A 46,139-nucleotide genomic window follows, 5' to 3' on the forward strand; every position below is an offset into this window, starting at 1 on the left:
ACAACCCCCGGGGCTGGGAGGGGAGAAAGGAGCTCCTCATAAACGCGGCGAGAGCCCTTGAGAGGGCTGGGGCTGAGATAATCGCCATGACTGCCAACACGCCACACATAGTCTTTCCTGAGGTTCAAAAAGCGGTGAACGTTCCGATGGTCAGCATAATAGATGCCCTCATCGAGGAGATGGAGAGGAGAGGAGTTAAGAAAGTCCTCCTTCTCGGGACGAAGACCACCATGACGGCCGGCTTTTATAAGAACGCCCTTCGGGAGGCGGGCTTCGACGTTGTAACGCCGGGAGAGGAGGAAATTGATGAGATCAACCGGATAATATTTAACGAGCTCGCCTTCGAGAACCTGAGGAGCAGGCTCTACCTTTTAAGCCTCGTCGAGAGGTACGCGAGGGAAAAGGGCATCGAAGGGGTTATCCTCGGCTGCACAGAGCTTCCCCTTGCCATAAAGCCCGGCGACGTTCCGGTTGAAGTCTTCGACACCGCGAAAATCCACATGAGGAAGCTAATCGAGTTGGCGAGTGGATTTTAAGCCCCTCGGGTGAGGGAGATGGAGATAAGGGAATTCCAGCAGATGATCAGGGAGATATACTTCCACAAGGATTCTAAGCGAGGCGTCGAGAGAACCTTCCTCTGGTTCGTTGAAGAAGTTGGAGAGCTGAGCGAGGCGATAAGGAAAAGGGACAGGGAATCTATGGAGGAGGAGTTCGCGGATGTTTTGGCGTGGCTAGCCAGTTTGGCGAACCTCCTCGGGATAGACCTCGAAGATGCCGCAAAGAAGAAGTACCCCGGCGTCTGCCCATACTGCGGGAAGAAGCCGTGCGAGTGCGAGGAGAGGTTTTAGAACGGTTTTAGGATTACTTGTAAAGCTTCTCCCATTTTGCCAATTTAATGACGAGGATAGGCGGTTTCTTCCACTGGAGTTCACAGGCCATCAATGGCACCTCAAAGGCCGAGCTCTTTCTTGGCCTTTTCCATTCCTCCCTCTAAAGTTTCCCTGGAGAGTTTCTTAAGCCTCTCTTCCTTTCCCATTCAAGCTCCCGAGTCTTTAACTTGAGGAGCTCCTCTATCCCCTCCAATTTAACCCTTGCGCGCCTTTTCGACCACCATCTAAACGGAAAGAATTTTATACTCCAGCGAGCACTATTCCATGCAGTAATCCGAGGTGGTGTGCATGCATGAACTTGTAGAGTTCGCCGTGGAGAAGGCCCTTGACCTCGGCGCAGACTACGCCGAGGCCCGCTTTGAGGAGAAGAACGGCACTTCTCTGGCAATGAAGAATGGCTCTCCCGAGGGGCTGGAAATTCTGGCAGATAGGGGCATTGGAGTTCGCGTTCTTGTCGGCGGAGGAATGGGCTTCGCAAGCACGAACGTCCTCACGAGGGAAAGCATGGAGGAGGCAGTGAAGAAGGCCGTAAAGCTCGCCAAATCTGCCTCCCGCGTCAGGAACGAGCCAATACGCTTTTCAGAGGAGGACTTCCACGAGGTTTACTATGAGGTCAAGATGCGCAAGGACTTCCGCGACGTTTCTCCCGAGGAGAAGCTTGAGCTCCTCAGGAAAATCGAGGAAGAGGTAAAGGCCACCGGCGCAAACGTGCCGATGCGCTATCTAAGCTACTCCGACCAGGTTTGGCACAAGGTAATAGCCAACAGCGACGGAGCGTTCATCGAGAGCATCATCCCACGCGTCTCCATGATGTACAACCTCGTCGTTTTCGAGAACGGCCAGATGGAGCAGGCGCCCTTCGTGGAAAGGGCCTTTTCAGGTGGCTTAGAGCTCATCGAGAAGGACGAGCCCTGGGAGTGGGCCGTCAAGGACGTGCAGGCGCTCAAAAAGCTCATCTACGAGGGCAAGAAACCGCCCGAGGAGAAGGTTGACCTCGTTATAAGTCCGGAGGTAGCTGGCATAGCCGTCCACGAGAGCGTTGGACATCCCTACGAGGCCGACAGAATTTTTGGAAGGGAAGCTGCTCAGGCTGGAGAGAGCTTCGTGAAACCGGACATGCTCGGCGAGAGGATTGGTAGCGAGGTAGTTACCGTCATAGACGACCCGACCATACCGAACAGCTGGGGCTTCTACCTCTACGACGACGAGGGCGTAAAAGCGAGGCCGAGGTATCTCATAAGGGACGGAATCATCACCGAGTTCCTCACCAACCGCGAGTACGCCTACAAGCTCGGCCAGAGGTCGAACGCAGCAGCGAGGGCAATCAACTACAACCGCGAGCCGATCGTGAGGATGGCCAACACCTATCTGGCACCCGGCGACTACAGCTTTGAAGAGCTGATTGAAGACGTCAAGCTCGGCGTCTACATGGTGAGCTTCAACGAGTGGAACATAGACGACAGGAGGTACCAGCAGAGGTACATAGGCAGGGAAGCGTATCTCATCGAGAACGGAGAAATAAAGCACCCGGTAAAGAGGCCGATCCTTGAGATAACGACGAGGGCACTCTGGAGCAGCGTTGACGCGGTTGGGAAGGACGTCGAATTCTACCCGGGAACCTGTGGAAAGGGCGAACCCGGACAGGGCGTCCCGGTCTGGATGGGCGGTGCTCACGCGAGGCTTCGCGATATACCGCTGAGGTACTGAGGTGGTGGAAATGTTCGAGCTTAACGATTTCATCCTGAGGAAGGCCAAAGAGCTCGGTTTCGGCGATGTGGTTGTTCTCGCCTATGAAACGAACAGGAGGCAGGTTAGATTCGCCAACAACGAGATAACGGTGGCGAAAAACTGGCACGAGAGGAAGGTCGAGCTCTTCGTCGAGCTTGACAAGAGAATCGCCGGGACGACGATAACCGAGCTGAGCGAGGAGAACATCGAGCGCACCCTCAAAACGCTCCTGAGCAACATGAGGGGCATGGCGCCGAAGGAGGACTACTACGGAATAGCGGAGGGACCGTTCGAGTATAAGGACATTCCGGAGACCTTTGATAAGGCCATCGTCGAACTCGACGAGCCGAACGAGTACGTTGAGGTCGCCATAAACTCGGCCCTTGAGGAAGGGGCAAAGCGCGTTGCCGGGGTTCTCTACACCGACCACAACAGGATTTACCTCACCACGAGCAACGGTGTGGAGGCCTTTGATGAAGGAACGGGAATAGAGATAAGCGTTAGAGCCTTCGTCGGCGATCTTGAGAGTGGCCACGGGACTAACTCAGTGAGGGTTTTGAAAAAGTTCGACCCTGAATCGGCCGGAAGAAAGGCCGGCGAGATAGCGAGCTTAGCTAAAAACCCGGAGCAGGGGTCTGAAGGGCGCTTTGACGTCATCTTTGACCCGCTTGCCTTTGCCAACCTGCTGAGCTACATGAGCTTCATGACGTCAGCTTACGCTGCAGAGGCGGGCTTTTCGCCCTTCGTGAGCAAACTCGGCCAGAGGGTTGCCAGTGAGATTGTTACGATCAGGGACGTCGGCAACATGCCGAACGGCTACGGCACGAGAAAGTTCGACGACGAGGGCGTTCCAACGAGGGAGACGACGATAATCGAGAAGGGAACCTTCAAAACCTTCCTCCTCAACACGAGTTTAGCGAGGAAGTACAAGACCGAGACGACGGCAAACGCCGGCTTGATAATGCCCCACGCATGGAACGTCGTCCTTGAGCCCGGCGACTACTCAAAGGATGAGCTCTTCGGCGAGGTTAAGCGGGGAATCTACATAACCAACGTCTGGTACACGCGCTTCCAGAACTACGTCACCGGTGATTTCTCGACCATCCCTAGGGACGGCATCTTCCTCATCGAGGACGGCAACTTGAAGCCGATTAGAAACATCCGCGTCAGCGACAACCTCCTCGGGATTTTAAGCAGGGTCGAGGCCATGAGCAGGGAGAGCCACCACATCCACTGGTGGGAGGTGGAAACTCCGGTAACGACGCCCTACGTCTTAGTGAAGGACGTTGGCATAACGAGGGCGACGAAATGATTTTTATTTTTTACTTTGGAACGTGAAGGATGATCAAAAAGTGGCTTGTAATCCTTCAGATGAACGATTTCTTAATCTTTAATTTTGTCGTAGTTTCATTTTGAAAATGCCCGAAATTCCTATATACTCTTTCCTCGAATATGACCAAGGGGGAGAACATGGTCGTTGGAAAAAATTACAAGCACGTTAGCGTTGATGAGGTTCTCAAGGATCTCGGGACGTCGAGAAACGGACTGAGCTCTGATGAAGCTAAGAGGAGGCTTGAGAAGTACGGGCCAAACGAGATACCTGAGAAGAAGGTAAACCCTGTTATAAAGTTTCTCTCATACTTCTGGGGTCCAATTCCTTGGATGATAGAGCTCGCAGCGGTTCTTTCGGCGATAATAAGGCATTGGGCCGACTTCTGGATAATCATGACCCTTTTGGCTCTCAACGGTATCGTCGGCTTCTGGGAGGAGCACAAAGCTGAGAACGTTATCGAATACCTCAAGCAGAAGATGGCGCTGAAGGCAAGGGTTCTGCGCGACGGCCAGTGGAAAGTCATCCCGGCGAGGGAGCTCGTCCCGGGCGATATAATCCGCCTGAGGATGGGAGACATAATCCCCGCTGACGTCAAGCTCATAGAGGGTGAATACCTTCTCGTTGATGAATCGGCACTCACTGGTGAGTCACTTCCAGTTGAGAAAAAGATAGGGGACATAGCCTTCTCAGGTTCTCTCGTTAAGAAGGGCGAAATGACGGCAGTTGTCACCGGAACCGGTCTGAACACCTACTTCGGCAAGACGGTTCAGCTCGTTGAGAGCGCTAAAACGGTCAGCTCGTTCCAGAAGATGGTCATCAAGGTCGGCGACTACCTTATAATCCTCGCCCTCCTTCTCGTCTCCGTCGTGTTCATTGTGGCTATCCACAGGCACGAGAGCCTCATCGAGGCCCTGCGCTTTAGCCTCGTCCTGACGGTGGCGGCTATACCAGCGGCAATGCCGGCGGTGCTTTCAATAACGATGGCGATAGGTGCTTTGAACCTCGCCAAGAAGCAGGCCGTTGTTACGAAGCTCGTCTCAATCGAGGAATTGGCTGGGGTTGATGTCCTCTGCTCCGATAAAACTGGAACGCTCACGAAGAACGAGCTGACGGTTGGAGACCCTGTTCCCTTCAACGGCTACAAAAAGGAGGACGTTGTTTTCTATGGTGCGCTGGCGAGCAGAGAAGAGGACAACGACCCGATAGACCTTGCGATTTTAAGGGCCCTCGACAGGTTCAAGCTTAGAGATGCAATATCGAAGTTCAAGCAGGTTCATTTCACGCCCTTTGACCCGGTGATAAAGAGAACCGAGGCAGAGATAAGCAACGATGAGAAGTTCAAGGTAGCCAAGGGCGCACCGCAGGTTATTCTCGACCTCTGCAAGGCGGATGAGAAGCTCAGGGAGGAGGCAACAAAGGTCGTTGATAGTCTCGCCGAAGAGGGCTACAGGGCCCTTGGAGTTGCGAGAACACGGGACGGTAAGTGGGAGTTCGTGGGTATAATCCCGCTCTTCGATCCGCCGAGGGACGACGCGCCGAGGGCCATAAAAGCCATAAGGAAGCTCGGCGTTAATGTCAAGATGGTCACGGGCGACCACATAGCGATAGCGAGGCACATAGCGAAGATACTAGGTCTCGGGACGAGGATAGTGTCCATGACCGAACTGCTCAAGGCGAAGCGCGATTCTGAAGTTGAGAGGCTCGTAGAGGAAGCCGACGGCTTCTCCGAGGTTTTCCCGGAGCACAAGTTCAGGATCGTTGATGCACTTCAGAGGGCGGGGCATATGGTGGCCATGACCGGCGATGGCGTAAACGATGCTCCCGCACTCAAGAAGGCCAACTGTGGTATAGCGGTCTCGGGAGCGACTGACGCGGCAAGGGCAGCGGCGGATGTTGTCCTCCTCCAGCCGGGACTGTCGGTTATAGCCCACGCGATTGAAGAGGCAAGGAGAATCTTCCAGAGGATGGAGAGCTACGTCATCTACCGCATAACCGAGACGATAAGGGTCCTCTTCTTCATAACCCTCGCCATACTCGTCTTTAACTTCTATCCGATAACGGCAATAATGATAGTTCTCCTCGCCCTCTTCAACGACGCTCCTATACTGGCCATAGCGTACGACAACGTCGTAACACCGAGAAAGCCCGTCCGCTGGAACATGTACAAGGTCCTCGTCCTCTCGACACTTCTCGGCTTCGTCGGAGTGATAAGCTCCTTCCTCCTGTTCTACATAGCTGAGAGGGTTCTCCTGCTCAGCAGACCAGAGATACAGTCCTTCATCTTCCTGAAGCTCGCGGTGGCAGGACACCTGACGATATTCGTGACGAGGGCGAGGGGTCACCTCTGGGAGAAGCCCTATCCGAGCAGTCTCCTATTCTGGTCGGCGGTGATAACAAAAGTCCTCGCGACACTTATAGTGGTCTACGGCATCTTCGTGACCCCGATAGGCTGGAAGCTTTCGCTCCTCATCTGGGGCTACGCCCTCGCCTGGATGCTGGCGCTCGACGAGGCAAAGGTAATCGTCCTAAGAAGGATGGAGGGACTCTGAGAACCTAAAGATTTGTTCCCGTATCTTTTTATCAATCTTCTGTCAAATGTCTCAGTCGAGGACATCGCCGAGGACGCCGAGGGCTCGAATGACCTTAAAGGCAACGCCTATTCCTAAGAGAAACACTGCAAAGAAAAACCTCGCCTCCCGCAGTCCAAGCCAGTCAACCGCAAAGCCATAGATGATGTAAAACACCGATGTAACGAGTGCCAAGACCATGTTCCTAAGGGAAATTACAGTTGCCCTCTTCCCACTTGAAATCCTCCTCTGGAACTCCACCGAGAAATTGAAGGTAAAGGCTGATGCGAAGAGGGTGGCAATAACCCCAAGAAGAACAACAAGAACGGGATTTGGAATAATAACTGATAAAACCGTCGCGAGGGGGATTCCAAGGGGCGCGATCTCATGGAGAACTCTCCCGATTTTTCCCTTCACTGCAACCCCTGCATACCGGGGGATGACTTTTACGAGAACCTCAACGAGTCCAAGAATCCCGAGGGTTCGTGTAATAGTTGTGCCCAAAAAGACCGCGAGGATGCTCCCGAGGTACGGTTCAAAGAATTTCCTGAACTGGTTCAGGGCGAGGGTAACTGAGAGAAGGTAGGCAATTAGCCACGCGATCTCGGGTTTTCTCAGCTCGCGCCAGGAATTTATAATGTGGAGCGTGTAAGAGGTTTCGGGCTTTGAAAATCCAACCTCAGGTATGCTCATGGCCAGAGGAACTAGAAGGATCTGCACAAGGGCAGTCAGGACTATGACCGGACCAAACCCGAAGAACTGTGCGATAAATCCACCGAGTACCGTTGTGGTCGAGCTGACAGCCAGGGAAAGCTTCTGGGTTGACCTCCAGATTTCCCTGAACTGACTCTCCATTCCCACAGCCTTTAGATTGTCAAAGAACCACGCCTGGAGGCTCCCGCTCACAAAGGAAGCCCCCAGCGTCCCAAGAAGCTCCGAGGCAAGAAGAACCCAGAAACTCTTGAGGAGGATAAGGAGAAGGGTCGCAAGGGGCATTATTGACAGTCCGATTAGAACGCTGGTCTTCCTGCTCACTTTGTCACCGACAACTCCAGTGGGAACCTCAAAGAGGAAAAATCCAAGCCCGGCTATGGCCGTGGCAAGGCCTATCTCACCGTAGGTCAGCCCACGGGAAAGGTAGTATATCACCGCAATGTTTCCGAGGAATCCCGCGTAGGTCATGGAAAAGAGGAGCTTAAACCTCCTCAGGACGTCCATTTAACCACCTCTGAGTGTTCTAGCAGGGGAATTTAAAGCTTTGGGCCGGGAAACCCTTAAAACTCCCCCTGCCCTACCCCGATTGGGGGGGGGGAGGGAAATGGAGGCCATCGAAAACTCCCGCTTGAATAAGTTCCACTACTGGCTTTTAGCGATCCTCGGAACGGTGTGGGCCTTCATAGCGGTCAACACAATCTCGGCCGGCTTTGTCATCGCTCTGCTGAAGAAGGAACCCAAGTTCCAGGGAAGCTTAGCCAAGCTCGGCTCCCTCGGCTCATCGGCGCTCTTCGGGATGCTCTTCGGGGCGTGGCTCTTCGGCTATCTGGCAGACAGGATCGGGAGGAAGAGGACGCTGGTTCTCGCGGTTGCCACCTTTTCGCTCGGCTCAATAATAAGTTCATTTGCCGGAAGCCTTGACCAGCTCATACTTCTGCGCTTCATCGTCGGCCTCGGCCTCGGAGGTTCGCTCCCGGTCGCGAGCTCATACTTCGCCGAGTTCATGCCCAGCTCGATAAGGGGCGCTATGATCTCAATCCTTGAGAGCTTCTGGGCGGTCGGGACGATAATAATCGGAGGCGTGGCATTGCTCGTAAAAGCCGACTGGAGGAGCATACTGCTCTTCGGTGGCGCGATAATCCTTATCCTTCCGGCTCTCCTGGCTCTTCCGGAGTCTCCCCGCTTCCTCCTTGCAAAGGGACGTCTCAAAGAGGCCGAGGAGACAATACGGAAAATCTTTGGGGTGAGCGTAAGACTTGAGAAGCCCGAAGAAAGGAGAAAGGCCTCCGTCAGTGACCTCTGGAGGGGCTACGCCAAAACGACGCTCATGCTCACCATCGCGTGGTTCAGCATAGCCTTCGCCTACTACGGCTTCTTCATCTGGCTCCCGAAGTTCCTCTCGGCCACTCTCGGCATAACCGTCTTCAAGAGCTTCCAGTACTTCATAATAACGGCCATAGCACAGCTCCCCGGCTACTGGAGCGCCGCTTACCTCCTCGAAAGGATAGGCAGGAAGAAGACGCTCTCCTACTACCTGCTCCTCTCGGGCATAGCGGGCATAGCCTTCTACTACTCAGCCAGCTCGGCCAGGGAGGCGATGATAATGGGGAGCGCAATAGCCTTCAGCTTCTTCAACCTCGGTGCATGGGGAGCGATATACGCCTACACCCCTGAGCTCTACCCGACTGAGGTCAGGGGCACAGGAACGGGCTGGGCCGGGGCGATGGCGAGGATTGGAGGTGGCATAGCGCCGATACTGGCCGGGAAGATAATGGAAGCCGGGAGCGCCGCTCTGGCGGTTCTGGTTATAGCGGTTGTTGCGATAGCTGGAGCGCTGGACGTTCTTGCGCTTGGTGAGGAGACGATGGGGAGGGAGCTCTCCTGATTTCCCCTTATCCGAACAGCCCAAGGGTCGGCCCGAGGGTTATGGCCATGCTCAGAAGGCCACCGAGGATTAGAGCTGGAACCGTCTGCCTCTTCTCTATGCCGAAGACGTAGGCGGCGAGGGAACCCGTCCACACTCCCGTTCCCGGCAACGGCACTGCAACGAAGAGGAGGAGCCCCCAGAAGCCCCACTTTTCTACGTAGGGGTGGGCCTTTTTCCTGACGCGCTCGATGTAGTATAGGTAGAGGCGGGCTATTCTCTTCAAGGTAGTGCCCTCAAGCCAGAGCATGAGCCTGTCTATGTAGGGTAAAACCGCAGGAAGGACGAGCGAGAGAAGTAGAACCCCGAGGGTTGCCGAGAGAAGGGTCTCCCAGAGGGGATAGCCCCGGCCTATGCCGTAGACTATTGCATACCTCCCCTCGAATGTCGGAATCAGAGAGAGCAGGAAAACCTGAAGGAACTCATTCAACGTCCAGCACCTCCGCTCCGAGCTTTCTCACAAGAGCTCTGTAAAGGGGTAGCCACCTGTTCTCGGTCAGCTCGACGAGCAGACCCGTCCATGGGCCGAGGAAGAGGGCGAAGAGCACGTCACTGAACCAGTGGACGTGGAGGAGCAACCTTGAGAGGGCTATCGCAATCGCCCAGCCCCACCAGAGTGGCCAGAGCCTTTTCCAGCGCTTCGCGAGGAAGTAGGCGAAGACCGAGGCCCTGGTAGTATGACCGGAGGGGAAGGAGAAGTAACCGAGATGCCCGATGCGCTTGAAAATGCCCCAGCTTACTCTCTCCTCCCCGGGCCTAGGAAGGTCAGTCAGAACCTTGAGAATTGCCACTATGACCATCGAAATGATGAAGGCAACGGTAAGCTCCAGCGTGAACCTGCTGAGCCTCCCCTCCTTCCTGATGTCAAGGATGAAGAGAAGGAGCAGGTAGAGGATGGTAATGCCTGAGGCCGTAGCTGTTAGAAGGGAAACCGCCGGGCCTCCGGAGGGGAGGGCCCTATCAACGGCCCGGTTCATGTTCTCGAAAAGACCACCTATCTGGAGGATGAGCAAAAGGGCGAGCAGGGCGGTGAGCATAAGGAAAATCCCTTTCCGCTCCATGGGCCTTGGAAGGAGGACATTATTAAAAGCTTTTCTAAATCAGTCCCTCGGCGTAGAGGCCGTGATAGACCTTGAGGAGGGCTTGCTGAACCCTCTTTGGCCCGAAGGTTCTCACGGCCTTTCCGAGGCCCTCGTTGTAGATGCGGCGCATTATGAAATCAGTCTCGCGGTTGAAGTTGAGCCTTTCCCGGTTTTCGAGGTAGAGCCTCGCTATCTCATCAGGCTCGTGATAGTTGAGACCCTTAAGCCACCTGAGCGGAATTCCATCTCTAAAGCGCTTGACGACCTCAAAGCCTATGACGGTAACCTCATCATCGCCGTAGAGTTCGCCGTAGATTTTGTTCAGCTCCCTCAAAAGCTCCTTAACGTCGGAGAAGCCGTCGAGCCTGGCGTCTTTGTTCGTGAGTTCTCTCACCTTCTTCCGCTCGACCTTCGTTATCCTGACCTTTGCTATAGCAGTGTCACTCGGCGTTACCACTAGGTAAACCTCGCTGCCCGGCTTGGCTTCATAGTTCCCGTAGCGTACCGTCGTCACCTTGTCCCCGCGCAGGATTCTGGACTTGTAAGCAGAGTCAATCAGGATGAACTTCCTTATCTGAACTCCTTTTTTCTTCTTCACAGTTGAACCTCCCAACGATTCCCGGAACCTCCTCAAGGGAGCTTATCGTGAAGTCCGCGTACTTCCTGTACTCAAGCTCCCTGTCGGCGTATTTTCCGTAGCGGAACCAGATAGTTGTCATGCCAACTCTCTTGGCGCCGTAGATGTCCGAGTAGAGTCTATCCCCCACCATCACGGCCTCTCCGGCCTTCAAGTTAGCTTTCTGAAGGGCCTTCTGGAATATCTTCGGATGGGGCTTTTTAACGCCGAGCTCGTCGGAGATGAAAACGTGGTCAAAGTACTCGCCGAGTTCAAGGCGGAGTATCTTTTCCCACTGCTTAACGGGGTCACCGTCGGTTATTATGCCCAGAACGTAGCCCTCCTTCTTCAGGCGGAGCAGGGTTCTCCTCGCCCCCCTAACGCTCTTCAGATAGGCTATCTTGGTGTTGTGGTACGCTATAACTCCCGCAGAGACCCACTTCGGGTTGTAGGGGAGTTCCAGCCTCCGGAGAAGGTAGTCGAAGTGCCTCGGAAAGTTGCTCCCGTACTCGCTTATTAGCTCCAGCAGTTCACCGTAGGCGGTATCGAAGTCAACGGGAAGGCCGTGCCTTATCATGTTCTCTATGGCGTTTCTCCTCGCCATCTCGGCCAGTCGCGTTGTATCAACTATGGTATCATCAAGGTCAAAGAAGACCGCCTTGATCATCCCTCTCCCCACAACCAGTTGTCCCGACCCTATTTAACCCTTGCCTATGCCCAGATCAAGGTATGGGCCCCTAGGGACCTGCTTCTTGGCCTCGCGCATTGCCCTGAAGTACTCGTCCTCCTGGATGAGCTCGTGGAGGAGTCTCTCCAGTGGCCACTCAAGGCTCGTCTCCGTTGTCGTGGCGAATATGACCCTCTCCCGCGAGATGCCCCTCACTATCGAGATGACCCTCTTAAGGGTCTCGTTGTCGACCCCGTGCATTATCACGAACTTCCTGTCAGTCCATATGCCAGCCTTCTCGCATGTCCTCTCAAGGATTTCCCTAACCTTGAGGCCTTTGAAGTGCTCCGGAACCGGGATGACGGGTATGCCCGTCTCCTTGAGTATTCTCTGCACTTCCTCCTCTGGAAAACCTATCAGGAGAAGTCTCATACAACCACCTCCTTAACGAGCTCAACGATACGGGGTAGCACCTCCCCCGCCTTTCCGCGGATGAAAACGTCTGCTATTGGCGTTATCCCGCTCCTCTCGACGTTTATCTCAACGACCTTTCCTCCGTTCTCCTTCACGATGTAGGGTATGTAAGCGGCCGGATAAACGACACCGCTCGTCCCGATGACGAGCACTAGGTCTGCCCTCTCGGCCAGTTCGAAGGCCCTTTCAAGGGCTTCCCTCGGCAAGGGCTCGCCGAACCAAACAACATCGGGCCTGAGCAGGGAACCGCACTCAGGGCACTTCGGGAGCCCTTCCATTGAGAGGAACTCCTCAAGAGTATCGCTCTCCTTCAGGTTTTCTCGATAGGAGCAGGATGTGCACCTGACCCTGAAGATGTTGCCGTGTAGTTCAATCACATTCCTGCTCCCAGCTTCGCGGTGCAGGTCATCGACGTTCTGCGTTATCACGGCCTTGAGGAGTCCGAGCCTTTCAAGCTCAGCAAGGGCGTAGTGTGCGGGGTTCGGCCGGGCTTTCAATATGAGCCTCATCCTCCAGCGGTAGAAGTCCCACACTAGCTTTGGATTTTTCCTGAAGGCCTCGGAAGTCGCCAGCTCCTCGGCTTTGTAGTTCTTCCAGAGCCCGTCCCTGTCCCTGAAGGTTGGAACTCCGCTCTCGGCGCTTATTCCTGCCCCGGTAAAGGCTATTGCGGAGCGGGAGGAGGCGAGCAACCTTGCGGCCCTCTCGAGCATGTTATCACATACTCGGCGGGGCTTAAAAATACTGCCCGCCGGTTTTTGGAGTCCAAGCCTGAACTCGAATATTTTTTGAAAACCCTTTCAAATTCCCGTGCGAGGGTTTAAATTGTGCTCATCTGTACGTTAAACCGGTGAGAGAAATGCCGGTCTCGGAGGGTGTTGAGAGAAAAAAGGTCGCCACTTCTCATGGGAGGTACTATTCGGCCCGGATAGCCTCCCAGAGGAGGAAAAAGCTCACTGTAATCCAGAACATAAGGAGGAGGAAGTGCGCGAGGGGACTGAGGGTCAGCACGATAAGGGTTGAGGGAAGGAGAATCAGCGAGGGTGAGGCCCTTGCAATCCTCGTGGGGACGCAGATAGGAGCGGGAGTCCTCGGACTGCCGTACGCGGCCAGTAAGGTCGGCCTCATTCCAGCGCTTGGAGTTCTGACGGGCGTAATGCTCCTCCTGCTCGCCACGGCCCTGATAGTCCTCAGGTTCTCTGCGGGGATGGGAGGGGCCCAGATGAGCACGATTGCCGGAAAGACCCTTGGAAAGCCCGGTGGCTGGCTGATGTACCTCAGCATAACGCTGATGAGCTTTGGGGCCCTGCTGGCTTACGTGGCCGGCATGGGGCAGGTTCTGGCGAGCCTTCTCGGGGTTAGCGAAACCCTCGGCGGGCTACTCTTCTGGCTTCTGGCATCGGCGGTAATCTACCACGGCCTCGAAGCCAGCGGGAAGACGGAGCTAATAATGAGCTACGTGATGCTCGTCCTCTTCATCGGGGTTACCCTTATGCTCATACCCCACGCGAAGCTGGAGAACGGCCTCTACGCCGACCTCTCGGGGATACTCAGCATAACCGGCGTTGCTATCTTCGCCCTCGGCTGTCACACGGTTATCCCCGATGTTTACAAAGGGCTCGGGAGCTATGAAAAGACGAAGAGGGTCGTCGTTCTGGCTTTCCTCATACCGACTGCGGTATACGCGATCTTCACCGCATCGTTCCTCCTCGTCTTCGGCAGGAACACGCCCGAGGTTGCCACGCTGGCCCTTCAGGAACTCTACGGAAAGCCTGGCTGGCTTATCGGGAACCTCATACCACTCCTCGCGATAACCACGAGCTACATCGGCATAGGGCTTGCCCAGCAGAGCAACAGTGAGGAGTTCCTGAGGCTCAAGAGGCTCCACGCATGGGCTTTGACCGTTGTCCCGCCCGTCCTAGTTTACATGGCTGGGGTGAGGAACTTCGCTGATGTGCTGGCCTTTGCCGGCGACACCGGAGACCTGCTTGCCTTCATAGTTCTGCCCTTCCTCATCTGGACGGCCGGGAAGCTGAGGGCAAAGAGCCCCTTCGGTGAACACTTCCGTGCACGTGCACACCTTAGGTAAGGTTTATATCTCCCGCCCCCAAACCACCATCGAGGTGTTCCCAATGGCCGAAAGCTACCGCGAATACCGGGACAGGGTTCTGGAGTTTATTGAGGACCACGAGCACTGGAGGGCCCACACGATAAACCTCATAGCGAGCGAAAACGTGACTTCTCCGAGCGTTACAAGGGCAGTTGCAAGTGGTTTCATGCACAAATATGCCGAAGGCTGGCCAAGGCAACGCTATTATCAGGGGTGCAAGTACGTTGACGAGGTCGAGCTTATTGGCGTTGAACTCTTCACAAAGCTCTTCAAGAGCGACTTCGCCGATTTAAGGCCCATCTCAGGAACCAACGCCAACCAGGCGGTTTTCTTCGGCTTAACACAGCCCGGAGACAGGGCAATAGTTCTCCACACCAGCCACGGGGGACATATAAGCCACATGCCCTTTGGTGCCGCTGGTATGCGCGGTCTCGAAGTCCACACATGGCCCTTCGACAACGATGAGTTTAACATCGACGTTGACAAGGCCGAGAAGATGATAAGGGAGCTCGAGCCCAAGATAGTCGTCTTCGGCGGTTCTCTCTTCCCGTTCCCGCACCCGGTCAAGGAGCTCGCGCCTGTTGCAAAGGAGGTCGGGGCTTACGTCATGTACGATGCCGCCCACGTCCTTGGCCTTATCGCTGGAGGTCAGTTCCAGGACCCGCTCCGCGAGGGGGCCGACATAATCACCGCCTCGACCCACAAGACCTTCCCGGGACCGCAGGGCGGCGTCATACTCTACAAGAAGTTTGGCGAAACCGAGGAGATAGCCAGGCTCCAGTGGGCCATCTTCCCCGGCGTTTTGAGCAACCATCACCTCCACCACATGGCCGGAAAGGTGATTACCGCTGCCGAGATGCTCGAATACGGTGAGGCCTACGCGAGGCAGATAGTCAAGAACGCGAAGGCCCTCGCTGAAGCTTTAGCCGAGGAGGGCTTCAAGGTAATCGGCGAGGACAAGGGCTACACCGAGAGCCACCAGGTTATCGTCGACGTCTCAGACCTCCACCCCTCCGCTGGTGGCTGGGCTGCACCGCTCTTGGAAGAGGCCGGCATAATTCTCAACAAGAACCTCCTGCCGTGGGACCCGCTCGAAAAGGTCAACGAGCCAAGCGGTCTCAGAATAGGTGTCCAGGAGATGACGAGGGTCGGAATGATGGAGGACGAGATGAAGGAGATAGCCCGCTTCATGAGGCGCGTGCTCCTCGACAAGGAAGACCCGAAGAAGGTTAGGAGAGATGTTTACGGCTTCCGCGCCGAGTTCCAGAAGGTCTACTACTCCTTCGACCACGGTCTGCCCCTCAGGCTGAGGGAGTGACCCCTTTCCTTCTTTCACTCCAACCCGGTTCGAAGCGTTGGGAACCGTTAAAAGGGTTTTTATGAACTTTTGACGGGTGCATGCTATGAGGCGGGTGCTCGCGCTGCTGCTGATTCTGGTTGTTGGCATCTCCGCCTACTACCTGCTCTCCGGAAAGGAGGGGAAAGCCTCTCAGGGGGAGCAGAACAGAGCGGTCTTCCTCAAGCTCGACAAGGCCGTTTACACTTCAGAGGACACGATGACTATAACCATCGTCAACAGGGGCAACGTTACAATAACGACGAGCTACAACTTCAGGCTCTACAAACTGGAGAACGGGGAGTGGAAAGAAGTCCCCGTAAAGCTGATGTTCATTCAGGTGGCAGTCACCATAGAACCCGGGAAGAGCTGGGAGCAGAAGGTCAAGCTTAGCGACCTTGGGCTATCCCCCGGCCACTACATGATAGAGAAGTCGGTCTCATTCAAGGACAAAACCGGCTCTCCAGCGGGGCTTAAACTTCAGGCCGAGTTTGAAGTGAGGGGTTAAAGCCGGCAGAAGTTCTTCAACTGCCAACTCTCTTTTTGAAGCGGGTCTTGGGGGGAGAGCAAAACTTTTTATCCCCTTCCAACATACCCGGCCCTCGGCTAAAGGGGGTGAGAAAAATGAAGTTCTGTCCAAAGTGCGGTAACATCATGCTCCCCGACAGGAAGAGGAAGGTGTGGGTTTGCAGGGTCTGCGGTTACGAGGAGCCCTTCGACGAGGAGAAGGACAGGGAGAAGACCGTGATAAAGCAGAAGGTCGAGCACAGGCCGGACGAGGAGATAGTGGTCATCGAGCAGGATCTCAAGACACTTCCTATAGCCCACGTCACCTGTCCGAAGTGCGGTAACGACACCGCCTACTGGTGGGAGCTCCAGACGAGGGCCGGTGACGAGCCGAGCACGATATTCTACAAGTGCACCAAGTGCGGCTACGTCTGGAGGTCCTACGAGTGAGGGAGCTTGAGCGGGAAGTGCTCCTCAGGCTGGCCAGAAAAGCCCTGAAGGAGCTTGAGGAAGCCTACCGCAGAATACCGGACACCGACAACGGAAAAGCTTATTTATTCCGAGGAAAAGAGAGGGTTAGGCTCATGCTTAAACTGCTGGAGGGTGATGGAGATGCCGTTTGAAGTCGTTTTTGACGGGGCCAAGGAGTTCGCTGACCTGATAGCGACGGCGAGCAACCTGATAGACGAGGCAGCGTTCAAGTTTACGGAGGAAGGCATCAGCATGCGCGCCATGGACCCGAGCAGGGTTGTACTCATCGACCTGAACCTCCCGGAGAGCATCTTCTCCAAGTACGAGGTCGAGGAGCCGGAGACGATAGGCATAAACATGGACCAGTTCAAGAAAGTTCTCAAACGCGGAAAGGCCAAGGACACCCTCATACTCAGGAAGGGCGATGAGAACTTCCTTGAGGTAACCTTTGAGGGAACCGCGAAGAGAACCTTCAGGTTGCCCCTCATAGACGTTGAGGAGCTTGAACTTGAGCTCCCCGAGTTGCCCTTCACCGCCAAGGTCGTTCTCCTCGGAGAGGTTCTCAAGGAGGCCGTTAAGGACGCTTCGCTGGTTAGCGACGCCATAAAGTTCATAGCCAAGGAGAACGAGTTCACGATGAGGGCTGAAGGGGAGACCAACGAGGTCGAGATAAGGCTAACCCTTGAGGATGAAGGTTTGCTCGACCTTGAGGTGGAGGAAGAGACAAAGAGCGCCTACGGAATAAGCTACCTCAGCGACATGATAAAGGGCATCGGAAAGGCCGACGAGGTAACGCTCCGCTTCGGCAACGAGATGCCCCTCCAGATGGAGTACTACATAAGGGACGAGGGCAGACTGACGTTCCTTCTCGCTCCTCGCGTCGAGGAGTGATTCCCTTTTTCTTTCCTTGGTGGTGGGAATGGACATCGTGAAGCTCAGGGAGCTCCTTGAGGAGGAGCTTTCAAAACTTGAGCTGGTAAGGCTCGATGAGGACTTCTACCGGGAATACGACAGCCTGATAAAGGCCCTCAAGCTGAGTGCCGAGAGCTCCCGCGAGAGGGGTGAAGACGTAGAGGAGCGCCTCTACCTCGCACAGCTCAAGATAGCGGAGGAGCTGATGAGGGAAATCCTCAGGCTCAGGCTCCACAAGATAGTTGACCTTGCCGTTGATGGGAAGCTTGAGGATATGACTGCCGAGGAAAGGAAGCTCTACAGGGTTCTCAGGGCTTTTGTTAGGGGCGAGGAGCTCCCGGGGGAGGGAGTTGAAGAGAAAGCCGAGGAGGAGAGCGAACCCACTCCCGCCGAGAGCCCCCTCAGGGGGCCGAGGTACGCTTACATAGTAGGCAAGAGCCTTCCAGCAGTTATGGGGCCCGACCTCAAGGAATACGGTCCCTTTATGGCAGGTGACCTCGTGACCCTCCCGGAGGAAATAGGCTCGGTCCTCGTTAGGCGGGGCGTCGCCGTTAAAATAAGGCTTCCCCAGTGATGGAGATGCCGTTCTCGGTCTGCATGCGCGACTGCTATGACACATGCTCCATGATAAGCGAGTTTAAGGATGGAAGGCTTGCAGTCAGGGGAAACCCGGAGCACCCCGTAACCGCTGGCTTCCTCTGTCCGAAGGGGGCGCTTTTGCCAAGGTGGTTCCACTCACGGGACAGATTGAGAACCCCGCTCATCAGAACGGGCGAGAGAGGTGAGGGGGACTTCAGAAAGGCGAGCTGGGAAGAGGCGATAAAGCTCGTCGCGAATAAGCTGAGGGAGACGATCGAGCACTACGGGAGCGAGAGCATCCTCGTCTATCAATACGCCGGCGACAGGGGGGTTGTCAACTACGCCTTCCCGCTCAGGCTCTTTCACTACCTCAACACTGCTATCCTCGACTACGGCATCTGCGACAGGGCCGGGCAGGAGGCTTTGAAGGACGTTTACGGCACAGCCGTAGGCCTCGACCCGGAAAAGCTGGGAGAGCAGAGGCTAATCGTCTACTGGGGTATAAACCCATTCTGGACGAACCTCCACGGCTTCATGCTGGCCAAGAAGAACAACCTTGAGATATGGACGGTGGATGTGGTTAGAACGGAGACCGCCAAGAGGAGCGACAGGTTCTTCCAGATAAGGCCCGACACGGACGTTCTACTTGCCCTTGGTGCTGCGAAGGTTCTCATCGAGGAGGGGCTCTATGATAAGGCTTTCGTTCGCGAAAACGTTTATGGTTTTGAGGAATTCAAGAATTATGTAAAAAGGTTATCGCTTGATTATGTGAGCCGGGAGACGGGTCTGAGCGTTAATGAAATCGAGGAGTTCGCCAGAGGCTACGTCGAAAAGAAAGGGATAATCCACATCGGCTACGGCTTCCAGCGTTCTTTGGCCGGGGGTGAAGCGGTCAGAGCTATAGCCATCCTCCCGGCTCTAGTGGGTCACAGCTTCGGCTTCATCTACGACATGAAGACGATAGATAAAAGCTACGCGGAAGGAGCCTTCCTGAGGAGGAAGCCCACTAAGCGGATTCCCCAGATGAAGCTTGCCGAGTACATCGAGCGCGGGGAAATAAGGTTCCTCTACGTCTACAACTCCAATCCTCTCGCGAGCCTGCCGAACCAGAACCGGCTGAGAAAAGCCCTGAAAGAGAGTGAAGTCTTCGTGGTTACGCACGACCTCTTTTTGACCGATACGGCGCTCTACTCGGACGTCGTCCTGCCGGCAAACACTTTCTTCGAGAGGCTTGACATAGCCGACAGCTACTACCACCGCTACGTGGCCCTTAACGAGCCAGTTGCAAAGTTATACGGAAAGAGCAACAGTGAGGTTACAAGGCTTTTGGCAAAGGCCCTCGGGATAGAGAACCCCCACCTCTACGAGAGCGATGAGGAAGTGATAAGAAAAGTCCTGGAAATTAACGGGCTGAGCTGGGAAGAGCTTAGAAAGAGGGGCTTCGTCAAAGTTCCGGAAAGGCCGAGGAAGTGGGAAACGCCGAGCGGGAAGATAGAGTTCTACTCCCGAAGAGCTGTTAAGCGCGGTCTGAGTCCTTTTCCAGAGTACCGAAAGTTCGAGGGGAGATATCCCCTGAGGCTGCTCACCCCAACCCACAGGATGACGATAACGAGCCAGTACCACAACACCCATGGAATGATAGACCCTAACCTCTACATCAACCCGGTCGATGCGAGAGAAAGGGGCATCCAAGACGGCGAGGTGGTAGAGGTCCTTAACGACTTCGGAAGAGTTCGGACGAGGGCAAAGCTGAACGAAGACGTTCCCGCCGGTGTTGTCCTGCTCTACAAGGCCTTCTGGGTTAGGCTACTCGGATGGAACGCCAACTTTCTGACAACGGATGAAACTGTTCAAGGATATGGAAACGGCTCAGCGTACCATTCAACGTGGGTCGAAGTTATGAAACCTAACGGCAAATAGAGTTGGAAAAAGCTTCTATTTTTTCAAATTCCTTCCGGTTTGATTTCCATAGCGACGGTTATTACCGGATGATCTTTGTCCAAACTTCAAAGAACTTTGAAAGGTATTGCACAGCCGACAGAAAAATGAAGGAAAACGAACCGAAAACCTTATATATTCGAACCCATCAGGTTTATAGTGAAGACGACACAAAAAAATGAGAGGTGATGAAAGATGGTCGTCATAGGAGAAAAGTTCCCGGAAGTTGAGGTCAAGACCACCCACGGAGTGATAAAGCTCCCGGACTACTTCGCCGAGAAGGGCAAGTGGTTCATGCTGTTCAGCCACCCCGCAGACTTCACCCCGGTCTGTACGACCGAGTTCTACGCCCTCCAGAAGAGGGTTGATCAGTTCAGGGAGCTCGGCGTCGAGCCCATCGGACTGAGCGTTGACCAGGTCTTCAGCCACATTAAGTGGATGGAGTGGATAAAGGAGAACCTCGGCGAGGAGATAACCTTCCCGGTTATAGCCGACGACCGCGGTGACCTCGCCGACAAGCTTGGCATGATACCCAGCGGAGCAACGATAACCGCGAGGGCGGTCTTCATCGTCGACGACAAGGGCATCATAAGGGCCATCGTCTACTACCCGGCCGAGGTCGGCAGGGACTGGGACGAGATCCTCAGGCTTGTCAAGGCCCTCAAGATAAGCACCGAGAAGGGCGTCGCCCTGCCACACAAGTGGCCCAACAACGAGCTCATCGGCGACAAGGTCATCGTCCCGCCGGCCAGCACCATCGAAGAGGTCAAGCAGCGCGAGGAGGCCAAGGCTAAGGGCGAGATCGAATGCTACGACTGGTGGTTCTGCTACAAGAAGCTTGAGTGAGCTTCTTTTCTATTCTCTAAACTTTTCGTATATCAGCTCGTCAACGAAGCCGTGTCCCGGAACGTAGTGGTGTTTTCTCAGCCTGCCGGCGAGCTCGAAGCCGTTCTTTTCAAGGACTCTGATTGAGGCAACGTTGGGTTCGTAAACTCTTGCGTAGACCTTTCTGAGGTTGAGCCACTCGAAGGCGTAAATTAAAGCGAGCTTTACCGCCTCTGTGGCATATCCCCTCCCCCAGTGCTCCCTGGCTATGGTATAGCCAAGCTCCGCGTTTCCATCGCGGTGGTTTATTTTGTGAAGGCCGAGAAAGCCGACGAGCGATGATGTTGCGTTTTCAACGATTGCAAAAACCCTGTTGCGTTCTTTTTCACGCCTCAATTGCTCGTACCATTCGAGTTCGTCCTCAAAGAATAAGATTCCGTCAGGGTTTGTCAGGAAGAGCCTCACCTGACGGTCGTTGTACCAGAGCCACGCCCGCTTTATATCCTCCTTGACGGGGACCGAAAGGGACACCAGCTCGCCCCTAAGAACGAGGGGTCTCATCGGGAACACCTTAACTTTATAACATCGTACTCCTATTTAAATTCGATGGACAGGGAAAGGCTTATCAAGGCTGTGGAGACGGTACTCAGAGGCGCTGGATACAAAACGGCTAGACTGGACTTTCGCGGGTCCTGCTTTGACCTCGTGGCGAGCAGGACGCTCACGCTCCTCTTCGTGAAGGTGGTCACCAACATAGACACGGTCACCGAGGAGCAGGCCGAAGATTTGAAGAGGCTCGCCAGGTTCTTCAACGCCTCCCCCATAATCGTCGGGCTGAAGAGCAAGAACGCTGAGCTTGAGGAGGGGGTAGTTTACGAGCGCTTTGGCATCTATGCCCTCCGACCCGAGACCCTCTACGATGTTCTCGTCGAAAACGAGCTACCGGCAGTCTTCGCGGAGCGCGGTGGCCTCTACGTCAGGATAAACGGGAAGCTCTTGAGGGAGCTGAGGGAGAGGCACGGCTATTCTGTGGGCGAGCTCTCCCGCCTTCTGGGCGTCTCAAGGAAGACACTCCTCAACTATGAAAAGGGCGAGCAGGCGGTCTCGCTTGACGTGGCCCTCCTCCTTGAGGACATCTTTGACGAACCCCTGGTGGAGCCGATAGACGTTCTCAACGCGAAGGTCGAGGCAAAGCTTGACCTGAAGCCCGAGACCCCGCTGGAGAGGGAGATATTCGAGCGTCTCAGGGCACTGGGGCTCGGGCTCGTGAAGGTGAAGAAGGCCCCCTTCAACGCGGTCTCAAGGGGCGACGAGTTCAGAATACTTACCGGCATAGACGAGAAGAAGACCTCCTCAACGGTCAGAAGGGCAGAGATGGTAGCAGAGGTGGGGAGGATAATAAACTCCGAGGGCGTCTTCATCCTTGAGAAGACTAAGACCGAGGTGGTTGACAGTGTCCCGCTCATCCCGAAGGAGAGCCTCCGCGAGGTCAGGGATGCGGACGAGCTGATAAACCTGATAGAGGAGCTCAAGAAGGAGATAAAGGCACGGCTCTTCAGCTGAAGAGAACGCGCCTCCAGACTTCCTCCAGCTTCTTTGCGTGTTCTTCGGGTGAGGCTATCAACACCGCCCAGCGGGGGGTCTGCCTCCTCTTGAGCGCGTTGGCCAGAGGGGTAACCCTTGATAGGGGCTGAACTTCACCGTTTTCGAGGAGAACCTTCACACCGGTCTCTTTAAGCCTGGGCTCACTAAGCATTAAGTCCGCTATGCTGAACTCAAGGATTACCTCGCCTTCGCCAGCTCCAACGGCCTCTGAGAGGCTCCTCTCAAGCTCCTGCCTTCTCCTAACGTTTTTGTACGCCGTCAGCAACTCGCGCTTCTCCTCCGCGCTCAGCTCCTCGGCGCTGACCATTACCGCAGCCTTGTAGAGCTTCCTGTACTTTACCCTCCTCACGAGCTCCGCAGGGAGACCCTCCAGGTCCTCAAGTTCAACGAGAACCCTGCAGTCCGTCATCTTCCAGAAATCCCAGAGATGGCCCTCCTCAAGGGCAAACTCAAGGGCCCGGGTGAGCATCCCCTCAGCTATCTTAACCGTGTGATGGAAGTAAACCCTCGAATACATCAGCGAGCGCGCCACCATCATACCTTCAACCGCCTCTATCCCCTTCTCGTCAACGACGAGCTCGTCGCCGTGTATCCTCAGCACCTTAAGGAGCCTTTCAAGGTCTATTATGCCGTGGGCGACGCCCGTGTAGTGAGCATCCCTAACGAGATAATCGAGCTGGTCAACGTCAACGCCCCCGTGGAGCATCTGGCCGAGGTAAGGCCTCTTCGCCCTGCCGAGTATAAGCTCCGCGACCTCCTTCGGGTCAAGGCCGTAGCTTGAAAGTATCTCCCCTATTCTTCCCCCATCTTCTTCCTCTGTTATGTTTATCCTCCCGGTTATTATGTCCTGACCGAGGCGCATATGGTCGCGCTCTTTGACGTAGTGCTTGTAGATGCTCTCGAAGGTGTGACTGAAGGGGCCGTGTCCTATATCGTGAAGCAGGGCACCAGCCTGAAGGAGCATCCCCTCCTCCTCGCTCAGACCAACTTCCCCTGAGAGTCTTCTCGCCAGGTTCCATGCTCCAAGGGAGTGCTCAAACCTGCTGTGGTTGGCCCCGGGGTAGACAATGTAAGCTAAGCCGAGTTGTCTGATGTGCCTCAGCCTCTGAAACTCCGGCGTCTTAAGGATGTCGAAAACCATACCCGAGACCCGCATACTGCCATGAATTGCGTCGTGGATTATCTTACCTCTCACAACCATCACCCGCTGAAAATGTGAGAAGAGTTTTAAATAAGTTTTCGGCGATATGACAAGAATTCATGAACCTTTGCCGGCTATGTATATTCTCTGTGTCTTGCCGAACTTCACAGGAAGTCCTTCCCTGAGCTTTTCCGCGGGGACCGCTTCAATTATTAACTCCGCCTGACCCGTCTCCTCGACCTCATAGCGAACTGGATTGTTGGCCTCGTATATCATCTCCCGGACTTCGTCCTCGATTCCGGCCGGTTTCTTCCCTGTATAGGCCACCCTTATGATTGCCCTCGGCTTGGGGTTCTGTGGGGAAAGCGGGTAGTAGATTATCACGAAGTCCACTAAATCGGGGTGGTTATATACTATTTCCATGACCTGATCTATGTGAAGCTTTGCTCCCGCGAGGCTTATGACGTCCTTGAGGCGGATTATGTTCCTCACCTCACCGTTCTCAACCCTCGCGAGGTCTCCAATGTCGTAGTTGAAGAGGGGCAACCCCGTCAGCTCACCCTCGCGCATAACCTTGGTTATGTAAATCCTCTTGTAGTTCTCGTAGCTGTCGCCGGTGTCCTTGAGAACCAGTATCGATTCCTTAAACTGGAACGGGAACGTTTTTCTGCGCTCTATTACACGATAGCCAGTTATATCATCCTCTGTTGAACCGAAGTTATCAATGATGACTGCATTCGGGAAGAGCTCAAGGGTCGCCTTGGCGAGCTCTGGTGTGAGAGTTTCACCGCCAACCACCAGGGTCTGAATGTCGTTCCTTATTGACTCAGGAAGGGTCAGGCCGAGATTGTAAGCGGTGGCCGTGAGGCAGAAGAGGGCAGTTGGACGGATGTCCTCAAGCTCCCTGAGAAGGAGCTTTTTGTCCAGGAGATATCTTACAGGGATCTGGTAATAGGCGCTCTTGACGTTGAGGAACTCGAAGCTCCCAAGGGCAAAGACACCCGACGACGATGGGAGCTGGGGAAAGAACGACGCTATCCTGTCGCCTTTGTCCATGTACTCTCTTATCCACTCCTCTACCTGTCTGGCGGTTCTGGCCTTATCGTCCCTCGTGTAGGGTATTCTCTTTGGTTTCCCTGTGGTTCCGCTGGTTCTCATAATCGCATGAAAGACCTTCCTCTCTCTGATGTAGTCCGGCCACACGGACTCGGTGTTGTAGAGGTCGTGGGGCTTTATGACAACGTTATCGGTAAGCTTCTCCAGATCCTCAGGTTTAAGGCTCTCAATGTCAATTCCATCAAACTTTTCCCTCCAGAAAGGAGTGGTCTCTAGGGCTTTCTTCAGGGTGTACCTGAAGTCCCCCACGCTTTCCCGGTCAATCCTTCCCATTACCAATCCCATAGAAGGCCACCTGTTAATGTTTCAAACCTCATTCTATTAATATTTAACGGAATTCCATGCACACCGAACACTGAAGTTCCCGGATAAACCTTTTATAGTAGTTCGCCATAATAACCTATCATGATGTACGATTCCCTTACTGCTGTAATCGAAGACAATCCACTGAGTGTTTCTGAGGAATTCACAAAGGACTATCTGAGGAGGATTTTTGAGTTTCATTTCGAGAGAACTCCCTACTGGAGAAGCGTGGCGAGACGCCTTAAGCCCGATCTGGATGAAATCTTCCAAGGGAACATCAGGAGAATCTTTGAAAACATATTTAACTCTGGACTTGCCGTTGATGAGGACTACCTGCGGGCCAACTGGCTCGACTTCGTTCCCGACAACTACCCGGGAAGGATAAGGTTTTACCAGTCTTCGGGAACGACGAGGGAGAGGGCAATCGGCCACTGGGATGCCAACTATCTAAGGGTTCTCCTCCCGTATTTAAGGAGGGCAATTGACGAGCTTTACCATCTCGATTCAACTTACAGTGACCATCAGATGCGCGCCATAGCCCACGGTCCATACGGCTGGTACCAGGACGAGATAAGTGAGCTAGTGTGGAGTTACGGAGGTGTTCTTTACTTCATCGGAATGGAAACCGAAGGTCTGAAGAGGGTTCTGAGGGAACAGGGTTTGGAGGCGGTTCTGAGACTGCTTGATCCTCTTGTGAGGTACACTCACAGGGTTATGGAGAGGGATAGGATAAACACCGTGAGGACAGCTCCCCAGCTGATGACCCTCTTTGAGGACTACAGCGACGGGATAGAGACCGCAATAGTGAGTGGCGTTGGTGTAAACCAGGATTTTCTAACCTATCTTGAGGAGACCTTCAGGGAAACCCGGATAGTCCCGCTCTACGGCTATTACCTCTTCGGTGATATCGTTGGTCTTCACCGGAGGGGAGAGTTCCACTACTACCCGAATTATCCAACCACCCTAATATTTCCGGTCAAGGTGGAGGACGAAGTTCGGATTGTGAAGAGGGGGGAGAGGGGTAAGAACGCATTCATAATCGCCAGGCCCGAGGTTCTTGTGGTCAAACTTGAGAACGAGACGGCAGAGCGCGTTCCCCCTTCAGGGCCCTTTAAGTGGGAGGGCTTTGGGAACCCCCTCAGGTAGGGTGGGAACATGAGCTGGGTACAATACCTGCTGGTTACTGAATTTATCGCCGTTGTTCTGGCCGATATAACGGCCGCGATTCTCGTGTTTAGGGTGTACCTCCAGAACAGAAGAACGTCGGCACTCGCTTTCTCGCTGGCATGGGTCTTTGACTTGATCTTTGTCGTTGCGTCTATGAAACCCAACGAGCCCCTTATCGAGGCCATCGGTCTCCTGTCGCTTCCAACCTTTGGGGGTCTCCTTCTCTATGGTTCAGTGAAGTTCCTTGAGGAAGAATCCCTGAGCGTCAGCCACAGAACCCTATCCCTCTTCGCAACGATGCCCCCCGCATTCATGCTATACATGCTCTCGGTTTACTACTACACCGGGGACCCCGTCTGGACCGCCAAGATAGCTTCGTCCCTGGGAATAAGCGGGGTCTTCGTCGTTAGCGGTGGGATGTTGCTGTGGGAGGTCAAGGAAATATATAAGAGTGCCGTTAAGTACCTCTCCATAGGGGTTATACTCTTTGGTCTGCACCTGATTCCCGCGGCTATATTCGGTAAAACAGAGCTCTACAAGGTTGCTGGTTTTACGCTGTCAACAGTGCTGATAATTCTCATGGTTTGGGCTATGATAAAGTTAACGTCCTCCAAGGCGTTCCAAGTAGTCGGCCCCAACGGTGAAGTCGAACTCGACCTCAAACCCGGTGTGATGATAGTCGATACAAGGGACTACCCCCAGATTAGGGAGCACTTAAGAGACGTCCCTGTTCTGGCATTTTTGAGGGATATCTCAGACGTCCCGGAGAAATGGGAGACCTACTTCGTCACGACAATCCCCTTCGAGGGTAAATTCAAGGGAACGATAACTCCCACGAACCTCGCCAAGATGACCGAGCTGAGCTACCAGTACCTTGAGGCCCTATCAAAGGCTGGAAAGAAGGGCATAATCCTGATAGACTGCTTCGAATACCTAATGGTTTACAACTCCTGGGAGAGCCTGATGAAGTTCCTCTCAAAACTCAGGGACATAATTCTGGTTAACAAAGGCACTCTTATCATAGTTCTCGAAAAGGGGAGTCTCAGCGAACACAAGTACCTTCAGCTTAGGAAGCTTCTTGGCTAATCCGAACTTGACAAGGTTTTTATACACCTTTTCTGAACCAAGCAATGCCCCCGCGCGAGGACCCCGGGGAGAATGAACCGGGGGGCGATGCGGGGGCTACAGCCCGGTCTCAGCGAGGTCCCCGCGGGAGGGCCTTCCGCGTTACGGAGCGCGATGACCGCGGGAAACCCAGACCGGGCACACTTCTGGCCCGCCTGGGTTAACCCGCCCGAGTTCGCCGAAGGGCACCGATGGGGGCGGGGGTTACGGGCGGGCCACACCTTGAGAGTTCTCCAGCAACTCTTGGAAAGTTTCCAAAATTTAATTACCTCTCCATAAGGTGTGCAAAAACTGAAGAGCAAAAGTTATTAAGGATGAGGGCATAGATTATAACGCCATGATAGGAGCGGACTATGTTGATATACCGTGCGGAGATGCCGGCAGGGTAATCCCCTGGCTCAAAGAGAACCCCCTTCGCGAGATAATGGACAAACGGAAGAAAGAGGCTGAGGAAACCCTACAGGATATAGCCGAAAAGGAAAAGGAGATTATTAAGCTCCTTCCCGAGGAGGTCAGGGAACTCATCAAGGTTCCTGACCTAAAGGAGTTGTTGGAGGAGTACTAATAGAGTACCACCTCGACCTCTTCTCCCTCAAGGTAGCCCTCGCTGTCCTCTGGGATGAGGATAAAGCCGTTGCTCTCGACGAGGGAGCTTATTATCCCGCTTCCCTTCTTTTTGATTGGCCTTGCCTCACCGTTCTCATACCAGACCTTGACGAACTCAGCCCTCCCGAGCTGGCTCGGAACCCTCTCCTTGAGCCTCGCCCTAACGCGAACCTCATAGTTTCTGGCCCCCACAAGCTTGGCTAAAGCGTGCTTGACGTAGAGGTGGAACTGCGCAAAGACCGCCACTGGATAACCACTCATAACGAATACCCTCTCGCCGTATCCTATCGGCCGGCCGGGCTTTATCGTTGTCCCGTGGAAGAGCAGGTTAACGAACCTGTGGGCGAAGTCCGTATCGCCGAAGGCGGAACCGCCCGTAACGAGGACGAGGTCGTTCTCCTCCTTCGCACGTAAGATAGTTTCACCCACGAGGCCTTCATCGTCCGGCAAAACACCGTAAAACACCGGCTCGCCGAAGTACTGCCTCACAAGCCCCTTGAGCATCACCGAGTTGCTCTCAAGGATTTTACCAGCCTTCAGTTTCTCCTCGTCGAACTCCTCTATGAGCTCGCTTCCAGTAACGATTATCCCAACGCGGGGTTTCCTCTTTACCCTCACACTCCTGAAGCAGGTTGCCTTGAGTAATGCAACGTCCTGTGGCCTTAAAACCTGCCCCTTCCTGAGGATTACCTCACCTTCCCTGACGTCCTCCCCGGCAAATGCCACGTTCTGGCCCGGTGCCACAGGGCGAAGAACCCTGATAACGTCCCCCTCTCGCTCCGCCATCTCCTGCATGAGGACGGCGTTTGCACCCTCTGGTATTTTAGCCCCCGTGGTCAGCTTTACGGCAGTACCGGGCTCAACCTTAACTCTACTCTCATCCCCTGCTATAATCTCGTCAATGACCTTCAGCTCGACGGGGCTGTACTCCCTCGCCATGAATGTATCCTCTGCCCTAACGGCATAGCCGTCAACGGCCGCCCTGTCAAAGGGCGGGACGTTTATAGGTGAGACGATATCCTCAGCAAGAACCCTCTCGATGGCATCATCAAGGGGCACTTCCTCCACTTCGTTTATCTCCTCGATGTCGTTAAGCAGAAGCTTCAGCGCTTCCCTGTAGGGGGTGAGGCGCTTGAACTCCCTCATTTCACTCCCTCCCGTGCTTAAGCACGTGACCCGCCTCGTTCAGAATGATTTTTATCCCGGTCTTCGCTGCTCCGAGGCTCCCGGGGAGGCAGAAGACCGCCATCGCTCTGCCGGAGCTCCTGATTATCCCCGCGGTTGCTCTCGTCATGATCGCAGATGTTCCGATTTCCTCGTAGCTCATGAACCTGAAGACCTCGCCAAATCCAGTGAGCTCCTTGTCAAAAAGTGGCCTGAGGCTCTCAATCGTCACGTCCCTGCTCGCTATACCCGTCCCGCCGGAGGTTACGACAACTTCGGAGCCCGCCCTAAAGGCCTCCACGACTGCCCCTATTATCTCCATCTTCTCGTCGGGGACGACCCTGTAGAGAACCCTCTCGTGCCCGGCCTTTTCAAGCTCCTCCAGAAGGAACTTTCCGCTCTTATCTTCCTTCTCCCCTCTGCTGGCCGTGTCGCTGACCGTTATAACGGCAAACCTGAAGGTTCTGGGTGCCTTCCTCTTGTGCTCCTCAACTCCCATGCTATCACCCAAGTAAACTTGAAATTGGACTTAATAATGTTTCAGCAAACGGAAGCGTTTAACGGGAAGGGTTATATTCCCCGTAACCAAGGGAAGTGCATGAGGTTCAGACACTTCATAAAGCCCTTCCCACGGCCTATGCTCGTTCTCAGCAACGCGCCCCACAGAGGAGGTCTAAGCAGGGCCAAAGGCTTCTTCTTCATGATGGTTCCCAAGAACTACTCCGGCAACTACAAAGCTGACTGCCTGGCCTTCGAACGGGAGCACGGCTTGAAGGATTTCGTCGGCTTCATGACCGCCGCGGACATAGAGAAGGTTCTCTCAATTGCCAGAAGCGGAAAGGTTACGGCCTACGTGACAGCTGGAATAACCAACCCGGCGATAGCCGGTGAGGTTCCTCCACCATGGAAGCCGGGCACGATAAACATCGCCCTCGTAATCGAGGATGGCTTAACGGTCGGCGCGATGGCCAACGCGATAATGACCGCGACCGAGGCGAAAACATACACCCTTCTAAAACTCGGCTACAATGCAACGGGAACGACGAGTGACGGGATAGGGATTTTCGCCTTTGAAGGAAATAGGGAGTGGGCGGGAACCGCTACAGAGCTTGGCTTGAACATCGGAAGAGCAGTAAGACAGGCCTTGGAGGAGAGCTTGAGGAAGTGGGAGAGAACGAGAAGGGCCAGCGATAGCCCTTAAGGATCTCCTCCTGTTTGCGGAAGAGGGGAATTACACGGACAGTATCGGGGGGGCATAACCGGGTTATACGCTAGAGGAAGGTTAGTTTTGGTTGAACTTCATTTGTTTGAGAATTAACTTTCTCATGCATTTGGTTGTTAACCTTTGGTTTAAATAATGCTTATATACCACAAGCTGTTATAATTCAAGTGAAAACCCCGTTGGGGGGGGTCGATGAGGAGGCGTGCACTGCTGGCCATACTCGTGGTCTTGCTCCTCATCGGGGCGTACGGAGCCTACGTGGTCAGCTACCCTAAATATCCAGAAGTCAAGGGTTGCGTGAACCCGTTTGCAGTTGTGAAGCCTGTAAGCAGGGTCAGGAAAACTGGTCAAAAGTTCACGTGTTCTTCAAGCTGGCAACGAGCAGGGACTTCTGGAAGCTTGCGAAACCTTGGGATGTTGACTACTCTCACGTTAAGGTTGTCAAGCACACGATTGACTATAACGGCGAGAAAGTAACCATGCTCGCCATAGGAATCCCGTTGAAGGACAGAAAGCACGTGATAGCACTCTACGAGTTCTCAAAACCAGTACGGGGAATAAAGATATGGGGTGTTGAATATTCGTATCAAGGCGATACTGCCAACATCCGTGCTGTATATCTCAATGGAAAACTGAAGAAACTTGATTCAGAATCCTGTAGTCAGGAGTGCCAGAGTGATTCCGACTGTGGCTTCCTGAGTGACTGTCACTGGTACTGCTGTAAGTTCGATATCATCAAAGCCGCCGAATGCTGTGGGATATGCGGGGACAACATCGCATGCATTCTAACATGGTGTGCGTATTGTGTGTACGAATCCTGTCAGCAGTGGGGATCCTACTGCGAGGGGTGGACTCCAGGACCCTGAGGAGTGATGAGATGGACAAAATCTTTATCAAAAACTTTTTATCTGCTCTTTTTTCGATTCTGCTTTTTTGGCTTGTATACCTCTACGAAAAACCCCGGAAGGGACACGTAAGGGCAAAGATAACGGGCATCATAGTCTTCATAGCGGTGACTCTGCTCCTCTCCGGACTCCGTCTTCTTGCTTGGGAATATGCCAAAGTTGGCACGCTAGCGGCTCTTTTGATAATGACAGCCGAAGTTATCTGGGGAGAGCATCTTAGGAACCGGGTGATGAGGGGGGCCTGACATGAGATCCGAAGATAAAGCATGCCTGCCCTTGGCCAAGGGTTTTCTGGTTCTCCTTCTTTCGGTAGTGTGGACAAGCAACTGGCAATACGAAACCAAGCTGAAGGTTTCTCTCGTGATGGCAGTGCCCGTTCTGGTGGCTGTGAGCGTCATTCTGACCCTTCAACGATGGATGAGGAAGACGCTATTGGCTTACTCCCCAGGACTTAAAATGCGAGCCAATAATTATGAGATCCATATTGATGCATACCTCAGAAAGTTGCAATATGAGATCCGAGTATTGGGGGGTGCTGTACTGAACATAAATCGCAGTGTATAGATTGGGGTGAGATGCCATGAGAAAGGGAGGGGAGTACTTGGTACTTTTTATCCTCATATTTTTGGGCTACTACTGGGGATACAAGGTTAACTTGACATTAGCCATCGGTATGGCATTGACGACTTATTTTATCCCGCTGTTAATAGTGGAGATAGTAGCTCAGAGGAATCCAGAAAAGACTGGGCTTGTTGGAGTAGCCTTGGGAATTATACTTGTCCTCCTTGGAATAAAGACTTATCTTAAAGGCGCGCCCTTTTGGGAGGGGATGCTTATACTTGGTACTGCCGCGGTAATAGGAGGTGTGGCTTTCCAATGGAAGAGGGTCTCTTCAAAGCCTACTTCTCAGCAGGCAGAATTACTCAAATTGGAAAGTTGAGTGAAAACATCCGGCAGTTCATAAAGTGGAGGGGGCCATAAATGCGAGCCAATAACACCAGGTCCATAATTGGTGCATACCGCAGAAACTATCGTCCCTCAGTAACTTCATTCCTTAAAAGACTAACCGGGTATCTCGCCGCGACCCTTGTAGTTTACGCCTACGGAAAACCGACTGCGGCATTGATCCTCATAGCATCTCTGATAGTCCTTGACCTCCTGCTAACTTTTGTTTTTTCCAGAGGATAGGGGGCAATAATTTCACCGCCCTCTCTATTTTTTGATGAGGTAATCGGCACAAAAGATTTACAAAAAGCTTTGGGAGAAGAAAGGCCGAACTGCTAAGGAAACTCACTTCATCTCCATGAGCCTCTGATAGAGCTCCTCCACCTTCTCGCTAACTTCATCCGGCGAGAAGCCGGCCTTCACAGCCAACCAAGTAGCCCCTCCAGCTCCGACACCCTCCTTGACGTAGCCCCTCTCGTAGTCCCTCAAGCCTTTGAACTCGCTCTTCGAGAAGTCGAGGTCGGCGGAATAGGTTATTATCCCAATCTCCTTCGCCGTGTCCAAGAAGGTCGCGCTCCTATCGTTGACAACCCACTTCGTTGTGGCTATCATGAAGCGGTCGAGGCTCTCTCCGAGGGCCTTTAGCAGGGCAGAAACCGCCAACATCTGGGTTCCTCCGGCCAGAACTATCTCCTTCCTGAAGCCTAAAGATAATCCTACCACCGTCGCCATCATCGGGTCTCCGAACTGCCTTAAGGCCTCGAGCGGATTATCTTTAAGCTGGCCCTTCTCTATACCCGCTCTCCTGAAGGCCTCGGCTATGACCCTCTCCTTGAGGCCCTGCGGGTTTTCGGGCGAGGCCGAGCTCGTCCTTGCATCGTATCCGAGCGCCCAGAGAACGGCCTGCGCTGTGGTCGTTCCTCCCGGCGTTGATTCTCCGATGACGAGCTCTCTGATGGGCAACCTGTTCAGCTCTTCTCCGAAAAGTTTGGCGCCCTTGATTATCTCCCCAAACTCCGGTAAAGCTGGCTCCTTCCTGAAGTCCCTTCCAACGGCGTTGCTGATGTGGACGTGCGGAACGAGCGGAGCGAGGTAAGTCCCGCCCCTTACAACCAGAACCGGGAAGTTCGCCAGCTCTTTTGCCGCTTTGGTGATTATTGCCGGCGTTGGGTGCCCCTCAGGTGTTACAGGAATGACGTCAATGGTCAAAGGCTTTTCGTGAAAGAGGTACTCGGCATCCGCAACAGGAGTTAGCTTCGTAAGTTCAGGCGTTGCCCCGGCGACACTAATGCCTTTAACGGTGCTTATCTCCGTGTTCCCCAAAACCAGCAGGAAGAGGCTCTCCATTCCAACCACCGCTGGAGGTTTTATCCAAGGGTTTATATGGCCTTCGGCCAACGCTCCCCGGTGGGAAAATGGGAAAGGCCCTGATGATTCAGGGAACTTCATCGGGAGCAGGCAAATCCCTCCTCGTTACGGCCCTCTGCAGAATCTTCTCCAATCTCGGTTACGAGGTGGTTCCTTTCAAGAGCCAGAACATGAGCCTGAACTCCGCTCCGAGCATCGAAGGCGGTGAGATAAGCCGTGCCCAGTACCTCCAGGCAATCGCCTGCAGAAAAAAGCCGAGCGTGAAGTTCAATCCGATTCTGCTCAAGCCCGAGGGAAACATGACAAGTCAGGTCGTCTTTATGGGAAAGCCCATAGGTAGCGTCTCCGCTAAAGATTATATGCTCTCGCGGAAGGAGGAGCTCTTCCGAAAGGCGATGAAGGTTCTCGACGGGCTGAAGGAGAAGCACGACCTCGTTCTAATCGAAGGCGCCGGCAGTCCGGTCGAGATAAACCTCAAGGACTACGACATAGCCAACATGCGCGTGGCAAAGCACGCGGGCGCGAAAGTAATTCTCGTTACGGACATAGACCGTGGTGGAAGCTTCGCCTCGATAGTCGGCACGATGGAGCTTTTGAGCGAGGAGGAGCGGGAACTCGTTACCGGCTTCGTCTTCAACAAGTTCCGCGGTGATGCCTCCCTCCTAAAGCCGGGCTTTGACTACCTCGAAAAGCGCTACGGGAAGCCGACCCTTGGAGTTATCCCCTACGTCGAGCACCGCCTTCCCGAGGAGGACTCCTTAGCCGAGTTCCCGAAGGTCAGGGGCGAGCTGCACATTCAAATAATCAAGCTCCCGCACATAAGCAACTTTACCGATTTTGAGCCCCTCCACTGGGCCAACGGTGTTGACTACGTCACCAGAGCCGAGGAGATAGAGGGCGACGTCATCATAATCCCCGGAAGCAAGAACACGGTCGAGGACTTACTCTGGATGAGGGAGAACGGCATCGAAGACGCCATCTTAGATGCCCACCGCGAGGGCGCTTTCGTCGTTGGAATCTGCGGCGGCTTCCAGATGCTCGGGGAAGAGATTGTAGACGAAGTTGAATCGAAGCGCGGAAGAGTTAAGGGCATCGGACTCCTTCCGGCGAAAACGGTATTCATGAGGGAAAAGCGAACGAACCACCTCAAAGCAAGAGTCCTCTGGGGGCCAGCTGAGGGTATGAGCGTGGAGGGCTACGAGATAAGAATGGGTCGTTCGGTCTCTGAGAGGCCGTTCTCTGTCATAACGTCCGTGAACGGAGAGAAGACATTCGAACCCGAAGGCGCTATAGGTGAGAGGGCCTTTGGAACCTACCTGCACGGCATCTTCCACAACTTCGCCTTCACGGAGAGATTCCTCAACTTTCTGAGGGCTGAAAAGGGCCTTGAGCAGGTTTCGGTCAAGAGGTGGAGCATAGAGGAGGAAATAGAGAAGTTCGCAAGGATTGTGGAGGAGAACCTCGACGTGGATAGGATTTTAGGTGAGCTTGGACTCTGAGAGCTCTCTAGCCCTTATCTTCAGGAGGTTTTTACGCATCATGTACACGGTTGGGGCCATTGATATAACCGATACGAGGAGTGAAAACCCAAGGGTCGTTGGGATTGGAAACCACAGGAGTAAGAGAACTCCCGTATACCAGGAGAAAAAGTAAAGAAGAGCACCGATTACTGGCACGAGAACGGCAACAATCAGGAGGTAGTACACGGAGATTGCAAAGTCAACTGACGTCCTGCGGGATAGCTCAATGAGACAGAAATAACTTTTAGAAAAGAGCATGGACTTTAGGGTTATTTTCTCACATGACCTCTCGGACTCGGAGACGAGCACTCTGGGGACCACCTTGTTGGCGTCCCTAGCGAAGAGAAAGAACATTACAAAGAAGAAAACTATCGAGACCCACCCAAGGAGTTTGCTGTGAAGGTAGCACGCCAAATCGAATATACCGATGAGACCAGCTAAACCCAAGCTTAACTCCAGTAAGGCCCTTTTAATCTCTGGGGTTCTGTATCTTGCCCGCTTCCATGCGAGCCAGAGGAGGGCAACGATCCCCACAACGAGCACGTTCAAGACAAGTAACAGAGCATCCATTTTCGCTCAGTACATTCACACTGTGGAGGGTTAAAAAGGTTTCTCATTTAAAAATAATCCTCCGGCCCCTCAAGCTCCTTCGGCGGATGCCTCTTCCGCCACCAGAGCTTCAGGCGGAGGTAGGCGTAAAAGCCGAGAAAGATGAGAAGGCCTATCAGGATTAGAACAGCCGCTATAATGAGGAAACCGAAGAGGAACAGCAGGCCCAGTATTAGAACACCCGCCAGGGCCAGGGCGCCCTTTATTCCCTCTCCCCTCATCTTCCCACCAGCCTCGCTATCCTCTCCGCGAGCTTTAAATCCTCCGGCGTGTTCACGTTTAAAGCCAAAAGCGGGTTGCTCAGCTCGAAAAACTTCTCCCCTTCGTCCCCAACCGCGTTTAATCCCACTATCGCGTAGTCCCTGTAAACTACAGGCTTCACATCCACCGGAACTCTCTCCAGCGGGAGAACGCCGGTTAAGCTTACCCTCCCCTCGAAGGCTTTCGCGATTGAACCGATGTCGGAGGCCTTAACGAAGGGCAGATCGGCTGAGACGCTCACAAAGGGCCCGAACTCCCGGAGAAGCCACCTCACATCCTCAACGTAGCCACTTCCCGACGTTTCAACGAAGGGAACTCCTTCCCTGAGGCACAGCTCCCTCGTCTTCGGCGTGTTCCTTGAGAGAGCTATGATTGTTTCTCCTATTGCTGAAGCTTCCCCATAAACCCTGAGGAGCATCGGCTTTCCTCCGACCCTTAGGACGGGCTTTTCCTTTCCCATTCGGCTCGACTTTCCACCGGCGAGGATGACTATTGGATAGCTCATGGATTGAGCTTGGGCAAGGGTTAAAAGAACCTTTCCCAAAGGGAGTTCATGAAGGCCGCTGGTGCGTTCCTTGCAATTATCCTTGCCCTTGTCCTCCTGACCTCAGGATGCCTGGGAAACGGTTCAAGTAAGGAGGCCCAAACGACATCCAGCGTACCACCTATAAGCGTTGACACGCCCTCAAGCGGTTCAGGAGGGCTATCTTCTCAACAACCTCACTCTAGCGGCCAGTTCAAAATCGGGAGCTGGGCCTACTGGCTCCAGAACGCGAGTCCAGAGGTTATAGCGGAGAGCGGCTTTGATCTGGTCGTCATTGACTATTCGCGGGACGGAAGCGATGAAACCGCCTATACGCGGGAGGAGATTGAAAAGCTTAGGAAGGCCGGCGTGATTCCGGTAGCTTACCTCAGCATAGGCGAGGCCGAGGACTACCGCTTTTACTGGAACGAAAGCTGGGCGAAGAACCCTCCAGAATGGCTCGGCCCGGAGAACCCGGAATGGGAGGGCAACTTCGCTGTGAAGTACTGGAGCGATGAGTGGAAGCGCATCGTCTTTGCGTACCTCGATAAAATTATTGCCCGGGGCTTTTCCGGCGTTTACCTCGACAAGGTTGACGAGTTCGAGTACTGGAGCGATAAGGGCTACGACGAAAACTGGACGGCAAGGGAGATGATTGACTTCATCATCGAGATAGCAAACTACACGCGCTCGAAGGCAGGCGAAGACTTTCTCGTAATCCCCCAGAACGGTGAGAGACTGCTTGAATACGACGACGGACGGCTTTTGAAAGTCGTCTCCGGCTGGGCGAGCGAGGACGTCTTCTACGACGGCCTTAGGCCGAGTCCGTGGCGGGATGAAAAGATTTCCCTCCTCGATAGGGTTGCCGAAGCCGGGAAGCTCGTCCTCGTTGTTGACTACGTCGATGACGGAACAGAAAGCCCGGAGAACATGGCAAGGATAAGGGACTTTGTCGAGCGGGCGAGGAGGGGGGGCTACGTTCCCTACGCGGCGAGAGCGGACAGGGAACTCGACGAGCTGGTGGTGATCCCGGGGGTTCAGCCCCCTACAGGAAGATAACCTTTACCGAATACGGAGCCTTCCTAAAATCCTCGTCAATCGTCACAATCGTTAAGCCCTTAGCAAGGGCAACTGCGCACTGATAAGCGTCATCGAAGTCCAACCCATACTTCAGGTGGAGTTCCGCAACCTTCTCATACTCCGATTCAGGGAGGGTCACAACTTCGACGTTTGGTAGGACATCTCGAACAAACTCCAGAAAAATCTCTGGGCGTTTAAGCCTGAAGAGAACCACGCCAATCGAATGGAGAGTAAAATCCGTAATAAAAAGCTCGCCCCGGTGAGAGCTCAGAAACTGTTTTGCAGTTTCCTTCTTTTCTTGGCCCAGAAGAATTTCAAGGAAGACGTTTGTGTCAATCAGATACATCGGTTCGCCACTCCAGAGCTTTGTGCTGGAGTTCAATGGATGTAAGCTTAACGTCTTTCAGCTTTCCCTCCCAGGAGAAAGTGAAACCTCTCTTTTTTTCACCTTTTCTACCGTACTTCTGCAGAAGAAACTCGGCGTAGTCTAAAAGCTCCCTTCGCGCCTCTGGTGGAAGTTGGGAGAGAACCTTTTCAACGTCCTGCATGGTTCCACCGCATGAGTTTAGGTGGTGCAATATTTAAAGGTAAGCCCACACAAAAGCTAAAACGAGCAGCGTTCCCGTCCTCGTTATTTCCGCGATGGCTCCGAGGCAGTCGCCGTTTATCCCGCCGAAGTTCCTAAGGGAGAGCCTTATGGTGTACGCGCCGAAGAGGAGACCCGTTATTCCGGCAAGGGCGAGCGGGTTGTAGAGTGCAACCGGGAGATAGAGGAGCGCGTAGAGGACCGTCCCAACGGCGAACTGCTTTCCGTTCATTCCCTCCATGAAGTACGCTCCTAATCCCTGGCCAAGGGGCTTTTTCGTTGCCAGTCCAAGGAGGAGGGAAAACTTGGAGTTCAGCTCGGCGAGGTAAAGGGAGTAGAACGGCACCAGCGGGAGCGAATAAACCTGGAGGAATAGGACCATCACGACGGCAAAAAGGCCCGCTATTCCAGTGTTGACGTCCTTCATTGCCCTAATCTTCCTTTCGCGGTCGCCTTTGGCCATTATTCCGTCTGCCCAGTCGGCCAATCCATCGAGATGAAGGAGGCCTATCGTGAAGTAGAGCGCCAGAAGGGCGAGGACGTTCGAGAGTGGCAGCTTGAGGTAAAGGACAAGAACCGGGATGACCGAGCTTATTGGGGCGATTAGGGGGATTGCCCATAGCTCCCCCGGAATTTTCTCAAAGTCCCCTTTGGTTGGAATTCTGGTCAGGAAAGGCAGGATGTCCTTCACAGGCCCACCTCTGTCCTCTTCTCCTCAAACTCTTCCCTGAGCCTCGAGAGCTTATCCTCGTCCACGAACGCTAAAACAATGCCGCAGTCGAGGCAGAGCCAGGGGTAGCTTCGATGAAGGGCCTCAGCAGGCCGGTGGTTCTGCTCTTCCACGGCGGCTGCCAGAAGAACCTCGCGTGGCCGGCCTTTTCAGACTTGCTCTTAACCATTGTGCCCCCGCAGATGGGGCACTTCCGGGTCTCAATCCTGCTCATCACAACCACCCTCAAAGAGTTTTGTCATGCAGCTGGCTATAAACCCTCCTATCGCGTCATCAAGGAAGGGCGGAAGCTCAGCTAAGATCCCGGGCTTCCTCGTGTCGTAGTAGAAGAAGTTGAAGAGCGCCATCTTCCCGCCTATGTACTCGGCGATGTCAATTCCAATCAGCTCGTCGGCGACGAGGTTAACAGGATCTCCTTCAACCTCAAAGTTCTCCTCAAGGAGGAGCGCGGCCATGAGAAGGGATTGGATGTTCATATCATCGAGGTAGCGGAGCATCAGTCTTTCGAGCCTCTTTCTGATTTTATCGTGTTCTCCTCCGACGTAAAGCTCCATGGCGGTGTTGAGCATTTTCTCCATCGTTACTCCGTGCTTTTCAAGCCTTTGAAGGAGTTCTTCGGCGTTCATAGCAATCCCTCTTTAAGAACAGCAAGAAGCTCCGAGGGAGAGTATACTTTGAGTTCGCCTTCTATTTTCTCCCTAAGCTTTAGATCTCCGGTGAGAAGGGGAATTTCGAGGGCCATTGCCAGGGCAACGTAGGGAACGTCCTTTGGATCAGGGGAGAGTTTTTCTGCCTCCCCGAGCTTCCCTGAGAATATCTCCGGGGGGATCTCGACGGTCTGAGACTTTATTACTCTCAAGACAAAGTTCAGTTCATTTTCCGTGAGCTTTGTTATCTTCAGGAGTTTCTCCTTCTTTCCCTCAAACTCCTCCCAGAAATAGGCCGGAACGAGGAACGTCACTTCTCTAACGACGTGATTCAGCGTGAATATCTCTCTTGAAACCCGCCCACCGTAAAGTGCAGAGAAAACAACGTTGAAATCAAGGACAATCTCCATTCAAATCCCCTTATAGCGCTTTGCGAGGGATAGCTTGATCTCATCTTCCAGTTTTTGAGCCTCGTCTTGGTCTTCAATTTTAACCCTCTTCAAAATTTCCTCAAACGCTTTAGCTTCCTCTATTCTCTCCTGAATCTCCTTGGCCACTTCCACCAGGAGCTTCCTCCGAACGATGGCAAGTGTATCTCTGTCCCAGTCATCGGGAACGCTGAAGCGTATGACTATTTCACCCTGGCTCATAACCTCACCCTGGCTTGGGTTATCGTTTCTACTTTATTACCTTTCCTCCAGCCCAAAGCGAACCCAGTAATACCTCTCGCTTTCCTTGGGGGACTCTACCTCAAGGTTAAAGCGTCCCTCGAAGAGGGGCGAGACCAAAACAACGGTGTGGAACTCGCCGAACTCTCCGACCGGATCAACACAAGGGTAAGCCTTCAAAAAGTTCTCTAAGTCGTTTTTTGAGCTGAATGCGTAGGCCAGCGCTTCTTTTGGCAGCTTTTTTCTGTCAACGGCTATTATTGCCCACTCAAAGCCCTCCCGGAGCATTTCCCTCGCGAGTTCAAGGGTATCCTTTCCCCATAACGGCTCAAGGGGCTTGATTCCAGCGTTTTCGGCGATGTTCTCAACCCACTTTTTGTGGTCTTCGAGGAGAACATCCCCCGCTATAAGATAGTCAACACCGAGGGAGCCGATGAATTTAGCTAAGGCGTCGCTCCCTCTGGCCATGTCGAAGGTTAGCAACTCCTTTCCCATTGCCTTGGCGAGCGTTTTCAGCGCCTCTAAGTTCTCCCAGTGGGGTGAGAGACCTATCGTGGTCTTCAAAGCCAAAAGGTACGGAACGTCAATTCCACTCTTTTCTGCCAGATAAAGCGCGTAAAGCCCGTCCTTGCCACCTGAATAGAACGCCACTCCCCTCAAGCTATCGCCTCCGTCAGGGTTATAAGGAAACTGGAGCTTTTATCCATTATGCTCCTGAAGTTCGAAGAGCTTGAGAGAACGGGCGGAATCTACCTCAACCTCCGAAACCTCAGGACAAAACCTCTGAAACTCACGAACTGGCGTGATCTGCTTTCCCTCGACGAGAAGACCTACGGGACCTACGCGAGAACCATCTACAACCCGCGCGAGAGGTTCCTTATAAGCGATGAAGAAAGCGAGGCCAGGGGAATCGAGCTTTCAGCGCTATACTGCTCGCTCTTAACCGACCCGGAGTACTTCTGCGGTGAGGAGAACCTGAGTTATCAGCTGAAGGTCGGGGAGTTCGAGGGGCTGCCATTCGCCAACGGTTTTACCGGCTCAAAGGTCGCGATCGTGGGTGAAGCCCCCGGAAGGCGCGGGTGCGGGAAAACGGGGGTATGCTTCTACCGCGATGCCTCCGGAATGCTGCTCCGCAGAGTTCTTTTCTCCCTCGGCATCAACCCAGACTTCCTCTACATTACCAACGTCGTCAAGTGCAACCCGCCGGAGAACAGGCTGAGGAGGATTCCTCCTGGAGCCTACGAGCTTTTGGCGAGGGAGCTGGAGATTTTAAAGCCGAAGGCCATCTTCGCGGTTGGGAGAACCGCAGAGAAGACCCTCAGGGAGCTTGGGTTCGAGGCCCAATACCTCAGACATCCGGCATGGTACGTCAGGAGGGGCATCAGGGGGCCGAGCGGCGAAATCCTGGAGGAATACGCTAAAATCAGGGGAGCGTTGGGGGAATGGACGCCTTAGCAGTCTTTGCCCTGGCACTCCTCTGGGACCTGCTTTTAGGAGAGCCTCCTGCATTAGTTCATCCGGTGGTGTGGTTTGGAAAGCTCGCCGGTTTATTTGATTCCCGCTACAAACGGCACTCCCCAGCTCTCGATTTCCTTGCTGGAATAGCTACGGCAGTGCTGGTTATTGCCTTCGCGTTCCTCCTTTCCATCTCGCCCTTCTTTGCTCTTTATCCCCTCAACTATGTCCTTGCCGTTTATCTCCTTAAAAGCTCCTTCGCGATTAGAAGCCTCCACGAGCACGTCGCGAGGACGGTGACGGAAGACATTGAAGAGAAGAGGAAAGCGGTCTCGATGATAGTTAGCAGGGATGTTAGAAAGCTCGATAAGCCCCACCTGAACTCCGCATCGATAGAGAGCCTCGCCGAGAACCTCAACGACTCCGTAATTGCCCCGCTATTCTACTTCCTCTTCTTCGGCCTGCCCGGTGCCTTAATCTACCGCGCCGTCAACACGCTTGACGCGATGCTCGGCTACAGAAACGAGCGCTACGAGTTCTTTGGCAAGTTCTCGGCGAGGTTGGACGACGTTTTGAACTTTATTCCCGCTCGCCTGACGGTTCTCTTCTACCTTCCCCTCGGCGGGAGGAGGGTTTTCCGCTATTACCGTTTGGCAAGGTTCAAGATAAACTCGGATAAGCCGATAGCGGTCATGAGTGCCGTTTTAGGTGTGTGGCTTGAGAAGCCTGGCGTTTACCGCTTTCCCGGCAGAACGCCGGAGGACAGGGATATAAAGCGCGCTCTGAGGGTTTACTGGCTTATCGTTGCCGAATGGCTGATAATCGTCTCATTACTGCTCGCGACGGAGGTATGTCCATGCTTGAGCCGGTGAAGTTCTCAACTTACCACGGCGGTGCTCGGAAGGAGGGTCTGCTTGACTTTTCGGCCTCACTAAACCCGTATCCGCCTGAGTGGCTCGGCGAGATGTTCGAGCGTGCCAAAGAGGTAAGCAACCGCTACCCCTACTACGAGAAGCTCGAGGAGAACCTTTCAGAGCTAATCGGCGAAGAAGTCACGGTAACCACTGGAATCACCGAGGCGCTCTACCTCATCGGGATCCTCGCGCTCCGCGGGAGGAAGGTGGTAATTCCGGAGCACACCTATGGCGAGTACGAGAGAGCCGCGCGCATCTTCGGGGCGAAGGTTGTTAAGGGTCCGAACGAGCCTGAGAAGCTGGCTGAACTCGTTGAGAGAGACTCAGTGGTCTTCTTCTGCAATCCGAACAACCCTGACGGGAGGTTCTACCGCACTAAGGAGCTTAAGCCCCTCCTCGATGCGGTTGAAGATAAGAACGCGCTCCTCGTTTTGGACGAGGCCTTCATAGACTTCGTTAAAAAGCCCGAAAGCCCGAGCGGAGAGAACGTTGTAAAGCTCAGAACCTTCACCAAGAGCTACGGTTTGCCCGGAATACGGGTGGGCTACGTTCTCGGCTTTTCCGAGGCTTTCAAAAGCGTCAGGATGCCTTGGAGCATAGGCTCAACTGGAGTTGCCTTTCTTGAGTTTCTCCTCAAAGACAACTTCGAGCACCTTAGGAAGACGATGCCACTGATCTGGCGCGAGAAGGAGAGAATGGAGAGAGCTTTGGGCGTTAAAAGCGACGCCAACTTTTTCATCAAGCGCGTTGGAGACGCTAAAAAAGCCGTTGAATACCTCAAAAGGCGCGGAATCCTCGTGAGGAGCTGTGAAAGCTTCGGCCTGCCGGAATACATCCGCTTCTCCGTAAGAAAGCCTGGGGAGAATGAAAGACTCATCAGGGCGCTGAAGGATGTCGAAAGGGAAATGGGGAACGGAAGGTAGGGCCTTCAGGCCCCGAACTTCTCGCTCCTGTTCATAAGGTCCATCATTATCGGCACGATGTCATGGCCCTTAATTCTGCCGAGGCCGCCGCGCATGCACTCGCGCTCGCCGAAGGCCTCGGTGTGGTCGGCCCTGACACCGCCGCCCGCTATAAGGAGCGGAACCGGGTCGCCGCTGTGGTTCATGACCTCGCATGGCGTTGAGTGATCGCCGGTTATAGCTATCACCGTCTCCTCAAGGTCGATGTGCTCGATTATGTAGCCTACCATCCTGTCGGCCTTCTCTATCATCTCCGCCTTGAGCTTCGGGTTGTTGTCATGGCCGGCCGCGTCAGTCGGCTTGAAGTGGAGGAAGACGAAGTCGTAATCTTTGAGAAGCTCGACGGCCTTCTTGGCCTTGACCATCTCGTCGGTGTTGTACTCGCCCGTTGCCCCCTCGGGGGTGTAAACGTCGAAGCCTATTGCCCTCGCGACGCCCTTGACGAGCGAGACCGCTATGACAGCCCCGGCCTTAACCTTCCACTGCTCCGTGAACTTCATCGGTATGCCCGGATAGGTGCCAGCGCCGCGGATGAGGAGGTAGTTCGCGACGGGTTTACCCTCCTTCCTGCGCTTCTCGTTGATGGGGTGCTTTTCAAGAACCTCGTGAGCCTGCCTGACGAACTCCTCGAGAATTTCAGCAACGCGCTTGCTCTCCTCGTCTTCCCAGATGAACCTGTGCGGCGGCTTGCCGGCCTCGTGGGGGTCGTTCTCACCGACTTTATAACCGGAGGCCATGCCCTTGAGAACTAAGACGGCCCTGTGGCCGGTCGCGCCTGCGAAGATGAAGTCAACAGGTATCTTGACGTTCTCCTGGATGGCTTTCGCAAGCTCGTGGGCCTCCTCCGTGCTTATCCTGCCCGCGCGCCTGTCAGTTATGATGCCGTTCTCGATGGTGGCGAAGTTGACGCGGAAAGCTAAGTCGTCCTCGCTCAGGTCGAGGCCAACGCCCATGGCCTCGAGGTAGCCCCTTCCCCGGTAGACCGTGTAGGGGTCGTAGCCGAAGATGCTGAGGTGGGCAGTGTCGCTGCCAGCCGGCTGGCCGGGCTTTATCGGGTCCTGCTGGCCGAGGATTCCCATCTTGGCGAGCTTATCCATGTTCGGCGTTTCCGCGTACTCGAGCGGCGTCTTTCCGCCGAACTCCTTGATCGGCCTGTCGCCGAGTCCGTCGAGGATTATGAGCAATCCCTTCCTCTGCTTCATGTCTATCACCTTGGGTGAATAGGGGCGGTGAGTTAAAAGGTTTGTTGGGCTTTTGTGCCTGATGCCGTGAACGCCCAAAGTTTTGCAAATTGTGAAGGTAAAATTTTTAATCTTGCATGACAAATGTTGAGTAACTATTAACTAAGTGAACCAAGAGAATGAGCAGGAGGAAGCTTCTAATGAGAAGGAGTGCGGTAACGATGGCCCGGTTCTTCTCTATGTGTACCCGGGGCTTCGTTGTTACCTTTGTGCTCTCGGGATTCGTCGCTTTGAGCGCCCATTACGGTGCTGGTTTAAGCGAGGTTCTGGTGCCATGGTTTAGAGTGGGAGTCCTCTTTGGAATTGCCTACGCGTACATCACCTATCTCGAGTTCAGCAGGGAAAAGGCCAAGAAGGGAATGTCCCCTTGGGCCGCTGACAGATTGGCGTGGTCGCTCGCGCCGTGGCTTTTGCTGGACTCCCTTGTGGTTTTCGGGGTTATGATTCCGTTTGGCGGCTACGCTGGAGGTTCCTTGTACAACAAGTACGGCATCATTCCAAGTCTGCTGGGGTTAGCATTGGCCTCATTCCTGAGCGGTGCGTTTAGAGGGCTAATCTACGCCCGCATCGGACTTCCAGAAAAGCCGGGTTTCCTTTATCTCAGGCTGGCGGAAAAGCTTACGGACAATGCCCATAACACACCATCAAAAACTTTATGAAACCCCCCTCAAACCCCAGCCGGGGGAAGTGATGCTTGAGGCGGCGCTCTGGGTAACGGCGATAGTCATTGGACTGGTCCTGCTCGTCCTTTCGGGCGATAAACTCTCCGATAAGATAGTTGAGGTTGCGAGGAAGGCGGGCGTTTCTCCCCTCGTCATAAGCATCGTTCTCATAAGCTTCGCCACGACCTTGCCAGAACTCCTGACGAGCGCCGTGGCGAGCTATCAGGGCCTCACCGGAATGGCCCTCGGAAACGCCCTCGGAAGCATATTCGCCAACATCGCCCTCATCTTGGGAATAGCGGCCACGCTGAGACCCCTCAAGGCCACGAGGGAAGCCTACGACAACTCCCTCATCATGCTCGTCTCTTTCCTCCTCGTTATGGCCCTCTCCGCCGATGGAACCCTATCGAGACTCGACGGGGCGGTGCTCCTCGGGGCCTACGTCGTCTACCTCCGCTGGCTCCTCAAGAAAAACTCCCGGAAGGACATCGACGGGAATGGTAAGGGCCGCGCCACGGTTCTCGACTATACAATCCTCTTCGTCCTCGGTCTGCTGCTCGTCTTAGGAGCGAAGCTCGTGGTCTATGGTGGTGCAAACATAGCGGAGGCCCTTGGGGTTTCCGAGTTCGTGGTTGGGGCCACCATCGTGGCGGTAGGCACCTCCCTGCCGGAAATGACGAACGCCGTCTACGGCGCCCTGAGGGAGCGAGGAAGCATAAGCATCGGCAACATCATCGGGGCAGATATAATGAACGCCCTCGTCGTCCTCGGCGTTGCTTCGGTGATAAGGCCCCTCCAGACGGGGGCTTCCATACTCACGGTCATCCTCGTCCTCGCGGCAATGCTTCCGATGGTCGTTTCGCTCAGGAAAACCCACGGTCTTGGGAGGCCGATGGGAATCTACTTCCTTGTCCTCTACTCCCTGTACATAGTCCTCATGTTCT

At 54.1% G+C, this 46,139-nt stretch carries 56 protein-coding genes; 31 read left to right on the forward strand and 25 right to left on the reverse strand.

The features are described from left to right. The 5 genes from MVC73_RS03425 to MVC73_RS03445 form a co-directional block, all read left to right on the forward strand. The coding region (locus MVC73_RS03425; RefSeq protein ID WP_297506937.1) for an amino acid racemase at positions 1–536 on the forward strand (536 nt) is incomplete at its 5' end. 18 nt (positions 537–554) lie between these two features. Beyond that, a complete protein-coding gene (locus MVC73_RS03430) occupies positions 555–848 on the forward strand; it encodes a MazG nucleotide pyrophosphohydrolase domain-containing protein (RefSeq protein ID WP_297506939.1) in 294 nt (97 codons plus the stop codon). Between the two features lie 330 nt (positions 849–1,178). Continuing rightward, positions 1,179–2,597: a TldD/PmbA family protein gene (locus MVC73_RS03435; RefSeq protein WP_297506941.1), complete on the forward strand. Its 1,419-nt coding sequence runs from the start codon at positions 1,179–1,181 to the stop codon at positions 2,595–2,597. Positions 2,598–2,607: 10 nt separating this feature from the next. After that, positions 2,608–3,930 carry a TldD/PmbA family protein gene (locus tag MVC73_RS03440; protein ID WP_297507028.1) on the forward strand — a complete coding sequence of 441 codons (1,323 nt, stop codon included), beginning with the start codon at positions 2,608–2,610 and terminating at the stop codon, positions 3,928–3,930. 158 nt (positions 3,931–4,088) lie between these two features. After that, positions 4,089–6,500 carry a plasma-membrane proton-efflux P-type ATPase gene (locus MVC73_RS03445; RefSeq protein ID WP_297506943.1) on the forward strand — a complete coding sequence of 804 codons (2,412 nt, stop codon included), beginning with the start codon at positions 4,089–4,091 and terminating at the stop codon, positions 6,498–6,500. Between the two features lie 51 nt (positions 6,501–6,551). Here MVC73_RS03445 and MVC73_RS03450 read toward each other — a convergent pair whose 3' ends face one another. Next, positions 6,552–7,736: an MFS transporter gene (locus MVC73_RS03450; RefSeq protein WP_297506945.1), complete on the reverse strand. Its 1,185-nt coding sequence runs from the start codon at positions 7,734–7,736 to the stop codon at positions 6,552–6,554. Positions 7,737–7,836: 100 nt separating this feature from the next. Here MVC73_RS03450 and MVC73_RS03455 point away from each other — a divergent pair, with 100 nt between their 5' ends. Next, positions 7,837–9,117, forward strand: coding sequence for an MFS transporter (locus tag MVC73_RS03455; RefSeq protein ID WP_297506947.1), 1,281 nt, complete (start codon positions 7,837–7,839; stop codon positions 9,115–9,117). 7 nt (positions 9,118–9,124) lie between these two features. Here MVC73_RS03455 and MVC73_RS03460 read toward each other — a convergent pair whose 3' ends face one another. From MVC73_RS03460 to cobB, 6 genes are read right to left on the reverse strand one after another with little or no spacing between them, the layout of a single operon-like run. Further along, on the reverse strand, positions 9,125–9,586 hold the full coding sequence (locus tag MVC73_RS03460) for a COG2426 family protein (protein WP_297506949.1): 462 nt from the start codon (positions 9,584–9,586) through the stop codon (positions 9,125–9,127). Further along, on the reverse strand, positions 9,579–10,217 hold the full coding sequence (locus MVC73_RS03465; protein WP_297506951.1) for a phosphatase PAP2 family protein: 639 nt from the start codon (positions 10,215–10,217) through the stop codon (positions 9,579–9,581). Before MVC73_RS03465 ends, MVC73_RS03460 begins: the two co-directional genes overlap by 8 nt. A gap of 34 nt (positions 10,218–10,251) precedes the next feature. Beyond that, positions 10,252–10,836: an ASCH domain-containing protein gene (locus MVC73_RS03470; RefSeq protein ID WP_297506953.1), complete on the reverse strand. Its 585-nt coding sequence runs from the start codon at positions 10,834–10,836 to the stop codon at positions 10,252–10,254. Further along, positions 10,790–11,521, reverse strand: coding sequence for a TIGR02253 family HAD-type hydrolase (locus tag MVC73_RS03475; protein WP_297506955.1), 732 nt, complete (start codon positions 11,519–11,521; stop codon positions 10,790–10,792). The genes MVC73_RS03470 and MVC73_RS03475 overlap by 47 nt, the downstream gene beginning before the upstream one ends. A 33-nt stretch (positions 11,522–11,554) precedes the next feature. After that, positions 11,555–11,953: a DUF3783 domain-containing protein gene (locus tag MVC73_RS03480; protein WP_297506957.1), complete on the reverse strand. Its 399-nt coding sequence runs from the start codon at positions 11,951–11,953 to the stop codon at positions 11,555–11,557. Further along, complete coding sequence (cobB, locus tag MVC73_RS03485) at positions 11,950–12,705, reverse strand: NAD-dependent protein deacetylase (protein ID WP_297506959.1); 756 nt, start codon at positions 12,703–12,705, stop codon at positions 11,950–11,952. Before cobB ends, MVC73_RS03480 begins: the two co-directional genes overlap by 4 nt. A gap of 146 nt (positions 12,706–12,851) precedes the next feature. Here cobB and MVC73_RS03490 point away from each other — a divergent pair, with 146 nt between their 5' ends. From MVC73_RS03490 to MVC73_RS03530, 9 genes are all read left to right on the forward strand, one after another. Further along, a complete protein-coding gene (locus MVC73_RS03490) occupies positions 12,852–14,081 on the forward strand; it encodes an aromatic amino acid transport family protein (RefSeq protein ID WP_297507031.1) in 1,230 nt (409 codons plus the stop codon). Positions 14,082–14,124: 43 nt separating this feature from the next. After that, on the forward strand, positions 14,125–15,420 hold the full coding sequence (gene glyA / locus MVC73_RS03495; RefSeq protein ID WP_297507033.1) for a serine hydroxymethyltransferase: 1,296 nt from the start codon (positions 14,125–14,127) through the stop codon (positions 15,418–15,420). 85 nt (positions 15,421–15,505) lie between these two features. After that, a complete protein-coding gene (locus tag MVC73_RS03500) occupies positions 15,506–15,946 on the forward strand; it encodes an immunoglobulin-like domain-containing protein (protein ID WP_297506961.1) in 441 nt (146 codons plus the stop codon). A gap of 116 nt (positions 15,947–16,062) precedes the next feature. Then, complete coding sequence (locus MVC73_RS03505; RefSeq protein WP_297506963.1) at positions 16,063–16,395, forward strand: transcription factor S; 333 nt, start codon at positions 16,063–16,065, stop codon at positions 16,393–16,395. Continuing rightward, the gene (locus tag MVC73_RS03510; protein ID WP_297506965.1) at positions 16,392–16,568 is read left to right on the forward strand and encodes a hypothetical protein; all 177 of its coding nucleotides are present in this window, start codon (positions 16,392–16,394) and stop codon (positions 16,566–16,568) included. Before MVC73_RS03505 ends, MVC73_RS03510 begins: the two co-directional genes overlap by 4 nt. Continuing rightward, positions 16,558–17,307, forward strand: a complete 750-nt coding sequence (locus MVC73_RS03515) for a DNA polymerase sliding clamp (protein WP_297507035.1) — start codon at positions 16,558–16,560, stop codon at positions 17,305–17,307. The genes MVC73_RS03510 and MVC73_RS03515 overlap by 11 nt, the downstream gene beginning before the upstream one ends. Before the next feature lie 28 nt (positions 17,308–17,335). After that, complete coding sequence (locus MVC73_RS03520) at positions 17,336–17,902, forward strand: hypothetical protein (protein WP_297506967.1); 567 nt, start codon at positions 17,336–17,338, stop codon at positions 17,900–17,902. Between the two features lie 5 nt (positions 17,903–17,907). Then, positions 17,908–19,827, forward strand: coding sequence for a molybdopterin-dependent oxidoreductase (locus MVC73_RS03525; protein ID WP_297507037.1), 1,920 nt, complete (start codon positions 17,908–17,910; stop codon positions 19,825–19,827). Positions 19,828–20,040: 213 nt separating this feature from the next. Beyond that, a complete protein-coding gene (locus tag MVC73_RS03530) occupies positions 20,041–20,691 on the forward strand; it encodes a peroxiredoxin (protein WP_297506969.1) in 651 nt (216 codons plus the stop codon). Between the two features lie 9 nt (positions 20,692–20,700). Here MVC73_RS03530 and MVC73_RS03535 read toward each other — a convergent pair whose 3' ends face one another. After that, positions 20,701–21,231 carry a GNAT family protein gene (locus tag MVC73_RS03535; RefSeq protein ID WP_297506971.1) on the reverse strand — a complete coding sequence of 177 codons (531 nt, stop codon included), beginning with the start codon at positions 21,229–21,231 and terminating at the stop codon, positions 20,701–20,703. A 45-nt stretch (positions 21,232–21,276) separates the two neighbouring features. On the opposite strand from MVC73_RS03535, the gene MVC73_RS03540 reads away from it, so the two are divergent. Next, complete coding sequence (locus MVC73_RS03540; RefSeq protein ID WP_297506973.1) at positions 21,277–22,233, forward strand: transcriptional regulator; 957 nt, start codon at positions 21,277–21,279, stop codon at positions 22,231–22,233. Here the strand turns inward: MVC73_RS03540 and MVC73_RS03545 are convergent. After that, positions 22,226–23,476, reverse strand: coding sequence for an HD domain-containing protein (locus MVC73_RS03545; protein WP_297507039.1), 1,251 nt, complete (start codon positions 23,474–23,476; stop codon positions 22,226–22,228). The genes MVC73_RS03540 and MVC73_RS03545 overlap by 8 nt on opposite strands. Positions 23,477–23,533: 57 nt before the next feature. After that, on the reverse strand, positions 23,534–24,817 hold the full coding sequence (locus MVC73_RS03550) for an AMP-binding protein (RefSeq protein ID WP_297506975.1): 1,284 nt from the start codon (positions 24,815–24,817) through the stop codon (positions 23,534–23,536). 120 nt (positions 24,818–24,937) lie between these two features. On the opposite strand from MVC73_RS03550, the gene MVC73_RS03555 reads away from it, so the two are divergent. The 3 genes from MVC73_RS03555 to MVC73_RS03565 all read left to right on the forward strand — a co-directional run bounded on the left by MVC73_RS03555 (position 24,938) and on the right by MVC73_RS03565 (position 27,692). Continuing rightward, positions 24,938–25,981: a hypothetical protein gene (locus MVC73_RS03555; protein ID WP_297506977.1), complete on the forward strand. Its 1,044-nt coding sequence runs from the start codon at positions 24,938–24,940 to the stop codon at positions 25,979–25,981. A 9-nt stretch (positions 25,982–25,990) separates the two neighbouring features. Further along, entirely contained in the window at positions 25,991–27,088 is a 1,098-nt protein-coding gene (locus MVC73_RS03560) for a DUF835 domain-containing protein (protein WP_297506979.1), read from the forward strand. Positions 27,089–27,464: 376 nt separating this feature from the next. Beyond that, the gene (locus MVC73_RS03565) at positions 27,465–27,692 is read left to right on the forward strand and encodes a hypothetical protein (protein WP_297506981.1); all 228 of its coding nucleotides are present in this window, start codon (positions 27,465–27,467) and stop codon (positions 27,690–27,692) included. On the opposite strand, the gene glp is transcribed toward MVC73_RS03565, so the two are convergent. Further along, positions 27,689–28,879, reverse strand: coding sequence for a gephyrin-like molybdotransferase Glp (gene glp / locus MVC73_RS03570; protein ID WP_297506983.1), 1,191 nt, complete (start codon positions 28,877–28,879; stop codon positions 27,689–27,691). The genes MVC73_RS03565 and glp overlap by 4 nt on opposite strands. A 1-nt stretch (position 28,880) precedes the next feature. After that, positions 28,881–29,396, reverse strand: a complete 516-nt coding sequence (locus tag MVC73_RS03575; protein ID WP_297506985.1) for a MogA/MoaB family molybdenum cofactor biosynthesis protein — start codon at positions 29,394–29,396, stop codon at positions 28,881–28,883. A 99-nt stretch (positions 29,397–29,495) separates the two neighbouring features. On the opposite strand from MVC73_RS03575, the gene MVC73_RS03580 reads away from it, so the two are divergent. From MVC73_RS03580 to MVC73_RS03600, 5 genes are all read left to right on the forward strand, one after another. After that, complete coding sequence (locus tag MVC73_RS03580) at positions 29,496–30,098, forward strand: adenosylcobinamide amidohydrolase (protein ID WP_297506987.1); 603 nt, start codon at positions 29,496–29,498, stop codon at positions 30,096–30,098. Between the two features lie 380 nt (positions 30,099–30,478). Further along, positions 30,479–30,985 (forward strand): hypothetical protein, encoded by a 507-nt coding sequence (locus MVC73_RS03585; protein WP_297506988.1) that lies wholly within the window; start codon positions 30,479–30,481, stop codon positions 30,983–30,985. Positions 30,986–30,996: 11 nt separating this feature from the next. Beyond that, positions 30,997–31,269 (forward strand): hypothetical protein, encoded by a 273-nt coding sequence (locus MVC73_RS03590; protein WP_297506989.1) that lies wholly within the window; start codon positions 30,997–30,999, stop codon positions 31,267–31,269. Position 31,270: 1 nt separating this feature from the next. Continuing rightward, positions 31,271–31,588: a hypothetical protein gene (locus MVC73_RS03595; RefSeq protein WP_297506990.1), complete on the forward strand. Its 318-nt coding sequence runs from the start codon at positions 31,271–31,273 to the stop codon at positions 31,586–31,588. A 16-nt stretch (positions 31,589–31,604) separates the two neighbouring features. After that, positions 31,605–31,964 carry a hypothetical protein gene (locus MVC73_RS03600; RefSeq protein WP_297506991.1) on the forward strand — a complete coding sequence of 120 codons (360 nt, stop codon included), beginning with the start codon at positions 31,605–31,607 and terminating at the stop codon, positions 31,962–31,964. A 350-nt stretch (positions 31,965–32,314) separates the two neighbouring features. Here the strand turns inward: MVC73_RS03600 and cobT are convergent, their stop codons facing one another. Continuing rightward, positions 32,315–33,316, reverse strand: a complete 1,002-nt coding sequence (gene cobT / locus MVC73_RS03605) for a nicotinate mononucleotide-dependent phosphoribosyltransferase CobT (RefSeq protein WP_297507041.1) — start codon at positions 33,314–33,316, stop codon at positions 32,315–32,317. A gap of 68 nt (positions 33,317–33,384) precedes the next feature. On the opposite strand from cobT, the gene MVC73_RS03610 reads away from it, so the two are divergent. Further along, positions 33,385–34,836 carry a cobyric acid synthase gene (locus MVC73_RS03610; protein WP_297506992.1) on the forward strand — a complete coding sequence of 484 codons (1,452 nt, stop codon included), beginning with the start codon at positions 33,385–33,387 and terminating at the stop codon, positions 34,834–34,836. Here MVC73_RS03610 and MVC73_RS03615 read toward each other — a convergent pair. From MVC73_RS03615 to MVC73_RS03625, 3 genes are read right to left on the reverse strand one after another with little or no spacing between them, the layout of a single operon-like run. Continuing rightward, positions 34,816–35,427, reverse strand: coding sequence for a hypothetical protein (locus MVC73_RS03615; protein ID WP_297506994.1), 612 nt, complete (start codon positions 35,425–35,427; stop codon positions 34,816–34,818). The two genes, MVC73_RS03610 and MVC73_RS03615, sit on opposite strands and share 21 nt — an antisense overlap. 47 nt (positions 35,428–35,474) lie before the next feature. Beyond that, positions 35,475–35,687 (reverse strand): hypothetical protein, encoded by a 213-nt coding sequence (locus MVC73_RS03620; protein ID WP_297506996.1) that lies wholly within the window; start codon positions 35,685–35,687, stop codon positions 35,475–35,477. Continuing rightward, positions 35,684–36,232 (reverse strand): NTP transferase domain-containing protein, encoded by a 549-nt coding sequence (locus MVC73_RS03625; protein WP_297506998.1) that lies wholly within the window; start codon positions 36,230–36,232, stop codon positions 35,684–35,686. The genes MVC73_RS03620 and MVC73_RS03625 overlap by 4 nt, the downstream gene beginning before the upstream one ends. Positions 36,233–36,280: 48 nt before the next feature. Between MVC73_RS03625 and MVC73_RS03630 the strand changes: the two genes are divergently transcribed. After that, entirely contained in the window at positions 36,281–37,309 is a 1,029-nt protein-coding gene (locus MVC73_RS03630; RefSeq protein WP_297507000.1) for an MJ1477/TM1410 family putative glycoside hydrolase, read from the forward strand. On the opposite strand, the gene MVC73_RS03635 is transcribed toward MVC73_RS03630, so the two are convergent. From MVC73_RS03635 to MVC73_RS03670, 8 genes are all read right to left on the reverse strand, one after another. Further along, positions 37,296–37,676, reverse strand: a complete 381-nt coding sequence (locus MVC73_RS03635; RefSeq protein ID WP_297507002.1) for a PIN domain-containing protein — start codon at positions 37,674–37,676, stop codon at positions 37,296–37,298. The two genes, MVC73_RS03630 and MVC73_RS03635, sit on opposite strands and share 14 nt — an antisense overlap. Continuing rightward, positions 37,663–37,878: a DUF2281 domain-containing protein gene (locus MVC73_RS03640; RefSeq protein ID WP_297507004.1), complete on the reverse strand. Its 216-nt coding sequence runs from the start codon at positions 37,876–37,878 to the stop codon at positions 37,663–37,665. The genes MVC73_RS03635 and MVC73_RS03640 overlap by 14 nt, the downstream gene beginning before the upstream one ends. A gap of 33 nt (positions 37,879–37,911) precedes the next feature. Beyond that, entirely contained in the window at positions 37,912–38,607 is a 696-nt protein-coding gene (gene cobS / locus MVC73_RS03645) for an adenosylcobinamide-GDP ribazoletransferase (RefSeq protein WP_297507006.1), read from the reverse strand. A gap of 70 nt (positions 38,608–38,677) precedes the next feature. Beyond that, positions 38,678–38,860, reverse strand: coding sequence for a hypothetical protein (locus MVC73_RS03650; RefSeq protein WP_297507008.1), 183 nt, complete (start codon positions 38,858–38,860; stop codon positions 38,678–38,680). Next, entirely contained in the window at positions 38,847–39,272 is a 426-nt protein-coding gene (gene cobZ / locus MVC73_RS03655) for an alpha-ribazole phosphatase CobZ (RefSeq protein WP_297507010.1), read from the reverse strand. The genes MVC73_RS03650 and cobZ overlap by 14 nt, the downstream gene beginning before the upstream one ends. After that, positions 39,269–39,703 (reverse strand): PIN domain-containing protein, encoded by a 435-nt coding sequence (locus MVC73_RS03660; protein ID WP_297507012.1) that lies wholly within the window; start codon positions 39,701–39,703, stop codon positions 39,269–39,271. The genes cobZ and MVC73_RS03660 overlap by 4 nt, the downstream gene beginning before the upstream one ends. Next, on the reverse strand, positions 39,704–39,943 hold the full coding sequence (locus MVC73_RS03665; RefSeq protein WP_297507014.1) for a hypothetical protein: 240 nt from the start codon (positions 39,941–39,943) through the stop codon (positions 39,704–39,706). Positions 39,944–39,979: 36 nt separating this feature from the next. After that, positions 39,980–40,621 (reverse strand): diphthine--ammonia ligase, encoded by a 642-nt coding sequence (locus tag MVC73_RS03670; RefSeq protein ID WP_297507016.1) that lies wholly within the window; start codon positions 40,619–40,621, stop codon positions 39,980–39,982. Positions 40,622–40,669: 48 nt separating this feature from the next. Here MVC73_RS03670 and MVC73_RS03675 point away from each other — a divergent pair, with 48 nt between their 5' ends. From MVC73_RS03675 to MVC73_RS03685, 3 genes are read left to right on the forward strand one after another with little or no spacing between them, the layout of a single operon-like run. Continuing rightward, positions 40,670–41,416: a uracil-DNA glycosylase family protein gene (locus MVC73_RS03675; protein ID WP_297507018.1), complete on the forward strand. Its 747-nt coding sequence runs from the start codon at positions 40,670–40,672 to the stop codon at positions 41,414–41,416. After that, on the forward strand, positions 41,404–42,288 hold the full coding sequence (cbiB, locus tag MVC73_RS03680) for an adenosylcobinamide-phosphate synthase CbiB (protein ID WP_297507020.1): 885 nt from the start codon (positions 41,404–41,406) through the stop codon (positions 42,286–42,288). The genes MVC73_RS03675 and cbiB overlap by 13 nt, the downstream gene beginning before the upstream one ends. Beyond that, positions 42,273–43,253 (forward strand): aminotransferase class I/II-fold pyridoxal phosphate-dependent enzyme, encoded by a 981-nt coding sequence (locus tag MVC73_RS03685; protein ID WP_297507022.1) that lies wholly within the window; start codon positions 42,273–42,275, stop codon positions 43,251–43,253. The genes cbiB and MVC73_RS03685 overlap by 16 nt, the downstream gene beginning before the upstream one ends. A gap of 5 nt (positions 43,254–43,258) precedes the next feature. Here the strand turns inward: MVC73_RS03685 and MVC73_RS03690 are convergent, their stop codons facing one another. Beyond that, positions 43,259–44,494, reverse strand: coding sequence for a 2,3-bisphosphoglycerate-independent phosphoglycerate mutase (locus tag MVC73_RS03690; protein ID WP_297507042.1), 1,236 nt, complete (start codon positions 44,492–44,494; stop codon positions 43,259–43,261). A 158-nt stretch (positions 44,495–44,652) separates the two neighbouring features. Between MVC73_RS03690 and MVC73_RS03695 the strand changes: the two genes are divergently transcribed. Then, positions 44,653–45,192, forward strand: coding sequence for a hypothetical protein (locus MVC73_RS03695; RefSeq protein ID WP_297507024.1), 540 nt, complete (start codon positions 44,653–44,655; stop codon positions 45,190–45,192). A gap of 31 nt (positions 45,193–45,223) precedes the next feature. Then, positions 45,224–46,139, forward strand: a 916-nt coding sequence (locus tag MVC73_RS03700) for a calcium/sodium antiporter (RefSeq protein WP_297507026.1), incomplete at its 3' end; no start/stop codon positions are given.

The organism is Thermococcus sp. (genome assembly GCF_027052235.1).
Taxonomy (GTDB): Archaea; Methanobacteriota_B; Thermococci; order Thermococcales; family Thermococcaceae; genus Thermococcus.

What these genes read in the sequence shown, in the direction of transcription:
- glyA (WP_297507033.1), top strand. Translation starts at nt 14,125, where the DNA reads ATGGCCGAAAGCTACCGCGAATACCGGGACAGGGTTCTGGAGTTTATT.
- MVC73_RS03675 (WP_297507018.1), top strand. Translation starts at nt 40,670, where the DNA reads ATGCTCCTGAAGTTCGAAGAGCTTGAGAGAACGGGCGGAATCTACCTC.
- MVC73_RS03615 (WP_297506994.1), bottom strand. Translation starts at nt 35,427, where the DNA reads ATGGATGCTCTGTTACTTGTCTTGAACGTGCTCGTTGTGGGGATCGTT.
- cobZ (WP_297507010.1), bottom strand. Translation starts at nt 39,272, where the DNA reads ATGAACGCCGAAGAACTCCTTCAAAGGCTTGAAAAGCACGGAGTAACG.
- MVC73_RS03620 (WP_297506996.1), bottom strand. Translation starts at nt 35,687, where the DNA reads ATGAGGGGAGAGGGAATAAAGGGCGCCCTGGCCCTGGCGGGTGTTCTA.
- cobB (WP_297506959.1), bottom strand. Translation starts at nt 12,705, where the DNA reads ATGCTCGAGAGGGCCGCAAGGTTGCTCGCCTCCTCCCGCTCCGCAATA.
- MVC73_RS03635 (WP_297507002.1), bottom strand. Translation starts at nt 37,676, where the DNA reads ATGTATCTGATTGACACAAACGTCTTCCTTGAAATTCTTCTGGGCCAA.
- MVC73_RS03530 (WP_297506969.1), top strand. Translation starts at nt 20,041, where the DNA reads ATGGTCGTCATAGGAGAAAAGTTCCCGGAAGTTGAGGTCAAGACCACC.
- MVC73_RS03560 (WP_297506979.1), top strand. Translation starts at nt 25,991, where the DNA reads ATGAGCTGGGTACAATACCTGCTGGTTACTGAATTTATCGCCGTTGTT.
- MVC73_RS03545 (WP_297507039.1), bottom strand. Translation starts at nt 23,476, where the DNA reads ATGGTTGTGAGAGGTAAGATAATCCACGACGCAATTCATGGCAGTATG.
- MVC73_RS03630 (WP_297507000.1), top strand. Translation starts at nt 36,281, where the DNA reads ATGAAGGCCGCTGGTGCGTTCCTTGCAATTATCCTTGCCCTTGTCCTC.
- MVC73_RS03650 (WP_297507008.1), bottom strand. Translation starts at nt 38,860, where the DNA reads ATGAGCAGGATTGAGACCCGGAAGTGCCCCATCTGCGGGGGCACAATG.
- MVC73_RS03550 (WP_297506975.1), bottom strand. Translation starts at nt 24,817, where the DNA reads ATGGGATTGGTAATGGGAAGGATTGACCGGGAAAGCGTGGGGGACTTC.
- MVC73_RS03500 (WP_297506961.1), top strand. Translation starts at nt 15,506, where the DNA reads ATGAGGCGGGTGCTCGCGCTGCTGCTGATTCTGGTTGTTGGCATCTCC.
- MVC73_RS03490 (WP_297507031.1), top strand. Translation starts at nt 12,852, where the DNA reads ATGCCGGTCTCGGAGGGTGTTGAGAGAAAAAAGGTCGCCACTTCTCAT.
- MVC73_RS03450 (WP_297506945.1), bottom strand. Translation starts at nt 7,736, where the DNA reads ATGGACGTCCTGAGGAGGTTTAAGCTCCTCTTTTCCATGACCTACGCG.
- MVC73_RS03575 (WP_297506985.1), bottom strand. Translation starts at nt 29,396, where the DNA reads ATGGGAGTTGAGGAGCACAAGAGGAAGGCACCCAGAACCTTCAGGTTT.
- MVC73_RS03525 (WP_297507037.1), top strand. Translation starts at nt 17,908, where the DNA reads ATGCCGTTCTCGGTCTGCATGCGCGACTGCTATGACACATGCTCCATG.
- MVC73_RS03690 (WP_297507042.1), bottom strand. Translation starts at nt 44,494, where the DNA reads ATGAAGCAGAGGAAGGGATTGCTCATAATCCTCGACGGACTCGGCGAC.
- MVC73_RS03665 (WP_297507014.1), bottom strand. Translation starts at nt 39,943, where the DNA reads ATGAGCCAGGGTGAAATAGTCATACGCTTCAGCGTTCCCGATGACTGG.
- MVC73_RS03465 (WP_297506951.1), bottom strand. Translation starts at nt 10,217, where the DNA reads ATGGAGCGGAAAGGGATTTTCCTTATGCTCACCGCCCTGCTCGCCCTT.
- MVC73_RS03555 (WP_297506977.1), top strand. Translation starts at nt 24,938, where the DNA reads ATGATGTACGATTCCCTTACTGCTGTAATCGAAGACAATCCACTGAGT.
- MVC73_RS03520 (WP_297506967.1), top strand. Translation starts at nt 17,336, where the DNA reads ATGGACATCGTGAAGCTCAGGGAGCTCCTTGAGGAGGAGCTTTCAAAA.
- MVC73_RS03475 (WP_297506955.1), bottom strand. Translation starts at nt 11,521, where the DNA reads ATGATCAAGGCGGTCTTCTTTGACCTTGATGATACCATAGTTGATACA.
- MVC73_RS03685 (WP_297507022.1), top strand. Translation starts at nt 42,273, where the DNA reads ATGCTTGAGCCGGTGAAGTTCTCAACTTACCACGGCGGTGCTCGGAAG.
- MVC73_RS03600 (WP_297506991.1), top strand. Translation starts at nt 31,605, where the DNA reads ATGAGAAAGGGAGGGGAGTACTTGGTACTTTTTATCCTCATATTTTTG.
- MVC73_RS03535 (WP_297506971.1), bottom strand. Translation starts at nt 21,231, where the DNA reads ATGAGACCCCTCGTTCTTAGGGGCGAGCTGGTGTCCCTTTCGGTCCCC.
- MVC73_RS03640 (WP_297507004.1), bottom strand. Translation starts at nt 37,878, where the DNA reads ATGCAGGACGTTGAAAAGGTTCTCTCCCAACTTCCACCAGAGGCGCGA.
- MVC73_RS03540 (WP_297506973.1), top strand. Translation starts at nt 21,277, where the DNA reads ATGGACAGGGAAAGGCTTATCAAGGCTGTGGAGACGGTACTCAGAGGC.
- MVC73_RS03440 (WP_297507028.1), top strand. Translation starts at nt 2,608, where the DNA reads ATGTTCGAGCTTAACGATTTCATCCTGAGGAAGGCCAAAGAGCTCGGT.
- cobT (WP_297507041.1), bottom strand. Translation starts at nt 33,316, where the DNA reads ATGGAGAGCCTCTTCCTGCTGGTTTTGGGGAACACGGAGATAAGCACC.
- MVC73_RS03505 (WP_297506963.1), top strand. Translation starts at nt 16,063, where the DNA reads ATGAAGTTCTGTCCAAAGTGCGGTAACATCATGCTCCCCGACAGGAAG.
- MVC73_RS03430 (WP_297506939.1), top strand. Translation starts at nt 555, where the DNA reads ATGGAGATAAGGGAATTCCAGCAGATGATCAGGGAGATATACTTCCAC.
- MVC73_RS03455 (WP_297506947.1), top strand. Translation starts at nt 7,837, where the DNA reads ATGGAGGCCATCGAAAACTCCCGCTTGAATAAGTTCCACTACTGGCTT.
- MVC73_RS03565 (WP_297506981.1), top strand. Translation starts at nt 27,465, where the DNA reads ATGATAGGAGCGGACTATGTTGATATACCGTGCGGAGATGCCGGCAGG.
- cbiB (WP_297507020.1), top strand. Translation starts at nt 41,404, where the DNA reads ATGGACGCCTTAGCAGTCTTTGCCCTGGCACTCCTCTGGGACCTGCTT.
- MVC73_RS03480 (WP_297506957.1), bottom strand. Translation starts at nt 11,953, where the DNA reads ATGAGACTTCTCCTGATAGGTTTTCCAGAGGAGGAAGTGCAGAGAATA.
- MVC73_RS03660 (WP_297507012.1), bottom strand. Translation starts at nt 39,703, where the DNA reads ATGGAGATTGTCCTTGATTTCAACGTTGTTTTCTCTGCACTTTACGGT.
- MVC73_RS03515 (WP_297507035.1), top strand. Translation starts at nt 16,558, where the DNA reads ATGCCGTTTGAAGTCGTTTTTGACGGGGCCAAGGAGTTCGCTGACCTG.
- MVC73_RS03595 (WP_297506990.1), top strand. Translation starts at nt 31,271, where the DNA reads ATGAGATCCGAAGATAAAGCATGCCTGCCCTTGGCCAAGGGTTTTCTG.
- MVC73_RS03445 (WP_297506943.1), top strand. Translation starts at nt 4,089, where the DNA reads ATGGTCGTTGGAAAAAATTACAAGCACGTTAGCGTTGATGAGGTTCTC.
- glp (WP_297506983.1), bottom strand. Translation starts at nt 28,879, where the DNA reads ATGAGGGAGTTCAAGCGCCTCACCCCCTACAGGGAAGCGCTGAAGCTT.
- MVC73_RS03590 (WP_297506989.1), top strand. Translation starts at nt 30,997, where the DNA reads ATGGACAAAATCTTTATCAAAAACTTTTTATCTGCTCTTTTTTCGATT.
- MVC73_RS03695 (WP_297507024.1), top strand. Translation starts at nt 44,653, where the DNA reads ATGAGCAGGAGGAAGCTTCTAATGAGAAGGAGTGCGGTAACGATGGCC.
- MVC73_RS03435 (WP_297506941.1), top strand. Translation starts at nt 1,179, where the DNA reads ATGCATGAACTTGTAGAGTTCGCCGTGGAGAAGGCCCTTGACCTCGGC.
- MVC73_RS03610 (WP_297506992.1), top strand. Translation starts at nt 33,385, where the DNA reads ATGGGAAAGGCCCTGATGATTCAGGGAACTTCATCGGGAGCAGGCAAA.
- MVC73_RS03625 (WP_297506998.1), bottom strand. Translation starts at nt 36,232, where the DNA reads ATGAGCTATCCAATAGTCATCCTCGCCGGTGGAAAGTCGAGCCGAATG.
- MVC73_RS03580 (WP_297506987.1), top strand. Translation starts at nt 29,496, where the DNA reads ATGAGGTTCAGACACTTCATAAAGCCCTTCCCACGGCCTATGCTCGTT.